This window comes from Streptomyces sp. NPDC059718 (assembly GCF_042733315.1).
Classification (GTDB): Bacteria; Actinomycetota; Actinomycetes; order Streptomycetales; family Streptomycetaceae; genus Actinacidiphila.
The window spans coordinates 55,205-109,602 of record NZ_JBHWGA010000029.1; the positions used below are offsets into that span (position 1 = coordinate 55,205).

At 70.8% G+C, this 54,398-nt stretch carries 57 protein-coding genes and 2 pseudogenes (2 of these 59 running past the window's edge); 34 read left to right on the forward strand and 25 right to left on the reverse strand.

Features of this window, described 5'->3' with window-relative positions:
• The 5 genes and pseudogenes from ACFV3E_RS29195 to ACFV3E_RS29215 form a co-directional block, all read left to right on the forward strand.
• Nucleotides 1-648 carry the 3' portion of an acetoacetate decarboxylase gene (locus tag ACFV3E_RS29195; protein ID WP_500537360.1) on the forward strand. 99 nt of this gene lie to the left of the window's left edge, so 648 of the gene's 747 nt are visible here — the last part of the coding sequence; the start codon falls outside the window, past its left edge; the stop codon is at nt 646-648.
• On the forward strand, nt 645-1,607 hold the full coding sequence (locus ACFV3E_RS29200) for a 3-hydroxyacyl-CoA dehydrogenase NAD-binding domain-containing protein (protein ID WP_500537361.1): 963 nt from the start codon (nt 645-647) through the stop codon (nt 1,605-1,607). Before ACFV3E_RS29195 ends, ACFV3E_RS29200 begins: the two co-directional genes overlap by 4 nt.
• A gap of 1 nt (nt 1,608) precedes the next feature.
• Entirely contained in the window at nt 1,609-2,808 is a 1,200-nt protein-coding gene (locus ACFV3E_RS29205; RefSeq protein WP_500537362.1) for an acyl-CoA dehydrogenase family protein, read from the forward strand.
• 171 nt (nt 2,809-2,979) lie between these two features.
• Nucleotides 2,980-3,132: pseudogene (locus ACFV3E_RS29210) on the forward strand (tautomerase family protein); the annotation flags it as partial.
• 98 nt (nt 3,133-3,230) lie between these two features.
• Entirely contained in the window at nt 3,231-3,596 is a 366-nt protein-coding gene (locus tag ACFV3E_RS29215) for an alpha/beta hydrolase (RefSeq protein WP_500537425.1), read from the forward strand.
• A gap of 204 nt (nt 3,597-3,800) precedes the next feature.
• Here ACFV3E_RS29215 and ACFV3E_RS29220 read toward each other — a convergent pair whose 3' ends face one another.
• Nucleotides 3,801-3,947: a hypothetical protein gene (locus tag ACFV3E_RS29220; protein ID WP_500537363.1), complete on the reverse strand. Its 147-nt coding sequence runs from the start codon at nt 3,945-3,947 to the stop codon at nt 3,801-3,803.
• A gap of 223 nt (nt 3,948-4,170) precedes the next feature.
• Here ACFV3E_RS29220 and ACFV3E_RS29225 point away from each other — a divergent pair, with 223 nt between their 5' ends.
• Nucleotides 4,171-4,821 (forward strand): cysteine hydrolase family protein, encoded by a 651-nt coding sequence (locus ACFV3E_RS29225; protein WP_500537364.1) that lies wholly within the window; start codon nt 4,171-4,173, stop codon nt 4,819-4,821.
• Between the two features lie 55 nt (nt 4,822-4,876).
• Here the strand turns inward: ACFV3E_RS29225 and ACFV3E_RS29230 are convergent, their stop codons facing one another.
• A complete protein-coding gene (locus tag ACFV3E_RS29230; RefSeq protein WP_500537365.1) occupies nt 4,877-5,839 on the reverse strand; it encodes a helix-turn-helix domain-containing protein in 963 nt (320 codons plus the stop codon).
• A 113-nt stretch (nt 5,840-5,952) separates the two neighbouring features.
• Between ACFV3E_RS29230 and ACFV3E_RS29235 the strand changes: the two genes are divergently transcribed.
• Nucleotides 5,953-6,984 (forward strand): saccharopine dehydrogenase family protein, encoded by a 1,032-nt coding sequence (locus ACFV3E_RS29235; RefSeq protein WP_500537366.1) that lies wholly within the window; start codon nt 5,953-5,955, stop codon nt 6,982-6,984.
• A gap of 326 nt (nt 6,985-7,310) precedes the next feature.
• Here the strand turns inward: ACFV3E_RS29235 and ACFV3E_RS29240 are convergent, their stop codons facing one another.
• On the reverse strand, nt 7,311-7,682 hold the full coding sequence (locus ACFV3E_RS29240) for an iron chaperone (protein ID WP_500537367.1): 372 nt from the start codon (nt 7,680-7,682) through the stop codon (nt 7,311-7,313).
• Nucleotides 7,683-8,319: 637 nt separating this feature from the next.
• Here ACFV3E_RS29240 and ACFV3E_RS29245 point away from each other — a divergent pair.
• The 7 genes from ACFV3E_RS29245 (at nt 8,320) to ACFV3E_RS29275 (ending at nt 15,040) form a co-directional block, all read left to right on the forward strand.
• Nucleotides 8,320-9,123, forward strand: a complete 804-nt coding sequence (locus ACFV3E_RS29245; RefSeq protein ID WP_500537368.1) for an alpha/beta fold hydrolase — start codon at nt 8,320-8,322, stop codon at nt 9,121-9,123.
• A gap of 123 nt (nt 9,124-9,246) precedes the next feature.
• Entirely contained in the window at nt 9,247-9,990 is a 744-nt protein-coding gene (locus ACFV3E_RS29250; RefSeq protein WP_500537369.1) for an isochorismatase family protein, read from the forward strand.
• Nucleotides 9,991-10,250: 260 nt separating this feature from the next.
• Nucleotides 10,251-11,162 (forward strand): patatin-like phospholipase family protein, encoded by a 912-nt coding sequence (locus tag ACFV3E_RS29255; RefSeq protein WP_500537370.1) that lies wholly within the window; start codon nt 10,251-10,253, stop codon nt 11,160-11,162.
• 9 nt (nt 11,163-11,171) lie between these two features.
• On the forward strand, nt 11,172-12,665 hold the full coding sequence (locus ACFV3E_RS29260) for a phosphatase PAP2 family protein (RefSeq protein WP_500537371.1): 1,494 nt from the start codon (nt 11,172-11,174) through the stop codon (nt 12,663-12,665).
• On the forward strand, nt 12,662-12,898 hold the full coding sequence (locus ACFV3E_RS29265; RefSeq protein WP_500537372.1) for a hypothetical protein: 237 nt from the start codon (nt 12,662-12,664) through the stop codon (nt 12,896-12,898). Before ACFV3E_RS29260 ends, ACFV3E_RS29265 begins: the two co-directional genes overlap by 4 nt.
• 131 nt (nt 12,899-13,029) lie before the next feature.
• The gene (locus ACFV3E_RS29270; protein WP_500537373.1) at nt 13,030-14,256 is read left to right on the forward strand and encodes an ABC transporter permease; all 1,227 of its coding nucleotides are present in this window, start codon (nt 13,030-13,032) and stop codon (nt 14,254-14,256) included.
• A gap of 76 nt (nt 14,257-14,332) precedes the next feature.
• Nucleotides 14,333-15,040 (forward strand): sigma-70 family RNA polymerase sigma factor, encoded by a 708-nt coding sequence (locus ACFV3E_RS29275; protein WP_500537374.1) that lies wholly within the window; start codon nt 14,333-14,335, stop codon nt 15,038-15,040.
• Nucleotides 15,041-15,283: 243 nt separating this feature from the next.
• Here the strand turns inward: ACFV3E_RS29275 and ACFV3E_RS29280 are convergent, their stop codons facing one another.
• Complete coding sequence (locus tag ACFV3E_RS29280; protein WP_499509748.1) at nt 15,284-15,883, reverse strand: TetR/AcrR family transcriptional regulator; 600 nt, start codon at nt 15,881-15,883, stop codon at nt 15,284-15,286.
• A gap of 192 nt (nt 15,884-16,075) precedes the next feature.
• Between ACFV3E_RS29280 and ACFV3E_RS29285 the strand changes: the two genes are divergently transcribed.
• Both ACFV3E_RS29285 and ACFV3E_RS29290 read left to right on the forward strand, forming a co-directional pair.
• Nucleotides 16,076-16,741, forward strand: a complete 666-nt coding sequence (locus tag ACFV3E_RS29285) for a nitroreductase (protein ID WP_500537375.1) — start codon at nt 16,076-16,078, stop codon at nt 16,739-16,741.
• 399 nt (nt 16,742-17,140) lie between these two features.
• A complete protein-coding gene (locus ACFV3E_RS29290) occupies nt 17,141-18,172 on the forward strand; it encodes a magnesium and cobalt transport protein CorA (RefSeq protein WP_500537376.1) in 1,032 nt (343 codons plus the stop codon).
• A 26-nt stretch (nt 18,173-18,198) separates the two neighbouring features.
• On the opposite strand, the gene ACFV3E_RS29295 is transcribed toward ACFV3E_RS29290, so the two are convergent.
• Nucleotides 18,199-18,636, reverse strand: a complete 438-nt coding sequence (locus ACFV3E_RS29295; RefSeq protein ID WP_500537377.1) for a glutaredoxin domain-containing protein — start codon at nt 18,634-18,636, stop codon at nt 18,199-18,201.
• Between the two features lie 238 nt (nt 18,637-18,874).
• Nucleotides 18,875-19,084 (reverse strand): hypothetical protein, encoded by a 210-nt coding sequence (locus tag ACFV3E_RS29300; RefSeq protein WP_500537378.1) that lies wholly within the window; start codon nt 19,082-19,084, stop codon nt 18,875-18,877.
• Between the two features lie 815 nt (nt 19,085-19,899).
• On the opposite strand from ACFV3E_RS29300, the gene ACFV3E_RS29305 reads away from it, so the two are divergent.
• Nucleotides 19,900-23,277 carry a S8 family peptidase gene (locus ACFV3E_RS29305; RefSeq protein ID WP_500537379.1) on the forward strand — a complete coding sequence of 1,126 codons (3,378 nt, stop codon included), beginning with the start codon at nt 19,900-19,902 and terminating at the stop codon, nt 23,275-23,277.
• Between the two features lie 66 nt (nt 23,278-23,343).
• On the opposite strand, the gene ACFV3E_RS29310 is transcribed toward ACFV3E_RS29305, so the two are convergent.
• The 5 genes and pseudogenes from ACFV3E_RS29310 to ACFV3E_RS29330 all read right to left on the reverse strand — a co-directional run bounded on the left by ACFV3E_RS29310 (nt 23,344) and on the right by ACFV3E_RS29330 (nt 28,746).
• Nucleotides 23,344-24,186, reverse strand: coding sequence for an SDR family NAD(P)-dependent oxidoreductase (locus ACFV3E_RS29310; RefSeq protein ID WP_500537380.1), 843 nt, complete (start codon nt 24,184-24,186; stop codon nt 23,344-23,346).
• A gap of 1 nt (nt 24,187) precedes the next feature.
• Complete coding sequence (locus tag ACFV3E_RS29315; protein WP_500537381.1) at nt 24,188-24,514, reverse strand: cadmium resistance transporter; 327 nt, start codon at nt 24,512-24,514, stop codon at nt 24,188-24,190.
• Nucleotides 24,515-24,583: 69 nt separating this feature from the next.
• A pseudogene (locus ACFV3E_RS29320) lies at nt 24,584-26,254 on the reverse strand (FdhF/YdeP family oxidoreductase); the annotation flags it as partial.
• A 199-nt stretch (nt 26,255-26,453) separates the two neighbouring features.
• Nucleotides 26,454-27,935, reverse strand: a complete 1,482-nt coding sequence (locus ACFV3E_RS29325; protein WP_500537382.1) for a PepSY-associated TM helix domain-containing protein — start codon at nt 27,933-27,935, stop codon at nt 26,454-26,456.
• Nucleotides 27,936-28,128: 193 nt separating this feature from the next.
• Entirely contained in the window at nt 28,129-28,746 is a 618-nt protein-coding gene (locus ACFV3E_RS29330; protein WP_500537383.1) for a hypothetical protein, read from the reverse strand.
• 484 nt (nt 28,747-29,230) lie between these two features.
• Between ACFV3E_RS29330 and ACFV3E_RS29335 the strand changes: the two genes are divergently transcribed.
• Complete coding sequence (locus ACFV3E_RS29335) at nt 29,231-30,208, forward strand: helix-turn-helix domain-containing protein (protein WP_500537384.1); 978 nt, start codon at nt 29,231-29,233, stop codon at nt 30,206-30,208.
• Nucleotides 30,209-30,238: 30 nt separating this feature from the next.
• Here the strand turns inward: ACFV3E_RS29335 and ACFV3E_RS29340 are convergent, their stop codons facing one another.
• Complete coding sequence (locus tag ACFV3E_RS29340) at nt 30,239-31,294, reverse strand: PP2C family protein-serine/threonine phosphatase (RefSeq protein ID WP_500537385.1); 1,056 nt, start codon at nt 31,292-31,294, stop codon at nt 30,239-30,241.
• Nucleotides 31,295-31,624: 330 nt separating this feature from the next.
• Nucleotides 31,625-32,263: a TetR/AcrR family transcriptional regulator gene (locus ACFV3E_RS29345; RefSeq protein ID WP_500537386.1), complete on the reverse strand. Its 639-nt coding sequence runs from the start codon at nt 32,261-32,263 to the stop codon at nt 31,625-31,627.
• 303 nt (nt 32,264-32,566) lie between these two features.
• Between ACFV3E_RS29345 and ACFV3E_RS29350 the strand changes: the two genes are divergently transcribed.
• The 4 genes from ACFV3E_RS29350 to ACFV3E_RS29365 all read left to right on the forward strand — a co-directional run bounded on the left by ACFV3E_RS29350 (nt 32,567) and on the right by ACFV3E_RS29365 (nt 35,854).
• Entirely contained in the window at nt 32,567-32,818 is a 252-nt protein-coding gene (locus ACFV3E_RS29350) for a hypothetical protein (RefSeq protein ID WP_500537387.1), read from the forward strand.
• On the forward strand, nt 32,815-33,576 hold the full coding sequence (locus ACFV3E_RS29355; RefSeq protein WP_500537388.1) for an SDR family NAD(P)-dependent oxidoreductase: 762 nt from the start codon (nt 32,815-32,817) through the stop codon (nt 33,574-33,576). Before ACFV3E_RS29350 ends, ACFV3E_RS29355 begins: the two co-directional genes overlap by 4 nt.
• Before the next feature lie 283 nt (nt 33,577-33,859).
• The gene (locus tag ACFV3E_RS29360) at nt 33,860-34,333 is read left to right on the forward strand and encodes a cupin domain-containing protein (protein ID WP_500537389.1); all 474 of its coding nucleotides are present in this window, start codon (nt 33,860-33,862) and stop codon (nt 34,331-34,333) included.
• A gap of 462 nt (nt 34,334-34,795) precedes the next feature.
• Complete coding sequence (locus tag ACFV3E_RS29365; RefSeq protein ID WP_500537390.1) at nt 34,796-35,854, forward strand: endonuclease/exonuclease/phosphatase family protein; 1,059 nt, start codon at nt 34,796-34,798, stop codon at nt 35,852-35,854.
• Nucleotides 35,855-35,926: 72 nt separating this feature from the next.
• Here ACFV3E_RS29365 and ACFV3E_RS29370 read toward each other — a convergent pair whose 3' ends face one another.
• Nucleotides 35,927-36,394 (reverse strand): nitroreductase/quinone reductase family protein, encoded by a 468-nt coding sequence (locus ACFV3E_RS29370; protein WP_500537391.1) that lies wholly within the window; start codon nt 36,392-36,394, stop codon nt 35,927-35,929.
• Nucleotides 36,395-36,602: 208 nt separating this feature from the next.
• Between ACFV3E_RS29370 and ACFV3E_RS29375 the strand changes: the two genes are divergently transcribed.
• Complete coding sequence (locus ACFV3E_RS29375) at nt 36,603-37,196, forward strand: TetR/AcrR family transcriptional regulator (RefSeq protein WP_500537392.1); 594 nt, start codon at nt 36,603-36,605, stop codon at nt 37,194-37,196.
• 96 nt (nt 37,197-37,292) lie between these two features.
• Here ACFV3E_RS29375 and ACFV3E_RS29380 read toward each other — a convergent pair whose 3' ends face one another.
• Entirely contained in the window at nt 37,293-37,499 is a 207-nt protein-coding gene (locus tag ACFV3E_RS29380) for a cold-shock protein (protein WP_499509778.1), read from the reverse strand.
• Between the two features lie 286 nt (nt 37,500-37,785).
• Here ACFV3E_RS29380 and ACFV3E_RS29385 point away from each other — a divergent pair, with 286 nt between their 5' ends.
• Nucleotides 37,786-38,037 (forward strand): SCO5918 family protein, encoded by a 252-nt coding sequence (locus ACFV3E_RS29385; protein ID WP_500537393.1) that lies wholly within the window; start codon nt 37,786-37,788, stop codon nt 38,035-38,037.
• Between the two features lie 13 nt (nt 38,038-38,050).
• Here the strand turns inward: ACFV3E_RS29385 and ACFV3E_RS29390 are convergent, their stop codons facing one another.
• Entirely contained in the window at nt 38,051-38,482 is a 432-nt protein-coding gene (locus ACFV3E_RS29390; RefSeq protein WP_500537394.1) for a DUF5994 family protein, read from the reverse strand.
• Between the two features lies 1 nt (nt 38,483).
• Nucleotides 38,484-38,735, reverse strand: a complete 252-nt coding sequence (locus tag ACFV3E_RS29395) for a hypothetical protein (RefSeq protein WP_500537395.1) — start codon at nt 38,733-38,735, stop codon at nt 38,484-38,486.
• A gap of 1,012 nt (nt 38,736-39,747) precedes the next feature.
• Here ACFV3E_RS29395 and ACFV3E_RS29400 point away from each other — a divergent pair.
• The 3 genes from ACFV3E_RS29400 (at nt 39,748) to ACFV3E_RS29410 (ending at nt 42,213) form a co-directional block, all read left to right on the forward strand.
• The gene (locus ACFV3E_RS29400; protein ID WP_500537396.1) at nt 39,748-40,287 is read left to right on the forward strand and encodes a uroporphyrinogen decarboxylase/cobalamine-independent methonine synthase family protein; all 540 of its coding nucleotides are present in this window, start codon (nt 39,748-39,750) and stop codon (nt 40,285-40,287) included.
• 179 nt (nt 40,288-40,466) lie between these two features.
• On the forward strand, nt 40,467-41,756 hold the full coding sequence (locus ACFV3E_RS29405) for a tachylectin-related carbohydrate-binding protein (RefSeq protein ID WP_500537397.1): 1,290 nt from the start codon (nt 40,467-40,469) through the stop codon (nt 41,754-41,756).
• Nucleotides 41,757-41,859: 103 nt separating this feature from the next.
• Nucleotides 41,860-42,213, forward strand: coding sequence for a VOC family protein (locus ACFV3E_RS29410; RefSeq protein WP_500537398.1), 354 nt, complete (start codon nt 41,860-41,862; stop codon nt 42,211-42,213).
• A gap of 162 nt (nt 42,214-42,375) precedes the next feature.
• On the opposite strand, the gene ACFV3E_RS29415 is transcribed toward ACFV3E_RS29410, so the two are convergent.
• The gene (locus tag ACFV3E_RS29415; RefSeq protein WP_500537399.1) at nt 42,376-42,549 is read right to left on the reverse strand and encodes a hypothetical protein; all 174 of its coding nucleotides are present in this window, start codon (nt 42,547-42,549) and stop codon (nt 42,376-42,378) included.
• Between the two features lie 171 nt (nt 42,550-42,720).
• Nucleotides 42,721-43,029, reverse strand: a complete 309-nt coding sequence (locus ACFV3E_RS29420; protein WP_500537400.1) for a hypothetical protein — start codon at nt 43,027-43,029, stop codon at nt 42,721-42,723.
• Between the two features lie 161 nt (nt 43,030-43,190).
• Here ACFV3E_RS29420 and ACFV3E_RS29425 point away from each other — a divergent pair, with 161 nt between their 5' ends.
• The gene (locus ACFV3E_RS29425) at nt 43,191-44,186 is read left to right on the forward strand and encodes a helix-turn-helix domain-containing protein (protein WP_500537401.1); all 996 of its coding nucleotides are present in this window, start codon (nt 43,191-43,193) and stop codon (nt 44,184-44,186) included.
• Between the two features lie 313 nt (nt 44,187-44,499).
• Here ACFV3E_RS29425 and ACFV3E_RS29430 read toward each other — a convergent pair whose 3' ends face one another.
• On the reverse strand, nt 44,500-44,694 hold the full coding sequence (locus ACFV3E_RS29430) for a hypothetical protein (RefSeq protein WP_500537402.1): 195 nt from the start codon (nt 44,692-44,694) through the stop codon (nt 44,500-44,502).
• 667 nt (nt 44,695-45,361) lie between these two features.
• Here ACFV3E_RS29430 and alr point away from each other — a divergent pair.
• The 5 genes from alr (at nt 45,362) to ACFV3E_RS29455 (ending at nt 49,623) form a co-directional block, all read left to right on the forward strand.
• Nucleotides 45,362-46,453, forward strand: a complete 1,092-nt coding sequence (gene alr / locus ACFV3E_RS29435; RefSeq protein ID WP_500537403.1) for an alanine racemase — start codon at nt 45,362-45,364, stop codon at nt 46,451-46,453.
• Nucleotides 46,450-47,502, forward strand: a complete 1,053-nt coding sequence (locus ACFV3E_RS29440) for a D-alanine--D-alanine ligase family protein (RefSeq protein ID WP_500537404.1) — start codon at nt 46,450-46,452, stop codon at nt 47,500-47,502. Before alr ends, ACFV3E_RS29440 begins: the two co-directional genes overlap by 4 nt.
• Nucleotides 47,499-47,768, forward strand: a complete 270-nt coding sequence (locus ACFV3E_RS29445; RefSeq protein WP_500537405.1) for a hypothetical protein — start codon at nt 47,499-47,501, stop codon at nt 47,766-47,768. Before ACFV3E_RS29440 ends, ACFV3E_RS29445 begins: the two co-directional genes overlap by 4 nt.
• A 65-nt stretch (nt 47,769-47,833) precedes the next feature.
• Nucleotides 47,834-48,979: a sensor histidine kinase gene (locus tag ACFV3E_RS29450; protein ID WP_500537406.1), complete on the forward strand. Its 1,146-nt coding sequence runs from the start codon at nt 47,834-47,836 to the stop codon at nt 48,977-48,979.
• Nucleotides 48,976-49,623 carry a response regulator gene (locus tag ACFV3E_RS29455; RefSeq protein WP_500537407.1) on the forward strand — a complete coding sequence of 216 codons (648 nt, stop codon included), beginning with the start codon at nt 48,976-48,978 and terminating at the stop codon, nt 49,621-49,623. The genes ACFV3E_RS29450 and ACFV3E_RS29455 overlap by 4 nt, the downstream gene beginning before the upstream one ends.
• Nucleotides 49,624-49,722: 99 nt before the next feature.
• Here the strand turns inward: ACFV3E_RS29455 and ACFV3E_RS29460 are convergent, their stop codons facing one another.
• The 5 genes from ACFV3E_RS29460 to ACFV3E_RS29480 form a co-directional block, all read right to left on the reverse strand.
• The gene (locus ACFV3E_RS29460; protein ID WP_500537408.1) at nt 49,723-50,166 is read right to left on the reverse strand and encodes a cytidine deaminase; all 444 of its coding nucleotides are present in this window, start codon (nt 50,164-50,166) and stop codon (nt 49,723-49,725) included.
• Nucleotides 50,167-50,244: 78 nt separating this feature from the next.
• Nucleotides 50,245-51,438: an ABC transporter permease gene (locus tag ACFV3E_RS29465; RefSeq protein WP_500537409.1), complete on the reverse strand. Its 1,194-nt coding sequence runs from the start codon at nt 51,436-51,438 to the stop codon at nt 50,245-50,247.
• Nucleotides 51,435-52,148 carry an ABC transporter ATP-binding protein gene (locus ACFV3E_RS29470; protein ID WP_500537410.1) on the reverse strand — a complete coding sequence of 238 codons (714 nt, stop codon included), beginning with the start codon at nt 52,146-52,148 and terminating at the stop codon, nt 51,435-51,437. Before ACFV3E_RS29470 ends, ACFV3E_RS29465 begins: the two co-directional genes overlap by 4 nt.
• On the reverse strand, nt 52,145-53,269 hold the full coding sequence (locus ACFV3E_RS29475) for an efflux RND transporter periplasmic adaptor subunit (protein WP_500537411.1): 1,125 nt from the start codon (nt 53,267-53,269) through the stop codon (nt 52,145-52,147). Before ACFV3E_RS29475 ends, ACFV3E_RS29470 begins: the two co-directional genes overlap by 4 nt.
• Entirely contained in the window at nt 53,253-53,849 is a 597-nt protein-coding gene (locus tag ACFV3E_RS29480) for a hypothetical protein (protein WP_500537412.1), read from the reverse strand. The genes ACFV3E_RS29475 and ACFV3E_RS29480 overlap by 17 nt, the downstream gene beginning before the upstream one ends.
• Nucleotides 53,850-53,973: 124 nt before the next feature.
• Here ACFV3E_RS29480 and ACFV3E_RS29485 point away from each other — a divergent pair, with 124 nt between their 5' ends.
• Nucleotides 53,974-54,398: the 5' portion of a response regulator transcription factor gene (locus ACFV3E_RS29485; protein WP_500537413.1), read on the forward strand. Its footprint extends 292 nt past the window's final position; the window shows 425 of its 717 coding nt (coding positions 1-425); it begins with the start codon at nt 53,974-53,976; its stop codon lies off the right edge, out of view.

Consider the following 54,398-nt stretch of genomic DNA (forward strand, 5'->3'; position numbering starts at 1 on the left):
GTCGTCTACCGCACCGACCCCGACGCCCTGCGCGCCGTCGTCCCCGAGCCCCTGCGGATCGAGGAGCCGCTGGTCCGGTTCGAGATCATGAAGATGAACGACGTCACCGGGTACGGCCCCTACACCGAGGGCGGCCAGGCGGTCCAGGTCGCCTTCGAGGGTGAGCGCGGCGAGTACCTGCACGCGATGTACCTCGACAACTTCCCTGCCACAGCGGCCGGACGCGAGGTCGGCGCCTACCCGAAGGTCATGGGCGCGCCGAAGCTGTACGTCGACCACGGCACGCTGGTCGGCACTCTGGACTACGGCTCGCTGCGGGTCGCCACCGCCACCATGGGCTACAAGCACGAGGCACTCAATCCACACGAGGCCGCAGCACAGATCACCGTACCGACCTTCATGCTCAAGACCGTCCCGGGCTACGACGGCGTGCCGCGCGTCCAGGAGTTGGTCCGCACCCGGATCACCGACGTGGTGGTCAAGGCCGCCTACCGGGGCCCGGCCCGGCTGCAGTTGTTCCAGCACGTCCTCGCACCGCTGGCCGACCTGCCCGTCCTGGAGGTCGTCTCCGCCGGGCACATCCTCACCGACCTGACCCTCGCCCCGGTCGAGCCGGTCTTCGACTACCTCAAGGCAGGCACGCGATGACGCACCACTTCCGCACCGCCGCGGTGATCGGCGCGGGCACCATCGGACTGTCCTGGACGGCGCTGTTCGCGGGCCACGGACTGACCGTCCGCGTGAGCGACCCGCGCCCCGATCTCGCCGAGGCCGTCGAGACGGCGCTGGCACGGTTCACACCGCACCTGGCCGCCCTGGGTCTTGACGTCGAGGGCCTGGCCGACCGGGTCCACGTCGCGGCCGACGTCACCGAAGCCGTCCACGACGCCGACGTCGTACAGGAGAACGGCCCCGAGGACATCGAGTTCAAGAAGCGGCTGTTCGCCCGGCTGGTGGAGGAGGCTCCCTGGCACGCGCTGCTGCTGAGCTCGTCGTCGGCGATCCCGGCGACGGCCTTCACCGGTGACCTCCGGGACGCGAGCCGGGTCCTCGTCGGCCACCCGTTCAACCCGCCGCACGTGATCCCGCTCGTCGAGGTCGTGCCGGGCGAGTGCACGAGCGAGGACGCCGTCCAGGACGCCGTGGACTTCTACACCTTCCTGGGCCGGACCCCGGTCGTGGAACGCAGGGAGATCGCCGGCTTCGTCGGGAACCGCCTGCAGCACGCGCTCAGCCGGGAGGCCGCCTACCTCGTCCAGCAGGGCGTGGTCACACCGGACGACCTCGACAAGGTGCTGACCCGTTCACTCGGCATCCGCTGGGCGACGGTCGGCCTCTTCCTCGGCCAGCACCTCGGCGGCGGCCCCGGCGGGTACCGCCACCTGGTCGAGCACATCGGGGCGTCCATGGGGGAACTGACGGCGGGTGAGCCGTCGAAGCGTCCCGAGGACCGGCTGCGGGTCGTGGAGGCCGTGGAGAAGGCCTACGGCTCCCGCGCGTACGCGGACCTCGCCGAGGAACGCGACCGCAGGCAACTCGCCGTGCTCTCCGCACTGGACGGCGACGCCGGCGACGCCCACACGCACGCACACATCGAGGAGAACTGACATGACCACCATCGCCGAGCTGCACGAGCACCTGGCCGCCGACTTCTACGACTACGAGTCGCTGCTCCCGGACGACGAGCGCACGATCCTGCTCGCGGCCCGTACTTTCCTGCGGAAGGAGATCAAGCCGCTGGTGAACGACAGCTGGGCCAAGGGCGAGTTCCCCGAGGAACTGATCGGGAAGTTCCGCGGCAGCAGGCTGGCCGCGCTGGCCTACGAAGGCTACGGCGAACACCAGCCCGCGACCAGCCACCTGCTCGGCGGCATGCTGGCCATGGAGATGACCCGCGTCGACGCCTCGGTCGCCACGTTCTTCGGAGTCCACAACGGACTCGCCTTCTACTCCGTCCACTCGGGCGGAAGCCGGGAACAGCGCGAACGGTTCCTGCCGCGGATGGCCACCATGGAGAAGATCGGAGCGTTCGCCCTCACCGAACCGCTGGGCGGCTCCGACGTCTCGGGCGGCATGCGCACCACCGCCCGGCGCGAGGGCGACACCTGGGTGCTGAACGGGGTCAAGAAGTGGATCGGCAACGCGACCTTCGCCGACTACGTCGTGGTGTGGGCGCGGGACGTCGACGACAACCACGTCAAGGGGTTCGTCGTCGAGAAGGGGACCCCGGGATTCGTCCCGGAGAAGATCCAGGGCAAGATCGCGCTGCGGATCGTGCAGAACGCCGAGATCACCCTCACCGGCGTCCGGGTGCCGGAGGCGAACCGGCTGCAGAACATCAACTCCTTCCGGGACGTCGCGGAGATCCTGCGGATGACCCGCAGCGGGGTCGCCTGGCAGTCGCTGGGTCTCATGATCGGCGCGTACGAACTGGCCCTGGACTACGCAAAGCAGCGCATGGCGTTCGGCCGTCCGATCGCCAAGTTCCAGATGGTGCAGGACCTGCTGGTCAAGAGCCTGGGCAACATCACCGCCTCGTGGGGCATGCTGACGCAGCTCGCGCACCTGCAGGACTGCGGCATCTTCCGTGACGAACACTCCGCGCTGGCCAAGGGCTTCGTCACCTCGCGCATGCGGGAGGTCGTCGCCTGGAGCCGCGAGGTCTTCGGCGGCAACGGCATCCTGCTGGACTACGACATCGCACGGTTCTTCGCCGACGCCGAGGCCCTGTACTCGTACGAGGGAACCCGCGAGATGAACACGCTGATCGTGGGCAAGTCGATCACCGGACAGAGCGCCTTCGTGTGAGACCACGAACGAGCCGTCGCGGACACCTTTGCCGCACGTGCGGTGATCGCACGTGCGGCATCCCACCCGCAACGGCGTCAGGAGTCCGGCCAGGACGGCACCGGCACAGCCTCACGGCCGGGTGAGCCACCCCACCGCACAGCCCCCACACCGTCCTTGACGGAGGATCCCATGCCCGTCTTCCACGCCCATGTCCCCGCCCGGCGTTACTCTCCGACGCAGAAGCGCGCGCTGGCGGACGCGCTCAACCAGTCACTGGTCCAGGGTCTCGGGATACCCGAGGGCGACCGTTTCATCATGATCAGCGAACACGGCGAGGACGAGCTCTTCCTTGACCCGACGTTCATGGGGATGCAGCGCAGCGGGAGGGGTCCTTCGCCGAGGACGAGCGGGCACGGTTCCGCGGCGAGGCCGCGCGCACCGTGGCCGTCGTCAGCGGCGACCCCGCGGTGGCCGCGTCCTACCGCGCGCAGGAGGCAGTCGACTTCTACCTGCAGCCCCGGCCCGACGGCGTGTGGGAGAACAAGGTCACCGTCCGGTCCACCCGCGCGGCCCGTATGTACGAGCCCGGGACCTGGATCACGCGCGTCTCCCCCACACCGCTGCTCATGGTGGTCGCGCGGGACGACACGGTCACCGTGACCGACCTGGCGCTCGCCGCCTACGAACGGGCGCTCGAACCGAAGCGGCTGCGCCTGATCCCCGGCGGGCACTTCGACCCGTACGTCGGCCGGTTCGAGCAGGCGAGCGCCGCCGCACTCGCCTGGTTCCGTGAGCACCTCGCCTGACGGGCGACCGTCGGTCGTCTTGCGACGGGCCGGGGTGGGGCGCCGTCCTCGTGCAGGGTCAGGGCAGCTCGATCAGGACCCTGCCGACGGCGCCCCGCTCGACGGCCGCGTGGGCGTCGGCGACCCGCTCCGGTCTTGAACGGCTCCCAATCTGAATGATATCCATCATGCAGATATCGGACACATTATCCCTGAGCTGGGCGTTCACCTGGCCCAGAGCGCCCGGTCGATGACCGGCTCAGCGCGTTCGGCGATGCGATCCACGCCCCCTCGGAGCGCCTGCATGTGCGCCGATACCGCGAGCCGCGAGGGCGCATGATCACCTGCGCAGCCGGTGTAGAGCGGGTTCATGGGCACCGTTTTAGACTGTGATTTCGGGCGTCACGGCGTTTCCCAGGTCGCATATTCGGGTTCCAGCCGAGTGCGCCGTGTCACCACGCTCGCGGTGTGCCCACTCCATCGCGACGCACCAAGCGAAGAGCCCCGTCCTCAGGCAAGGGAGTGCACTTCAACCTCATCGGTCCCATTGGTGCGCAGGTGCCGGCATCTGCGACGAGACAGGAGCGAGGAAACGATGGACGTCCAAGCGAACACCTACGCGCCGGACGAGACGGCCCTGCTGATCATCGACCCGTACAACGACTTCCTGTCCGAGGGCGGGAAGCTGTGGCCGGCCGCAAAAGAGGTGGCGGAAGGCATCGGCCTGCTCGACAACATGCGCGCCATGCTCGGTGCGGCACGTGACCTGGGCTTCCACGTCTTCATCGTGCCTCACCACCAGACGACACCCGACGACTACCGCACGTGGGACCACCTCTCCCCGACCCAGCGGCGTGTCGTGCAGGGGCAGACCTTCGCCGCCGGCAGCTGGGGAGCCGAGTGGCACCCCGACTTCGTACCGCGCGAGGACGAGCTGGTCATGCGCCAGCACTGGGCCTCGAGCGGCTTCGCCAACACCGACCTGGACATGCTGCTCAAGCAACACCGCATCCAGAAGGTCATCTTCATCGGCATGAAGGCCAACACCTGCGTCGACACCACCGCGCGCTTCGGCCAGGAACTCGGCTACCACGTCACGCTCATCCGCGACGCCATCGGCGCCTTCAGCTGGGACGAGATGAAGGCGACGTTCGACATCAACGGTCCCGCGTACGCGCACGCCATCCTCACCACCGACGAATTCCTGACGATCGTGGGCAAGCAGCCGCAGGCGATGGCCATGTGACCCGGCTCAGGAGGCCGGGCGCCGGCTCCGGGGGGCCGCCTTCGCGCAACGGCGGTCAACTGCCGTTCGGGGCGGGGCGGCTGCGCAGGCGGAAGGTGCGGCGGTAGGTGTCGGGAGGCACGCCGACCGTACGGTGGAAGTGCCGGCGCAGTGTTGTGGCGGTCCCCATGCCGGTGGCCGCCGCGATGGAGTCGACGCCGTCGTCGGTGGTCTCCAGCAGCACCTGGGCGTGGCGGATCCGCTGGGTGAGCAGCCACTGCAGTGGCGTGGTACCGGTCACCGACCGGAAATGGCGTCCCAGGTTCCGTGAGCTCATCCGTGCCCGGCGGGCCAGGTCCTCCACGGTCAGCGGCTGGTCGAGCCGTTCGATCACCCAGGGGAACAGTTCGGCGAGGGGGTGGTTGTCCGGGGCGGGCGCCGGGGCCGCGACGAACTGGGCCTGTCCGCCGTCCCGGTGAGGCGGCACGACCAGGCGGCGGGCGACGGCGTTGGTGACCGACGAGCCGTGGTCCAGGCGGACGATGTGCAGGCACAGGTCCATGGCGGCGGCCTTGCCGGCGGAGGTGAGCACGCTGCCGTTGTCCACGTAGAGGACGTCCGGGTCCACCGTCACCTTCGGGTAGCGGGCGGCCAGGACCTCGGTGTGCGCCCAGTGCGTCGTCGCACGTCTCCCGTCGAGCAGGCCCGCGGCCGCCAGCGCGAACGCGCCGGTACACAGGGAGGCCACACGCGCGCCGGCCTCGTGGGCTGCGCGCACCGCGTCGACCAGTTCGGCGGGCGGGTCCTCGTCGACGTCTGCCCAGCCCGGGACGATCACGGTGTCGGCACCCGGGAGCCGGTCGAGGCCGTGATCCGGCTCCAGCGCGAACCGGCCGGCCCGCACGGCGCCCGGCCCGCAGACGACCAGGTCGTACCAAGGACCTGCCACGCCGTCCGGGGCGGAGCCGAAGACCTCGTAGGCGAGGGAGAGTTCGAAGTGCAGCATCCCGTCGGTAACGGCCAGCGCCACAGTGCCCATGTCCGGAATTGTACGGGGCATGGCGTTCCGGACACTCACGTTCCGGTGCCCGCCCTGGGCAGGATATCCCTCGGCCGATCGCAACGGATCATTCCAATACGGGGGAGGAACCCATGGGTTCAGGGCTCAAGGTGGCGGTGTTCGGCGCGTACGGACACACCGGGCGCTTCGTGGTGGCACATCTGCGGGATCGCGGGTTCGTCCCGGTCCTTTCCGGGCGCGACGCCGACAAGTTGAAGGAGCTCGTGACATCCGAACCCGGTCTGGACGCCCACCAGGCGTCGGTCGACGACCCGGCCTCCCTCGACCGCGCACTCGCCGGTACGGCTGCCGTGGTCAACTGCGCCGGGCCCTTCGCGACGACCGCCGCCCCCCTTGTCGAGGCGGCACTGCGCGCCGGGATCCCGTACGTGGACGTCGCCGCCGAAATCGAGGCCAATGCCGATACGTTCGCGGACTTCAACGACCGCGCCCGCGCGGCAGGGATGGTGATCGTCCCTGCCATGGCCTTCTACGGCGGCCTCGGCGACCTGCTGACCACCGCCGCCATGGGCGACTGGACGGCGGCGGACGAGGCACACGTCGCGTACGGGCTGAACAGCTGGCACCCCACCGCCGGCACGCGTGCCGCGGGCGCGGTCTCCCGGCAGCGGCGGGGCGGGCGACGCGTCCGCTTCACGAAGGGGCAGCTGGAGTACCGCGACGACGCCCCGCCGACCCTGACGTGGCCCTTCCCCGACCCGATGGGTCCCCGCACCGTCATCGGGGAGTTCACCATGGCTGACGTCGTCACCGTTCCCAGCCACCTGTCCATCCCCGAAGTGCGCACCTACATGACGACCGAGGCGGCCACGGACCTGGCATCCCCGGACTCACCGTCGCCGGCCCCCGTCGACGAGCGCGGGCGGTCCGCGCAGACCTTCCTCGTCGACGTCGTCGTGCGCTCCAAGGGCGACGAACGCCGCGCCACGGCGAAGGGCCAGGACATCTACGCCGTCACCGCGCCGCTGGTCGTGGAAGCGGTCGACCGCATCCTCTCGGGACGGACCACGACGGTCGGTGTCGCCTCCGCCGGAGCGATCTTCGACGCGCCCGACTTCCTCCGCGCGCTGTCCTCGTACCTGTCCGTGGACCTGGACGCGTAGCGGTCTGAACCGGTGGCTCCGTGCGCAGCGCCCCCGATCGGCGGGCGTGACGTTCACCCCTGAGCTCAACCCCGTGACCGGTTGACGGGCCGGGCCTCGATTGCCGACGTCCCACATCGGTCTCAGGACTCCGGCTACTGAACGGCGCCACCCGCTCAGGCAACCTGTCGTCCAGGGAGCACGTTCCCTCGGATGCTCTTCGACACCTCAGGGGCCCCTCCAGCAGACCGCCTGGCCCGTGGATCGTCCCGGCCGGTGCGGCCTCCTGGACGTGATGGCGGAGCCGACGCAACGGCCGTGCCGGCTCGCCGAAGACGGCGTGGTGGTCACATCCACAGCACGCCGTCGTCCTCGTGCTCACGGACGCGGTAGGCGATCATGCGGCGGAGGAGGTCCGTCGGCACCGGGCTCCCGTACGGGAGCTTGACAGTGCCCTTGCCGGTCCCGACGTCGGTGAGTTCGGCGTCGAAGGCTTCGCGGGTACTGGGGGTGAACGCGAAGTTCGCGTGCTTCGCGTGGCCGCTGATCACGAACAGGATCGTTCCCGAGGGGTGCACCCACGCGGGGTGGCCCCATTTGATCGCCTCGTTCGCCTCCGGCACGGTCTCACGCGCCAGCACATGAAGCTGCTCGAGCCGCTCGCGGGCCTGGCCGCCGAAGCCCTCGATGTACTCGTCGACCGTCCGGGGCTTGCTCATGGCATCAGTCCGGCAGGCGGTGCGCCCGGCCGGTCCCCACCACTGCGGGTGGACGGATCAAGGACACGTACGACTGAGGGGGCCCTCTTGCTGCGCCTCGGTGCCGGTGCGATCGGGGGCGGCCATCGCACCGCTGCTCCTCTCCGGCAGGGTCCTGGCCCTTTCGCGGGACGGTCGTCGCGGCCCTGGGTCGTGGCGCGACGCCCGGGCAGAGTTCGCGCGAAATCGGTGTCACAGGCGGGGAAGCGGTCTGGTCGTCCATGTAGACAATTCCCGGTTGGAGGAATGCATGAGCGCGAACCGCGCACTCCTGCCCCCGGGCACCGAGGGGAGCGCGGCCCTGCCGTATGGGCAGCGCCGGATCCCGGAGGACGCCGAGGCCAGGACCATCCGGGACACTCTGCGGCCCGGTCCGGCACCCCCGTACCGACCGTGGTCAGCGCGGAGGAACCGGCCGAACGACGGCACAAGCGGGCGCCCTATCGGCTCCGCGCACCTGCGAGACGTCCCCGGCCCTCTGCCGCGCACGACACCGTGTCCTCGCGCGAGGACACGGTGAACAACTGATCGCCGCCACGAAAGGCCTTCTGTGAACCGTCCCTCTCAGTACCGGAACGTCAGGACCCCCCTCTCCCCCATGGCCGCGGTGTCCGCGACCGCCGGTCTCCTCTCGGTGGCCGTGGATCCCGCGGAAGCCGCAAAAGGTGAGGAGGGCGACTCCACGCAGAACGGCAAGCCGACGGTCGTCCTCGTCCACGGTGCGTTCGCCGACTCCTCGAGTTGGAACGACGTGATCAAGCAGCTCAAGCGGCACGGCTACCCGGTGGTGGCCGCGGCCAATCCGCTGCGCGGGCTGACCGGTGACGCCGCCCACATCAGGAGCCTCTTGGCGAGCATCGCCGGTCCCGTGGTCCTCGTCGGCCATTCCTACGGCGGCGCCGTCATCACCAACGCCGCCCACGGCTCCGACCAGGTCAAGGCACTGGTGTACATCGCCGCCTTCATCCCGGACAGGGACGAGAGCGCCGACGACCTGGCGAAGAGGTTCCCTGGCAGCTCGCTCGCCGACGCGCTGCGCCCTGTCCCGTGCACCCTGCCCGACGGCTCGCCGGGCGTCGACCTCTACATCGACCAGGACAGGTTCCACCATCAGTTCGCCGCGGACGTCCACCCGTACACCACGAACCTCATGGCGGCCACCCAGCGCCCCGTGACCGTCGCGGCGCTGGAGGAGGCTTCCGGCGAGCCCGCGTGGAAGACGATCCCCTCCTGGAGCCTGGTGGCCGGGGAAGACCTCAACATCCCGCGTGAGGCCCAGATGTTCATGGCCAGGCGCGCCGAGTCCCACATGGTCGTGATCCACTCGTCCCACGCCCCGAGCGTGTCCCACCCGGGTGACGTCGCGGACATCATCGAGCGGGCGGCGCGCTCGGTCCGCTGAACGAGCGGCTCCACGGGCGGGGCCCTGACGTGACACCCCTCTCGTCGCCGCACGAGCCATCGCCATCGCCAACCGCACGTCCATCCTGGCCCGATCCGGCATCAACGAAGAGGAAGAACTCCCGTGCCGTACACGCCCAACGCAGGCCCCTGCGACAGTCTCACCCCGGACAACGCGATCGTCCTGCTGATCGACCACCAGATCGGCCTGATGCAGCTCATCGACGACATGCCCCCGGAGACGGCGAAGAACAACGTCGTCGGACTCGCCCGGGCAGCGAAGACCCTGGGCCTGCCCGTCATCCTCACCACCAGCCGCGACTGGGGTCCGAACGGGGCTCTGCTGCCCGAGCTGGCCTCGCTCTTCCCCGACGAGGAGGTCATCCGCCGACCCGGCGTGATCAATGCCTACCGGTGGCCTGCCTTCCGCGAGGCATTGGAGGCCACCGGCCGGAAGAAGGTCATCATCGCCGGGGTCACCGATGCCACCTGCCTGTCGTTCCCTTCTTTGGACATGGTCCTGGACGGCTACGAGGTGCATGCCGTCATCGACGCCTCCGGCGCCGAGGCGCCCGGCGAGATCGTCCGCGACGCGGTGGTGGCGAACCTCTCGCGGGCCGGAGTGCACATCAAGTCGTGGTTCGGCGTGATCGCCGAACTCATCGCCGACTGGCGCCGCGACGAGGCGAAGGGCTGGCCGCTCGCCACGGGTGCGGTCCACGACCATCTGCCCAGCTGGGGATACCTCCTGGACACCGACATGGCCTACGGGACGGGCCGGATGACGCCGCCGGAGTGGTTCGTGGCGGGCGCGTCCGAACCGACCGGCCGCACTCCGGCGGTCGGCACCGCGGAGCGTGGCGACTGACCGGGTCCGTCGGCCACGGGTCGCAGCGGCCGCCTTTGGCCGTCGCCTTACCGCTGCGCCGGCGCGCGGTTCGTCGATCTGCTCATGCGCGTCGCCTGTCGCGCGAGTGGCACGACGTAAGCACGCCGGATCACCTTGCAGGTGTGCGCACACTCCTCGCTCAGTAAAAAAACGAATGTTCGGATTGACGGGAGACCGCTTGTGCCACAGGATGGGCACCGCAAAACGGAATGGTTGTTCTCGGAAAGGGAGGAGGCGCCGTGGAAACCGTGCACACCTTGGGGTCGTCACTGACCGCATGCCGGGTCGCGCGGGATGGCGGGGCTCCCGCCTCACCTTTGCCAACCGGGCCCACCGCGCCTGAAACCGTGGCTTTCGTGCTCCAGGGCGGTGGCAGCCTCTGTGCGTCGCAGGTCGGCGCGCTGCGGGCGCTCACACAGGCGGGCATCACGCCCGATCTCATAGTCGGGTCCTCGGCCGGCGCGCTCAACGGCGCCGCTTTCGCGGCCGACCCGACCGCCGAGGGCGTCGACCGGCTGGAAACGCTGTGGCTGAACATCAAGCGGCGGCATGTGGCGCCGATTTCGCCATGGACCGTGATCCGGGCCGCGCTGGGTCACGGCGAGGCCGCGGTCTCGAGCACCGCGCTGCGGCGGGTACTGGGGTTCGGGGTCGGCGTCGACCGCCTCGAAGACGTCGCCGTGCCGGTGCACGTCGTGGCGACCGACATCGAGACCGGCGCTGCGGTGGTCCTCTCCCGGGGCGACGCCGTATCGGCCCTGCTGGCCTCAGCGGCCGTCCCGGGCCTGTACCCCCCTGTGCGCGTCGGGCAGCGTCGCCTCGTCGACGGCGCCGTATCGGCGGACACGCCCGTTCTCCAGGCAGAGGCACTGGGTGCGACGACCATCTACCTCCTGCCCGCCGCCGTTTCCGAACAGACCGGCCGCCAGGCACGGACGGCCCTGCTCGCCGCCTACCAGGCGGTGGGAAAGATGCTGGAGGAGCGGGAACGCCGGGACGTGGCGGCGGTGCGCGGGTCGGTTCTACGGCTGCCGGCCGCCACCACGCCCGTGGTCAGCCTCATCGACTTCCACGACACCCCGCGGCTGCTCCAGGCGGGCTACTCGCTCACCCGGGACTGGCTCGCCCGGCAGCCCGCGGCGATGGCCTGAGGACGTCCGATGGCCAACACGGCCCGCTTCATCCGGCAGTTGCTTCCCCGCGCCTCACGTCCACCGAACAGCCGCGCGCCGCGATGGTGGGCGGAACTGCTGCTGGTCGGGGTGCTCTACGCGGTCTACGAAACCACCCGCGGGCTGCAGCGGGGCTGGGACGCCAGCGCGGACGGCAACGGCCGGAACATCCAGCGCTGGGAGAACGCCGTACACATGGCTCCGGAGCAGTCCCTCAATCAGGTGCTGCACCAGCTGCCGGTCCTGGCCGTCGCCGCCGCGTACTTCTACGCCACGCTGCACTACGTCGTCACGCCTGCCGTCCTCATATGGCTCCACCGCAGGCACCCCGCGCACTACCGCGGCGCACGCACCTGGCTCGCCACGGTGACACTGGCCGCGCTCGTCGCGTACTGGCGTTTCCCGACCACGCCGCCCCGCCTGCTGAGCGACGCCGGCATCCACGACATCGTGGCCGACGTCGAGCATTGGGGGTGGTGGAGCGGCGAGACCAGCGCGCCGCAGGGGCTCGGCAGCCTCGTGAACGAGTACGCGGCCATGCCGTCGCTCCACGTCGGCTGGGCGGTGTGGTCGGGATGGCTCCTCTTCCGGCATTCCCGCCGGAAGACGCTTCGGGGCTGCGGCCTCGCCTACCCCGTACTGACCACTCTCGTGGTCGTCGCGACCGGTAATCACTATCTCGCCGACGCCGTCGCGGGCGCCCTCCTCATCGTGCTCTTCGGCTCGTTGACCGGTCTCGTGCACAACGTCCGCGTGCGCCCGCCCGGCACGAGCACCGGCTCCGCCGAACGTTCCGCCCAGAGCGGCGCACGCCGTGTCCGGCCGGACCACCCGGCTCCCCACTCGCAACTCCCCCCAAGGCAGTCCGACATGCCCCACTCCCCCCTACCGCCGTCTCCGGGCGACGGAGATCGCCCGAGCGTCGCGCGCACGACACCCGACAGCGGACACGGCACCGGGAAGGCCGGTGGCTGGCTGCGCGGTCGGCGCCCGGGTCGCACCGCCTCACACCTCACGTTGCACTTGGGGGAAGCCTTCCTCGTCGGCGACGACGCCGAGGGACCGACCGGGGGTCTGGTGCGGTTTCGGATATCGGACGCCGTCGAGGAGGGTCGGCCGCGACGCTCGTGGTGGCCCCGGACGGACGCGGGGCGCCACCTCGCCGGGTCCACGGGGGAGCTCCGGCTGGCCCGTAACCACGGCCATGACGGGACCACCGCCCCGCAGGCACTCATCGCCATGCTCACGCTCAACGGCATCACCGACGTCGTGCCCCTCGTACGGTTCGACATCGCGGACACGCTCCCGCACGTCGCCGACGCGGACTCGGGCCGTGCCGCAGCCGTCGGCGTCGGCGTCGGCGTCGGCGTCGACGTGCACTTCTTCGCGGGTCTGTGGGATCTGCCGATCCCGGCCCGCACGAAGTGCCGGGTGCACCTGGAGGGCTCGGCCCGGCTGCTGCCCGACTGGCCGGGGCGATGAGCGACGAGGACGGGACCGGGGCCGACGACCCGGCGACGGGGCCGGGCGACCGGGCGGGCCACGCACACCACCCGTGCGGCACGCTCACCGCGCTACCGCGCCTGCGGCGACGTGCCGCGCTGATCGTGGGCGCCATCGCGGTGCTGCTGGGCGCGGACGGGGACCTTGTCCTCACCCTTCACGACAGCGGGGTACCCGTCGCCGGTGACACCACGACGGTCCGGAGGACGTAGCCGTGTCCGTCCCGCCTGGTGCGGCACCTTCTTGGCAAAAAGAAAACGAATGTTCGGCTTGACGTTTTCCCGCGACAACCCCACACTGGAGCAGTAAATAAAATGATCATTCGTCTTTGTGGAGGCATGGCGTGAAAAAGCCATCGACGGGGCTGCAGTCATGGCACAGGACCGTCATCGCGACCGTGGCGTTGCCATTGGTGATCTCTCTGGCCGTGATGGCGTTCGCGTGGCCCGCATCGCGGATCGCGCCCCGCGATCTACCCGTAGGGGTCGTCGGCACCAGCGCGGCCAGCCAGAAGGCGGTCGAGGGACTGACGCACGGCAAGCCGGGCGGATTCGACTTCCACCTCTACGCGGACCAGGCATCGGCGCGCTCCGCGATCAAGCACCGGGAGATCTACGGCGCCTTCGTGATCACTCCCGGCCACGTCACGGTGCTGGAGGCCACCGCCGCGAGCATGCCCGTCGCCCAGCTGCTGACCACGTCCGGCCAGCACCTGGCGGATCAGGCGGCGAAGGCGGCGAAGGCGGCGGCGAAGGACCCGACTCCGCCGGGCGGCGCGTCCGTCCGGTCCACCGCCGCGAAGAAGGCCGCCGCGAAGAAGGCCGCCGCGAAGAAGATCACCAAGGTGAAGGTGAAGACGGTCGACATCGTCCCGATCTCCGCGAGCGACCCGCGCGGCGTCGTCTTCGTTTCGGCCCTTCTCCCGCTCACCGTGTGCAGCATCATCATCGCAGCGCTCATCGCGCTGACACCCGGTCGCGTCTCGGTACGCCGCAGGCTGGTCGACCTGGTCGCCGCGTGCGCCGTGACGGGACTCGCCGCCTACCTCATCGCCCAGGGCCTTCTCGGTGCCCTGCCGCACCAGCACGTGGCCACCTGGGCGGCCCTGTCCTTCACCCTGCTCGCCATCAGCACGACCAGCTTCGGCCTGGTCACCCTCATCGGTCCCCCCGGGCTCGGACTGAGCGTCGCACTCATGGTCTTCGTGGGGAACCCCTTCTCCGGCAGCACCTCCGCACCGGAACTGCTGCCCAAGGCCGTGGACGAAATCGGCCAGTGGCTCCCGCCGGGTGCCGGCGCGGGCCTTCTGCGCAGCACTGCCTACTTCGACGGGAACGCATCCGCGGGACACATCGTCGTCCTCGCCCTGTGGACCGCCCTGGGCCTGACCGCAGCCCTCCTCGGGGGCCGACGACGCTCCGCGGTCGCGAACGGCACCGTGGGGGACGACCGGCTCGACGCCGACGACACGAGTGCGGTCGCCCCGGACACGGCCGGAACCACGACGACCGTGACGCCCGCACCGGTGTTCCGCACGCACTCGCACGCCCGGCACGCCGCCCACGGATGAGGAAGGCGGCTCGTCGTCTCCTCCACGCGGGAGACGGCGACAGCCGGCCAACGCACCGAACGCAAGGAAAAGAACCATGTCGTCGAAGTCCGCGGAGCGCACCGAGGACCTGATGGACGCACAAACGGCGTTCCACGACGTCCGCAACATCACGTTCGGGATCGCCTACCGGATGCTCGGCAACATCGGCGACGCCGAAGACGTCGTCCAGGAAGCCTGGATCCGCTGGCAGACCTACGACCGCTCCAAGGTGCAGAACCCCGACGCCTTCCTCACCACGATGGTGACCAGGCTGACGATCAACGTGCTGCAATCCGCGAGAGTCCGCCGGGAGAACTACGTCGGCCACCGGCCACCGGAGTCGCTCGACCCCATGAGCGATCCCGCGCTGGGCACCGAGAAGGCGGAAGCGCTGAAGGTCGCGGTGCTGATGCTCATGGAGAGGCTCACGCCCGCGGAACGGGCGGCGTACGTGCTCCGGGAGGCGTTCGAGTACCCCTACGGGCAGATCGCAGAGGTCATCGGACAGTCCCAGGTCAACGTGCGCCAACTGGTGAGCCGCGCCCGCAAGCGACTGGCCGCGCAGAAACGGGCCAGCGTCTCAGCCGCCGACCACCAACGGTTCCTCGTCACCTTCCTGGTGGCGGCCCGGGCGGGGAACGTCGCCCCACTCGAAAGGCTGTTCGCGGAGGACGTCGCCTGCCCAGGCGGAGGAGCGGTGCGTACGGAGGGGCAACCACGCATGCGGGTCGGTCTTTTGACGAGGCATCACATATCCGCGTGACCGTACGAGGTGGGCAGTCTCCTGGCTCCGACGACCGGCCGGTCGTCGGAGCCGGGGGACTGCCCGCTCGCCGCCGGGGCGCGCCGGCACAGCCGGATGCGGGACGGGCGTGCGTGGCCCCGTCGGGCCACCGATGCCGGGCAGCAGATGACACCAGGCCATGGGCGAGGGGGATGTGCGGTGGCGCGTCCGGATCGTGATCCGGACGCGAAGCGGCCACGAGGCCTGCGGCGGGCCCGTGCGTCAGGACGTCGCCGGAGCCGGCCAGAGCGCGCGCAGGGCGCCTGGCACTCCGTCCAGCGCGGAGTCGTCCATCGCCAACTGGAGGATGTAGCCGGGAAGCATGCACATGAACGCAGCGGCCATCGCCTCGGGAGAGACCTCGCGCGGGAGGGTGCCGCTCTGCTGGTGCTCACGGATGACGTCGGCCAGTGCCGTGCGCATCTGGGCCATCAGATCGTCGAGTTGCCTGGCCAGCGAAGGGTTCCGCAGCGCCTCGGACCAGGCCAGCACGGAGAGCCCGGCGATGCTCTGCTCGGCGGTCTTGACCTTCACGACTTCCAGGACGTCGGCCATGAGGTCCCCGAAGGAACCGCCGGGCCGATTCCTCGCGACGCTCTGGACCATGGCGAGGACATCGCGCACGCTCTCCTCGACGATCGCCGTGATCATCTCGTTCTTGCTGGCGAAGTGCCGGTACACGGCGCCGGCCGACAGGCCGGACTCGGCGAACAGATCTTGCATGGACGTCGAATGGAACCCATCGCGCAGGAAGCAGCGGCGCGCCGCGTCCAGGATCTGCTGACGGCGGGCTTCCATGTACTCCGGCGTGACCTTGGGCATGGATCCATCCTCCGCACAAAAAACGAACCTTCGTATTAACTTATCACGCCGGGCTTGCCCCGGACCGGTTCCACGGAGGGCAGCCGCAGCAGTCCCGGGCTCCGCGCACGACAGGGAACGGCACCCATGTGTCACATTTCGCCTGCTTTAACTGTCAATCATGTGAGTTAACACTATTGGAGGTGGTTGGTCATGGATGTCTACGAGGCGGTCATGAGCCGAAGGGCCGTGCGCGCCTTCACCGAGCGGCAGGTCCCTAGCGAGGTGCTGGAGCGCGTGCTGGCTGCCGCCGCCTGGTCCCCCTCCGCGTCGAACCTGCAGCCGTGGCACGTCTACCTGGTGACCGGCGGGCCGCTGGCCGAGCTCAAGAAGCGCGCCGGCGAACGGGTGATCGCGGGCGACGCCTGGGACGAGCCGGAGTACGAGCAGTATCCGCCGGCACTGCAGTCCCCGTACCGCGAGCGCCGATCCGCCTTCGGGGAACAGCGATACAGCGCCCTCGGGATCGAGCGCCAGGACCTGGAGGCGCGCCAAAGGGCCGCCGCCGCCAATTGGGACTGCTTCGGCGCACCCGCCGCCCTGTTCTGCTACGTCGACCGCGACATGGGCAAGCCCCAGTGGTCCGACGTCGGCATGTACCTGCAGTCCGTCATGCTGCTGCTCCGCACCGAAGGACTGCACAGCTGCGCACAGATGGCATGGGCGAAGTACCACAAGACCGTCGCAGAGGTCCTCGCTCCCCCGGACGAGCTCGTCCTCTTCTGCGGCATGTCCATAGGGTTCGAGGACGTCACCGCACGTCGCCCCCGCCCGGCGCGGGCACCACTCACCGAGATGGTGGAGTTCGTCGGCGATTAGACCGCGGCGCGCTCCACGCGGCCTTCCGCCGGTCATGGCGAACTGCCGGCCGCGGGCGGTCCGTGTCACAACACGACGCGCTACCTGGTCTCTATGTGTGCAGGCTGGCCCAGGGCAGGGAGTCCGTGGGGCCTTCGGGCCGGTCTGCACCTGACGCACGCTCGTCGTCACCCCGCTCATGCGCTGCATGAGGCCTGGCCGTGACGCGACGTCTGTGCGGGTCTCCTCCCCGAAGTAGTCGTCCACGAACTGGCCAGCCCTTCCGACGAACCGCACGACGGCTCGACCCTCGCCCCCTGGCGAGGGGTGGCACCACGGGCCTGGCCCGCTGCAGTGGGGGCGGATCACTGCCGCGGAAACGCCGCGTCGGAACGTCGGACTAGGAGTCGGGGACAGCAGATGGCGCAACAGGACAGGGACGTAACCCGGCTGCCGTCCGCGGTCGAGTACTGCGCCCTGTACGAGGACGGCCGTCGAATGCCCGGCCGGTTGGATCTGGACGCGCTTGTGGAGCGGCGGGACGGTCAAGCCGGGCGGTTCGCATGGATCGGTCTTTACGAGCCGACCGCCGACCAGATCCAGCAGGTCGCCGACGCCTTCGACCTGCACCCCCTGGCCGTGGAGGATGCCGTCCACGCCCACCAGCGGCCCAAGCTGGAACGCTACGGCGACACACTGTTCCTGGTCCTGAAGACCATCGTCTACGTCGACCACGACAAGGTCACCGCGACCAGCAAGATCGTCGACACCGGCGAGATCATGGTCTTCGCCGGCCCCGGTTTCGCCATCACCGTCCGCCACGGCAGCGCTCCGCCCCTCGATCACGTGCGCCGCCAACTCCAGGCCGACCCGCAGCAGCTCGGCTACGGACCGGCTGCCGTCATGCACGCGGTCGCCGACCTGGTCGTCGACCGCTACCTGGAGGTCGCCGACGCCTTCGACGGCGACATCGACACCCTGGAGAGCGAGGTCTTCTCACCGGACCTCCCCGTCGACCCCGCACGCATCTACCAGCTCAAACGGGAACTTCTGGCGTTCAAGCGCGCCGTGATACCGCTTGCCCCCGCTCTGCAGCACCTCAGCGAGCAATCGATCCCGCACGTGCCGGGCCAGGTGCCCGCCTACTTCCGCGACGTTGCCGACCACCACCAACAGGTCGCCGAGCAGATCATCACCTTCGAGGAACTCGTCACCGGCATACTCGGCGCCAGCATCGCCCAGATCAACGTCCAGCAGAACGCCGACATGCGGCGCATCAGCGCCTTGGCGGCCCTCGTCGCCTTTCCCACCTTGATCGTCGGCATCTACGGCATGAACTTCGACCACATGCCCGAGCTGAGGGCCACTTACGGCTATCCGGCGGTCCTTGCCGTCATCGCTCTCATCTGCACCGTCATCTACCGCGCCCTGCGCCATAACAGATGGCTCTGACCCCGCCACACAGCCGTCGCTGCTGATCAGGTGAGCGGGGAGAGCTGTTCGCGCACCCAATCAGGGTCAGGGTTCGTATGCGGCCGGCCGGCCACGAGGACGGTTGGCACGGTCTCGTTGCCGTCGTTGGCCGCCCTGACCGCCGCGGCACCAGCCGGGTCGCGCCAGATGTCGACCCAATGCAGATGACGGGCCCCCCTCCCCAGGCGGACGCGCAGGCGCAGGCAGTACTTGCAGCCGGGCCGCCAGAAGACGACCGGGCGGCCGTCGACCGCGCTCCGGCGTTGCGCCTCCAACGCACCGATCCCCCTGGGGAAGACCAGCGGCGAGTTCACGCCGGCGAGCAGCACGAACCCCACGAAGAATGCTGCGCCCTCACCGGGACTCCCCCCGAGGACCAGCCCGGTCGCGACAACCGAGCCGCAGACCACGAGCAGCATTGGCAAGATCCACGCACGCGTCATGTTGGCGGAGCCTATCCGTGAGCCGAAGGCCCGCTCGACCGGGCTGCCGCATTTGGGGCTTCGCCGTACGCGTGGCACCCGCGTCGGCAGTGTGGGCCGGGGTTCCGGTCTGCGGGGACGTCCGTCGCAGAGGCGGCCGACCTCAGCCCGGCGATGCGCAGAGTCGCCTCGGGATGTGGCGGTCGGCCCGGAAGCCGCTGCCGCAGCGGTGTCGGCTGTCGCGCCCAGAGGGACGGCATCATGTGCGACTGCGCGACGGCGGCAACGCCGGGTCGCCGACGGCGGCCTCCTCATCGATGCCGAGCGCCGCCCCATCGGCGTTCTCCCGGTCGGCGGTGAAGTAGCGGGGCGTGCAGCCGACGGAACCCGACTGGGCGGGGACGATGAGAAGCCCAGCCGGGTCGGTTTCGGCGGGTTCGGGGTCTTCCCCGTACACGTACAGGCACATGCTGTTCCTCCTGGAGCGAGGGAGATACGCGACCCGGGCACGGGCCCGCGTCCGGCAACGAGGCTATGCCCGCAGGTCAGGCCGCGATCTCGCTCCACGGCAAACCCTGACGCCGCCCTGACGGTGGGGAGCCGCCGGCGTGGTCATGATGGAAGGCGCAGGACTACCAGCCGGAACTGCTCGCCCGCGGTCCGGCCGCCGTCGTCGACCAGTACCTGGACGTGATCCGCGCCGTCGAGGCGGACGTCGAACAGGTGGCGGCCGACGTCTGGTACGGGAACTGCGGCGCGCGGTGGTGCCGCTCGCCACACGCCGCTGCGGTACCTGGCCGAAGCGAACGCACCGGGTCCAGCAGCGCACCGGCCTGCGCAGGCGTCAATGCCGGTCGTTGCGGCGGAATGCCTGGTGCGTGAGCGACCCGGTCGCCCCCGCGAGCAGACTCCGGCGGGGCTCGAGGTGTTTCTTCGCCACCCCGCCGTGCGGGTAGCCGGCGTGCACGCGGCAGGGTGCGAGGGGGATTGCTGAGCCGGGCGGGACCGAGGGTGCGTGGAAACCGGTCCGGGGAAATCGGGAACCCGGCGGACGGGGCCGACAGGTAACAGGGGACCGCGACCAGTGCCCGGCCCGTATGGGGAGGAACCGATGAGAGCAGATCACTCCCGGCAGAGCCCGGCCGCGTGGGCGGGCTGACTCCCCGGTCGTCACGGGCCCGGCGACGGTCGCCGCCGTACGTCCGACGGCCCATCCCCTTCGCCGCCTCCACCCCCTTCCACTGACACCGGCCGCTTCACCGTGCCCGGTAGGAAAGGCATGCCTTGACACACAAGAGACGAGCGCCAGTTGCGGCGTTCGCCCCCTTCACCGCCATCACCATCGCCGCGGCCCTGCTGAGCGGAACGGTCGGCGTCGTCCAGGCCGCGCCGGCCGAGGGCGCGTCCCGTACCGCATTGCGTCCGGGGTCCGCGTTCGGCGCGGGCTCCGACGCCACCAGGCGGACGGTCACCCTCGTCACCGGCGACAAGGTGACGCTGGACGCCGTCGGCAAAGTCATCGGCGTCACGGCCGCCACGGGCCGGGAGGGCATGGCGTTCCGGATATCCCGCGCGGCCGACGGTGACACCTACGCCGTACCGCGCGACGCCGAACGGCTGATCGCGGACGGCACCGCCGACCGGCAACTGTTCGACGTGACGCGGCTGGTGAGTTTCGGGTACGACGATTCCTCACGGCCCGACCTGCCGCTCATCGTCACCTACACCAAGGGCGGTCCCGTCGCGGCGCGTACGCTGTCGGACTCCGGCGCCCGCGTCACCCGCGACCTGCCCAGTGTCAACGGCGACGCCCTGCGGGCCCGCAAGTCCGAGGCCGCCGCGCTGTGGCGGACCCTCACCGGCAGTGGCGCGAGTGCCCGTTCGTCGGCCGCCGCCACCTCGGCGAAGGTCGAGAGGATCTGGCTCGACGGCAAGGTCACGGCGCGTCCGGACCGCAGCACGGCGCAGATCGGCGCCCCCGCGGCCTGGGCGGCCGGATACGACGGCGCAGGTGTCACCGTCGCGGTGCTGGACACCGGGGTGGACGCGACGCACCCGGACCTGGAGGACCGCGTCGACGCGCAGGTGAACTTCTCCGAGTCACCGGACACCGTCGACCGCGTGGGCCACGGCACTCACGTGGCCTCGACCGTCGCGGGCTCCGGGGCCCGATCGGGTGGGAAGTACAAGGGCGTCGCGCCCGGCGCCCGCATCATCAGCGGCAAGGTCCTCGGCGACGACGGATCGGGCAGCCCCTCCGGCATCATCGCCGGCATGCAGTGGGCCGTCGCCCAGGGCGCGAAGGTGGTCAACCTCAGCCTCGGCAGCGAAGACACCCCGGAGACCGACCCGGTCGAGCAGGCCGTGAACGAGCTGTCTGCGGACTCCGGCACCCTCTTCGTCGTCGCCGCGGGCAACAGTGGCCCCGCCGCGGGCACGATCGGCTCCCCGGGCAGCGCCGCCGCCGCGCTCACCGTGGGCGCGGTGGACCGGACGGACGCCATCGCGGAGTTCTCCAGCCGGGGCCCCACCGCCGACGGCTCCCTCAAGCCCGACCTCACCGCCCCCGGCGTGGACATCGTCGCCGCGAAGGCCGCGGAGGGCGTGGAGGGCGACCCGGCGGCCGACGGCTACGTGTCGATGAGCGGTACGTCGATGGCCACCCCGCATGTGGCGGGCGCCGCCGCGATCCTGGCCCAGCAGCACACGGACTGGACCGGCGAGCGGATCAAGGCCGTCCTCACCGGTTCCGCCGCACCGACCCCGGAGCTGGCCGCGTTCGCGCAGGGCACCGGCCGCACCGACATCGCGCGGGCGCTACGTCAGCACGTAACCAGCAGCCCCACCTCGCTCGACTTCGGCACCGCCCGCTGGCCGCACGCGGACGACGAGCCCGTCACCAAGGAGGTCACCTACCACAACGACGATGACCGTCCGGTCACCCTCGACCTGGCGACCGAGGCGTTCGGCGAGGACGGGAAGCCGGCCGCCGAGGGCATGTTCGACGTCTCGCCGAAGCGGCTCACGCTCCCGGCGGCCGGCACCGCGACCGCCACGGTGACCGCCGACAGCCGCGCGGGCACAACCGACGGCGCGTTCGGCGGCTCCGTGACCGCGACGGCCGGGGACACCACCGTGCGGACCGGCATCGGCGTGAACCGCGAGCAGGAGTCGTACAACCTGACGGTCAGGCACCTGGATCCGGGGGGCAGGCCCACCGGCGATTCCGAGACGGGCGTGTACGGCCTGGACAACGACATCTGGCGGGACTACTCCGACCCCGCGGACGGAGAGTTCACGGTGCGGCTGCCCAAGGGCCGCTACGCCCTCGAAGGCCGCGTCTCCACCGGGGCGGACCCCGACGACGGGAAGCTGGCGCTGCTGCTGCACCCGAAGTTCTCGCTGACCCGGGACACCACCCTGGTCATGGACGCCCGCAAGGCCAGGCCCGTCCGGATCACCGTGCCCGACCGTGCGGCCGAGAACACCGACGCCACACTCAACTTCGGCGTCAACGACAACGGATCCGGCTACACCTCCACCTACGACATGGGCGGCTTCGGCAATCTGCGCGTCGGGCAGCTCGGGGCCCCGCTTCCCGCAGGCGAGGCGTTCGCGCAGTACAACGGGACGTGGACCCACGGCACGGTGCACTACCGACCGGCCTCGAACCGCACCGGCGATCTCTCCGGATTCACCGCGAAGCCGCGACGCCAGGACTTCGCCGAGCTCGCCCTCACCATCGGCGCACCCGCCACGGGCAAGACCGGCAGCCTCATCGCCGCACCCCTGATGCCGGGCGGCAACTGGTTCGACTTCCACCCGGAGGAGGTCGCCCTGCCGCGCACCGTCACCGACTACGTCCTGCCGGGCGTGAAGTGGCAGTACGCCACCAGCCAGTACGGCGCTCCGGGCGCGGACGGCGAAGCCGTGTGGGACGGCGGCCAGACCGTCACCCGGGCCAGGGCCTACGCCGCGGGCACGACGTACGCGCAGCGCTTCAACATCGGCGTCTTCGGTCCGCATCTGTACACCGCGGGTGGGGAGGCGTCGGGCGCGGTCCGTCTCGGCGACGACTTCAGCGCCTACGTGCCGCTGTTCTCCGACGGCGCGGGCCATGTCGGCGTCTCCGACTACACCAGGGCCACGAGCGCGCTGTACGCGGACGGCACGCCGGTGTTCACCTCGGACACGCCCCTGGACGGCGACACGCACACCCTGCCCGCCGAGGCGCGGGCCTACCGGCTCACCACGGACGTCTCCCGCGCCGCGTCGCTCTCCGCGGTCAGCACCCGGGTGACCGCGGAGTGGACCTTCCGCTCCACCCATGTGGCGGGTGACGGCATGATGTGGCTGCCGCTGTCGGCGGTGCGCTTCACGCCCAGGCTCCAGGCGGCCAGCACGGCCAAGGCGGGCAGGGCCTTCACCGTCCCGTTCACGGTCGAGGGCGCGGCCACCGCCCGCACCGCCCGCAAGCTGGCGTTCTCGGTGTCCTACGACGGCGGCAGGACCTGGAAGCCTGCCAAGGTCACCGACCGCAAGCGGCTCGAGCTGCGCCACCCCGCCCGCCCGGGCACCGTCTCCCTGCGCGTCGTGCTCACCGACGCCGGCGGCAACACCGTGAAGCAGACGATCTACCGCGCCTACCGCACCACGAAGTAGGCACCCCGCTCCCCGCGCGAGCCCCGGGCCGACGGCCCGGGGCTCGTCCGCTCCCGACGTCCGGGGTCACGCGTCGACCGCGCGGGTCGTCCCGGCCCAGCCGTCCAGGTCGGCCAGGCGTGCGGTGAGGGCGGTGCGCATGGCGTCCGCGCCGAAGACGCCGAGGGCCAGTCGCAGGGGCGGGGCGTCGCTGTCCGCGGCTGCTCGGATGCCCGCTGCGATGCGGGCAGGTGACGAGTACGCGGACGCGGGCTGTGCGCCGATGGCCTTCTGGACCTCGCGGACGGTCTGGTCGTAATCGTCGATGGCGGCCGCGACGGCGAGGTTGTCGAGGAAGGCCGTGGCGGTGGGACCGGGCTGGACCATGGTGACCTTGATGCCGAGCGGGGCGAGCTCGTCGGCGAGGGCGTCCGACAGGCCCTCGACGGCGTACTTGGTCGCCGCCAGGAGACCGACGCCGGAGTGGGCGCACTGCCCGTAGAGCGAGGAGCCCTGGAAGATGTGGCCGGAGCGCCGTGCGCGCAGCACGGGCAGGGTCGCGCGGAGCACGTTCAGGACGCCGAAGACGTTCGTGTCGAAGATGGCTCGGGCCTGCTCGTCCGTGGCCTCCTCGACGGCGCCGAAGAGACCGTAGCCCGCGTTGTTGGAGACCACGTCGATACGGCCGAAGCGGTCCACGGCCTGCTCCACCGCGCCCGTCACGGCTTCCTGGTCGCGCACGTCGGCGTCGATCAGGAGCAGCCGGTCGGGGTGCGCCGCACGCAGGTCGTGCAGGGACGCGGTGCTGCGGGAGAGCGCGGCGACGTTCTCGCCGGCGTCGAGCGCCTGGATGGTCAGCTCGCGGCCGATGCCGGAGGTGGCGCCGGTGATCAGCCAGGTACGTGACTGGGTCTGGGATGGCTGCGTCATATCAACGACCGTAATCCGCCGCTTCGGCTTCTTCGACCGCACCAGCCCCGACGGCGGCCGTGGCCGGGGCTTCACCGTACGCAGTGGCGAAGACGGGCACGTAGACGCCGATGTTGTCACCGCCGTTGGCGAAGGTGACCGCGGCGACCTCCAACGCCTTCGGACCGGCCTCGGAGGCCTGCTGGTCACCGTCGTCGTCGTCGCGATGCTTCCAGGCCTGCCACGCCGCCTTCAGGCCGAGGGCGAGGCGCAGCAGGCCGAGGTACGGGACGGCCGACTCGGGCAGGAAGGTGACGGCGAACAACCCGGCCGCCTGCCCGGACCGCACCTGCGCAACGGCCGTACGGCGGGCGTGTAGCAGCCGTGCCCTCTCTGGCGCCACACCCGGAGCCCTGGCTCACGGCGGCGAGGCGTCCGGGCGGGTGCCCGAGGGCTCCAGCCTGACGACGATGCCCTTCGAGGTCGGCTGGTTGCTGGTCTCGGTCACGCTCTCCAACGGCACCAGGACCTGGCTCTCGGGGTAGTACGCGGCGGCGCAGCCCAGCGCGGTCGGGTAGGGGACCACCTCGAAGCCCTCCGCGCGGCGCTCCACGTCGTCGTTCCACACGCTCACCAGGTCCACCGACTGTCCTTCGCGAAGGCCGAGTTCGGTCAGGTCCGCGGGGTTGACCAGCACGACGCGGCGGCTGCCGTGGATGCCCCGGTAACGGTCGTTGTTGGTGTACGGGATGGTGTTCCACTGGTCGTGGGAGCGCAGGGTCTGCAGCAGCAGGTGCCTGTCCGGGGCTAGCGGCATGGCCCAGGCGTTGCCGGTGAACATGGCCTTGCCGGTGGCGGTGGCGAAGACGCCCTCGTTGACGGGGTTCGGCAGCCTGATGCCGCCCGGCCGGACGACTCGCCGGTTGAAGTCGTGCAGCCCCGGCAGGATGTGCGCGATGCGGTGGCGGATCGTGCCGTAGTCGGTCTCGAACTGCTTCCACGGGATGTCGGTCCTGCCGTCGAGGGTGTGCCGGGCGAGCCGGCACAGGATGGCGATCTCGCTCAGCAGCAGTTTGGAGGCCGGTTCCAGTCGGCCCCGGGAGGTGTGCACCTCGCTCATCGAGTTCTCGACGGTGACGAACTGCTCGCCGCAGGGCTGGACGTCCCGTTCGGTGCGGCCCAGGGTCGGCAGGATGAGTGCCGTCCGTCCGCAGACCGCGTGTGACCTGTTGAGCTTGGTGGAGATGTGGGCGGTCAGGCGGCATCGCCGCATGGCCTCCTCGGTGACCGCGCTGTCGGGCGCGGCCCGGACGAAGTTGCCCGCGAGGGCGAGGAAGACCTTGATGCGGCCCTCCCGCATGGCCTTGATCGAGTTCACGGAGTCCAGACCGTGGGCGCGTGGCGGGTCGAAGCCGAACTCCCGCTGCAGCGCGTCCAGGAACGAGTCCGGCATCTGCTCCCAGATGCCCATCGTGCGGTCGCCCTGGACGTTGCTGTGCCCGCGCACCGGGCAGGCGCCGGCCCCGGCCCTGCCGAGGTTGCCGCGCAGCAGCAGGAAGTTGACGATCTCCCGGATGGTGGGGACGGCGTGTTGATGCTGCGTCACGCCCATGGCCCAGCAGACGATGACGCGCTCGCTGCGCAGGACGTCGTCCCGTACGTCCTCGATCTCCTCGCGGGACAGTCCGGTCGCGGGGAGGATCTGTTCCCATCCGATGCCGCGGGCGTGCTGGGCGAACTCCTCGAAACCGCTGGTGCTGGAGCGGATGAAGTCATGGTCGAGCACGGTGCCCGGCCGGGCGTCCTCCGCCTCCAGCAGCAGCCTGTTGAGTCCCTGGAACAGCGCGAGGTCGCCGCCGCTGCGGATGTGCAGGAACCGGTCGGCGATCTCGGTGCCGTGCCCGATGATCCCGCGCGGCTTCTGCGGGTTCTTGAACCGCAGCAACCCGGCTTCCGGGAGCGTGTTCACCGCGATGACGCGGGCGCCGTTGCGCTTGGCCTCCTCCAGGGCGGAGAGCTGCCGCGGATGGTTCGTACCCGGATTCCGGCCCACCGGGAAGATCAGGTCGGCGTGGTGCAGGTCGTCCAGGCGCCGCTCCCTCCAGTGTCACCGCCCGGCCGGGACGTCGCATGTGGATGAGCGGGGTGAGGGGACGCTGCGCCCGGCTCCCGTCACGTTCGGTGGCGACCGCGTCTCCGGCGCTGTCCCCCCGTGCGCGACTGCCTCCGGTCCGGCACGGTGGGCGTGCCGGACCGGAGGCAGTTGGCGTTGCGTCTCCCCTTCGACGCTAGGCGGTGCGGTTCCGCCGGACGAGCCCGACCGCTATGTCGACGACGAGGAATCCGAGCAGCGTGATGCCCAGGAGGGGCAGCGCCCAGCCGAGCGCGGCGACGGCCGGGACGCCGATGATCAGCAGCGGCAGGGGCAGCTGCCGCCACGTCCCCCGTGCGGGGGCCTTGCCGAGTGCCGCCGTGCGGTCGTCACGCGTGGGCCGGCGCTGCCACCACATCCGGTAGCCCCACACGATGACGGCGATCAGGCCGAGCGCGATCAGCGCCAGCAGGATCTGGTTGACGATGCCGAACAGCAGGCCCATGTGGCCCTGGACGCCGAGCTTGCTGAGCTTGGCCAGGACCGGGTAGTCGGCCCACCTGCTCTCCGAGGTGACCTCCCCCTTGGCGGCGTCGACGGCGACCTGGTCGTAGTGGACCGGCCACAGGTCGTCGTCCTGGGCCACGGTCCAGGCGGCCGCGTCGTCCGTGGGCGGCGTCAGCTCCACCCGGCCGCCCAGCCCGGCGTCGCGGGCCACTCCGAGGACCGCGTCGAAGTCGGCTGGGTCCGCAGACGCCGCGCCCTGGTCCGTGCCCTGTCCGGCGTGCCCCGCGTGCTCGCCCTCCGTCGCCCCGGCTCCGCCGGGCAGCGAGGTGACCAGCTCGGGGGCGTGCCCCTTGGCCGCGTCCAGCAATTGCCCGAACCGGTCACCGGCGTAGTGGGACCAGGTCAGCCCGGTGGCACTGAGAGCGAACAGGCCGACGGCGATCCACACGCCGGTGGCCGCGTGCCGGCTGCGGGTACGGCGTACGCCCCGGGCGGAGCGGTCCGGCAGCAGCACACCGCGCGCCGATGCGGCGCGCTGCCCGCGGGCGCGTCCCAGCCACAGGACGAGACCCACCGCCACGATCACCCACAGCCAGCTCGCGGCGACCTCCGAGTACAGACGCCCGGTCTCACCGAGGTGCAGGTTGCGGTGCAGGTCGTCCAGCCACGTGGTCAGCGGCGTCGAGCCGTACCACGTGGTCAGCTCACCCTTGACCTCGGCCGTGTACGGGTCAACGAACACCGTGCGCTGGTTCTCGCCCAGTTCCGGCAGGGACAGCACCACCCGCGTGGTCTCCTCCGGGCCGGACGGAGTGATCACCGAGGACAGCGTGCCCTCCGGGTGGGCCGCCCGGGCGGCGGCGATCTGCTCCGCCAGCGGGCGCGGTTCGTCACCCACTTCCGCCACGCCGAGCTGGTCGCCGTAGACGAGCTGGTCGAGCTGGGGCGTGAAGGTGTAGGCCAGCCCCGTCAGGGCGGCCACGAGCAGGAAGGGGGCGACGAACACCCCCGCGTAGAAGTGCAGCCGTACGAGCAGCGCCCGTACGCCCTTCCACGAACGGCCGGGTTGTACGGGACCGGCCCCCGAGGTGGCCGGTGGTACGGCGGGGCCGCCGGCCTCCGCGGCTTCGCCGTGCTCGTCTCTCGGCGTGTGTTCCTGTGTCGAAGTCATGCGTGCATCCCCAATCGGCGCCCGGCGCGCAGGGCGCGGGCGCTCGTGAAGTCGACGATTCGGTCCGCCTTCACGGCGGTACGGCGTGACGGGCCTGCCGCTCCGGCACCGGGCGCGCATGGATGCGCCGGGCGGACGGTGTGCGTGGGCACGCCGGACTGCGCCCGTCATCGCGAAGGGGCGTGACGGACGGTCAGGAGCAGATCGCCGGCTTCGGGGGGCCGCGCCGTGTGACGCTGTGCCACAGGGCCGCCTGATGGTCCAGGCGTGGGGGGACGTGGAAGGACGCGGGCGTCGCGGGGGCGGGTGAGGTGACGACGGCTCGGACGCGCGAGGCCCGGCGCAGGGGGGCGAAGACGAAAGCGGCCAGGGAACGACCGAGTTGGAAGGCCGCGGCCTCGCCGCGCCAGAGCCACAGCCCGCACAGGACCGCGGCCAGGGTGTGGGCGGAGACCATGCCGGTCGACCAGCCGCCCATGGCGGCCGTGCTCATGGGCATCGCGGCCGCGGCGGCCGAAGACCGATGGCCGGCCGTCAGGTCGGCGGGGGCGGCGGCAAAAGCCTGGGCGAGGCTGAACCAGCCGTGCAGAGCGAACTGGGTCGCCACGGTCGCCACCATGACCGCCGGGGCACCGCGCTCACGGCGACCCACCAGCCACCACGCTCCGGCGGTGGTGGCGGCGAACCCGTACCCCACCGCCCAACCGGGAACCGCCCGCGACATCAGGGCGTGTCCGAGACCCGTCACCGCCACGCACACGGCCGCGAACACCGCGGCACGCGCGAGGCGGAATGCGGGCCCGGATGTCATGGGCAGCAATGATGCCATTGACCACCCGAATGAGGGACGGGGCACGCGGAAGCACCGACGGCGCACGATGGCCTGCGCTGGCCACGGGCCGTCAGACCCCGCGTACTACAGGCCTGTCGAGCGAACCATGCCGAGGGACCGCAGCCCCTCGCTCCCGCACAGCCGGTCCGACGCGCCGCACCCTGCTTCACGGGGACGGGAGGTGGGCCCCGGCGCGACCCGCCCCGGCGCGACCCGCGACATGCGGGCGGCCCGCCGGTGTTCCGGCGGGCCGCTCCATCCCCACAACCTGGCGGCAGGCGCTTTCCTCGCAGGGCAGCCGCACGGATTTGCCATGTGGACAAACCGCAGTTTTTTCTCGATTCGTCCCATACCCGCATGAAACGATTTAGCATGCCCGTGTTGGAGCTGGCGGCGGCCTTGGGCACGTCACAGAAGGTGTCCGGGGCGTCACCAGATTTACTTTCGCTAACGCGGTGACATCGTGAACCAAGCATTTCGAACGGACATCCTCCCGCCCCACGAGAAGACGGAGTATTGGACGGAAGCCGTCCGCCAAGCATTCACCCGGTGTGAGATCCGGTCCCACGTGGACGGCGTGTTGTGCGGTTCTCTCTGGTTGGCCTCGGTCGGTGCGATCCATGTGGGCCACGTCGAGGCGAGCCCCCAGCGGATGTCCCGGACTCGCGGGATCATCGCCAACGACTGCAGCAGTGCGCTTCTCGTCAGCCTGCAGGAAGCGGGAAGCAGTGTCGTGGCCCAGGACGGACGGGAGACACTTCTCGCCCCTGGAGAACTGGTCCTGTTCGACACGCGGCGGCCTTTCTTCCGGGACTTTCCCAGCAGTTTTCGCCAGAACGTCGCCGCCATCCCCATCGGGATGCTGGATGTCCCCGATTCGTATCTGGCCCGTGTTATGGGCCACGCGTATCAGCCCACGCACTATATCGGTGGAATCCTTGCCTCATTCGTGAGCAGGCTCGCCACGGCGGCGGAGTCCGACACCTGCCTGGAAGGGACAGCTCATTACCTGGAGCGCGGGATGCTCGACGTGCTGACCGCCCTGATCGCCCACGACGGCCGGCTCGGCGCGGATGTCACGCCCACCGCCGAAGAGACCCTGCGGCTGCTCGTCCGCGACTACATCAGGGCCCATCTGAGCCGACCGCAACTCTCCCCAGCCGTGATCGCGTCCGCACACCACATCTCCGTGCGCTATCTGCACAAGCTGTTCCAGAGCGAGGACATGACCATCAGCCGATGGATCCACCACCAGCGGCTGGAAGCCTGCCGCCAAGACCTCGCACGTCCCGACCTGGCCGGGTTGACGGTGGCAACCATCGCGCAGCGATGGGGTTTCGCCAGTCCCGCGCACTTCAGCCGGACCTTTCGTGCCGCCTACGGCATCTCCCCGGTCGCCTGGCGCCGAACGGCCCTGGCCGACCGTCTCGGGCACCCATGAGCGACGGCTACGACGAGGCGTCGTTCGCGATCAGTGCCACCTCATGGGCCTGGTGCCCTCCGACGGGTCGGGGTCCGCCGGGCGGGGAAGGACCGCCCCGCCCCCCTCTCCGTGGCGGGCCAGAGCGATCAACGCGAGATCATCGGCCGGCAGGGCGCCGCAATGAGCGACGATGTCCTCGAGGATCTCCGCCAGGACGTTGTGCAGGCGGTCATGGCAGAAACGGCGCCGGTCCTGCCATGTCCACGTGGTGGCGCGTTCCAGGAGCGGGAAGGAGACCCCGCTGCAGTCGCGGGCCTCGATGAGACCGTCGGTGTACAGCAACAGGGTGTCGTGGGGGCCGAGTTCGAAGGCGCTCTCATGGGCGCGGAGGTCGCACAGCGGGCTGAGCCCGAGCGGCGGGCAGGGCGCGCCGGGCAGCAGGGCCAGTTCTCCCGGGCGTGCCCGCACCGGGGGCGGATGGCCGAAGTTGACCATGCGGGCGTCGGGCTCACCGTCCGGCACCTCCAGGATCAGCGCCGTCGCGAAGCGTTCGTCCGCGTCGCAGCGTGTGTCGCCGTCCGCGTCGGCCAGGTACCGCAGGAAACTCTCCTCCAGGCGGGTGGAGAGCTCGACGAGAGAGACGGGCTGGGGCGCCCACTCGCGGAAGGCGCCGAGGATGGCGATGACGTCGAGGAACGACGGCAATCCCCTCCCCCGCACGTCGCCGATGATGATGCGGGTCGCCGCGTCGGCCCGGACGACCGCGTAGAGGTCACCACCCACCCGGGCCTGTCCGCCGCAGGCGCGGTAGACGGACGCGAGATCGAGGCCGCCGACACGCGAGGGAAGCGGTCGCAGCAGGACACGTTGCACGGCGTCGGAGACGGCGAGGGCGCCCGCCACCCGCCGGCGGTACAGCCAGTACAGCCGGCCGCACGTCACGGCCGCCGCCGGCGCCGCGACCAGTTGCAGGACTTGGCAGGCGGCCGTCACTCGACCGCGCAGCGCAACGGCCGCGCAGATCGTGAGTACCCCCAGCAGTGTCCCTGAGATACCCACGAGCCACGCCACGGGCACGTCATCGAATTGCTCGAGATCAGTCATGCGGCACTGATCCTTTCCCGCGCGCCCGCGCTGCCGGTCGGGAGGCGGCGGCCGCCGGGGCGGGCGCTCATCGGGGGTCCGGTGGTCGTCGCGCCACGACCGTAGGCGAGGCGGCGTCACGGATCTTGCGCGGTGGCGCATGAGATCTTGACCATGCATGCAGCATCCCGACCGAGGTCTCGTGAGCGACCGGGCGGGATGACGCTGAGCGCTCCTGAACGCGACAAGCGGTACTACGTCCGCAGCGACAGGCCCACCACCAAGGGATGGCGCCAACCTGCCGCAGGGAGCCCGCTCTTGAGGCACCGGAGTGTTCGGCGGCGGGTTCGCCTACCAGAGGGGCCCGGTGCACATGTGCTGGATGGTGGACGCCAGCGCCTGCTTCAGCACGTCGGCATCCGCCCCGACGATCGCGTCGTACGTCAGCAGGTAGCGCCCCACGTGCAGGCCCAGCAGGTAGCTGGACACCAGAGAGGCCCGGAGTTCGGCCCGATCGGGGTCGATGGCCGCGACGATCGGGTCCACCACGCACGTGGTGAACAGCTCCCGCATGAGCGCGGCCGCCTCCGGTCGTTCGCACGCCGCGTGCAGCAGGGTGAGGGCCGTGTTGGGCCGGCCGTCCTGCTCCCAGGTCTCCAGGAACACGTCGGCGAGACGCTCGCCGATGTGGTCGGGGCCCATGGCGAGTACCCGGCGGACGACCGTGCCGGGGTCGAAGGGCCATTCGACGGTGGCGGCCAGCAGACCCGCCTTCGAGCCGTAGAAGTGCACGACCAATGAGGGCCTGACCCCCGCGTTCCTGGCGATCTCGCGCAGTGACGTCTGCGCGTAGCCCTTGTCGTCGAAGGCCGCGCGGGCAGCGGTCAGGATCGTGGCGCGTGTCGCCTCGCCGTCCCGCGAACGCGTCGCACCGGGCGGCTGCGCGCCGGGGACGCCGGTGTCGTGGGGCGGGGGCTTCGTGGCTGCCATATCGGCAGTCTGGCACTCCCCGACTGGACATGTACAGTTGCCGTAGCCTACAACTGTACATGTACAACAGGATGCGGTTCCGGCGGACGTCCACGCGGATTGCCCGCTCCCGTTTTCCGCTCGCCGATCGCCCGGAGGTGCGCTCATGGCATCCCCGCGCAGTCCTGCGCCAGGACCATCCCCTGCCGCCGCCTCCGGCGGGACCTACGGGCAGCGGGGTGCGGCGGCCCGGCCTTGAGCGTGATCGTCGCGTGCTTCGCCGTTCTCTGTGCCCCTGCCGCCCATCCGGGCCGACTTTTGTCCGTGGCGGTGTTCATCGCGCCCGGGGTCGCCGGGGAGCGGTACGAGCGGAAGAACGTACCGGCCGCGGACCTATCGCTGATCCGCGCCGGTTCCGCATCGCCGGCGGCGTTCAACCGGAGCGCGGCCGAACTCCATCGCGACACGGTCGACGTGACGCTGCGCGCGGTGCCGGTCCCTCACGGCGCGACGTTCGGGCCAGGTGCGCGGTCGTCCGCGCCGGACGCATCCACGACTCCCAGGAGGTCATCATGACGGACAGTCAGCACGGCGGCAGGGTCGCCCTCGTCACGGGCGCGAGCAGGGGGATCGGTGCGGCCACGGCCCGGTTGCTGGCGTCCCGCGGCATGCGGGTGGTCGTCAACTACCTCAACAGCGCGCAGGACGCGGACGGCGTCGTCGCGTCCATCAGGTCCGCCGGGGGCGAGGCGATCGCGGTCCAGGCCGACGTGCGTGACGCGGCCGCGGTGGCCGGCATGGTCGAGCAGGTCCGCGCCGCCATGGGCGAGGTGGAGGTGCTGGTCCACAACGCCCTGATCCCGTTCGCCGTGAAGACGTTCGAGGAGATGTCCTGGGACGAGTTGCGCACGAAGCTGGAGGAGGAGATGCGGGCCGCGTTTCTGGTGACCAAGGCCGTCGTCCCCGGCATGACGGCGCGCGGCTACGGCCGGATCGTCTTCATGAGCACCGGGACGAGCCGGCAGCCCCGGGAACGGATGATGGCACTCGGAACGTCGAAGGCGGCCCTGAACCAGTTCGCCCGCTACGTCGCGCAGGAGATGGGGCCTCGCGGGATCACCGTCAACGTGGTGGCCGCGAGCCCGGTGGACGAGACCAGCATCGCCGATGTCCTCGGCGACATGCACAGGAAGCGGCAGGCGGCGCAGACCGTGCTCGGCCGGATGGCCAAGCCCGACGACGTGGCCCGGGCCGTCGCCTTCTACGCCGGTGAGGACAGCGGTTTCATCACGGGCACGATCGCGGGGGTCAACGGCGGCGGCGCCTGGGACTGACCCTCCGGAGAGAACTCCCGGCACCGGGCAGGCGCTCGGAAGCCGTTCTGTCCGGCATCACCGAACGTTGACCGGTGGTCGGGGCTTGCCCAACTGATCACCGGATCCACGACCGGCCCTCACGCTCGGGTCCGCGAGCGCGAGGGCCGCGAAACCAAAGTGGACGGGGCCGCGGATCCGGTGGGCGTACTGCTGCCGGTGAAGTTCTGGCGGATCGCTGCGCACCAGAACGGTGGTCCCCTCCCGGACTGCGAAGACGATACGTTCGATCGAAGGAGTCACCATGGAGGCCATGGCCACCGCCCTGGTGGTGCAACCCGGTGAGGCAGCCGGGGCGTCACTTACGGACGGCGCATTCGAGTTGCTCGCCGACGGCGGCGCGGTGAGCGCCAGCCGGCTCACCCTCGCAACCGGCGCCGACGGTGCACCCCCGCACCACCACAAGCTCTCCCACGAGCTCTTCTACGTACTGGACGGGACGATGCTCTTCCGTCTCGGCGACACTCTGACCACGGTGGGAAAGGGCGGGCTCGTCGTCATTCCGCCCGGCCTGCCGCACGTCTTCGGGGCGGCAGAGGGTGAGGTGGCCGACGTGGTCGTCGTCCTCAGCCCTGGCATCGAACGGTTCGGCTACTTCGAACAGCTGGCCGCCATCAGCCGTGGCGAGGCGGAATTCGCGTCACTTCTCCCCGAGCAGCACCGGTACGACGTGCACTTCGAGGACCTCCCCGACTGGCGGTCGGCCCCATCGGGGTAGGCCCCGCCGCATTCCATCGGCGTGAGTCGCCGAGGCCGGCATTTCCGGGCTACAGGGACGGCGGCGTTCCTTCCGATGAGTCGTTTTCGGGTCCGACCGCCTGAAATATCTGTACAGCGACTACACCGGCCGATGCGTAGAGAAGATCGAACCGCTTGCGCAGCGGCTCATCGCTTCAGGCCAGATGCCGGCCAGGAGTATGAACGTACTGTTCAGCGCGCTCACGGGACCCGCAGTCGTCATGGCCCAAAGGCAACTGGTGCGCCGCATGAACGAAGCGGGGGATCCGCCGACCGAAGAGTGGCGGCAAGAGACGGACTCCTTGGGTCCGAAGAGCGAACGCGGGGAGACCGGCCGTTACATCACGGTCATGAGTTGAACCAGTGGTCATGAACTCCCGGCGCCAACCTGGACTCCGGCGCCGGCCCCGTGGGCGCCGAGGCCCGCGCACGGGCCAGACCCATGATCGCGACCGATGGGAAGAAGATGTCCGGATCCGGCACCGTTGCAGCGGAGCCGCTGACGGTCGACGCGGAAGCCAAGGACACCTGGCTCAGGAAGCGGTCCGCGTACTTCCTCGATGGGCGGCGCACCACGTGGCGGCGCGGCATTTTGATCGCGACCTCGGCCGTGGCCGTCGCGCTGCTCATGCTGCTGCACGCCTTCGTTCCCAACAGGAAGTGGAACCTCGGCAGCCTTCTGGAGACGTTCCTGCCGTGGCTCGGCCTGACGGTTCCGGTTCTCCTCGTCCTCGCGTTGCTCCGGCGGTCGGCGACGGCGCTGGTCGCCGTTCTCCTGCTTGCGGCCGTGTGGCTGAACGTGTCCCGCGGCCTCCTCCTCGACAGGCGGAAGGACGGCGGGAACCTCATGGTCGTCACCCACAACGTCGCGATCGCGAACCCTGATCCGGTGGGCACGGCACACGAACTCGCCGCGTCCGGTGCGGACGTCCTCGCTCTGGAGGAGATGACCGATGCGGCGGTGCTCACCTACGAGAAGGCCCTCGCCGGCACATACGCCCACCACGCGGTCGAAGGCACCGTGGGGCTGTGGAGCCGCTACCCGATAACGGAGGCGGAAGCCCGGGACGACCTCGGCTGGGACCGGTTCCTGCGCGCCGTGGTGGAGACCCCGCACGGCAAGGTCGCCGTCTACGTGGTGCACCTGCCCTCGGTGCGCGTCAGACTGCACGCGGGCTTCACCGCCGACCAGCGTGACAGGGGCGCGGACGCGATCGCCGCGAGCATCGCGGCCGAGCCACTGCACCGGGTGGTGCTGCTCGGCGACTTCAACGGCACCACGGACGACCGCGCCTTCGCCGCCATCACCGCGCAGATGCGCTCCACGCAGAGCACGGCGGGCCACGGCTACGGCTTCACCTGGCCGTCGTCGTTCCCGCTGATGCGCATCGACCAGATCCTGGTGAAGGGCATCCGGGCGACGTCCTCCTGGACCCTGCCGAGGACGGGCAGCGACCACCTGCCCGTCGCGGCGAGGGTCGAACTCTCCGAGGAACGGTGACGCCGGGGCGGCACTGCGCCGTCGACCATCGGGCGTGGGCGGCTTACGGACGCATACGTACCTCGGTCGGCGTCAGCTGGATCGGGAGGTCAGGCGGATGACCGGCAGTTCGCGGTCGGTCTTCTGCGCGTACCGCGCGTATTGCGGACGAGCGGCGACGATCTGCTCCCATGCCGCCGCGCGTTCGGCGCCGTGGAGTTGCACGGCGGTCACCTCGGTCCGCCGGCCGTCAGTGCTGATGCTGACCTCCTCGGGCCGCGCGGCGAGGTTGTGGTACCAGGCGGGGTGGCGGGCAGCGCCATTGGCGGAGGCCACGATCAGCCACGAGCCGTCCGGTCCGGCGAACCATGCGACCGGGGACTCGCGGGACTCGCCGCTCTTGCGTCCGATCGTGGTCAGCACAAGGGCGTCGGTGCCTCCGAGCTTTCCTCCGCCGCCCTGGCGGAGGATCCGTCGCATGGCCACCGTATTGACCCAGCGCACCAACGCGCCGGGCTGGCGGGCGCCGTAGGTGCCGCTGGGCGTAGGGACAAAGCTCATGGGAACTCCTCGTGCCGGCCACGCTGTTGAGGTGGCTGCTCGAACAAGGGACGCCGGCGCCCGGTCCGCGCCCGGTGGCCGGCGTGGCACTGCGGTGGGCCGCGCTGCACGGCTGCGCCTTGCCCACATTCTGTGAGACATCTTGCCTCGAAGAGGGAGGGTGGCAGTGCCATGACCTGCGAGTCAAGTTGTCTCATAGAATGGCGGCGTGAACGTCTCGACCGACCCCCGGGCCACACGCAGCCGGGCCGCGATCCTGGACGCCGCCCGCTCGCTGCTGCTCGACGAGGGGCCCGCCGCGATCACCCATCAGCGTGTCGCCCAGAAGGCAGGCGTCGGGCGCGCCACGGTCTACCGTCACTGGCCGCAGTCCGAACAGCTGCTCCACGACGTCATGACCAGCGTCGAGATACCGCACTTCCACGAACCGGAGTCACCGGTCCGCCCGTGGCTGCATTCCCAGCTCCGAAAGCTCGCCGACGAGCTCGCGGCGCCAAAGGTCGCCGGCTTCACCCTCACGCTGATGCAGACCGCACTCCGGGATCCTCGCATCGCGGTGCGGCGCGACCACACCCTCGAAGCACTCAACGACAGGCTCCGGGCGGCTCTGTCGTTGGCCGTGGACCATCGAGAGATCGAGATGACCGCGGACCCGCCCGACCTGTCGTCGCTGCTGATCGGCCCCATCATCTACCGGACCGCCATGCAGGCCACGACCGTCTCCGATCGCCTCATCGATGAGCTCGTCGACAGCGTGGGACGGTGGCACGGCCACGCGGCTCCCCCGCCGGACACGCCATAAGGGTCGTCTCCGGGGTGCCGGCAGCGGAATTCCCCCGGAAAAGGATCAGGGCCGGCACCCGAATGGTGCCGGCCCTGACCGTGATGCTTTCCGATGTCAGCCGATCGGAACGATGTTCTCGGCCTGCGGGCCCTTCTGGCCCTGCGTGACGTCGAAGCTCACCTTCTGGCCCTCCTGGAGCTCGCGGAAGCCCTGGGTGGCGATGTTCGAGTAGTGGGCGAAGACGTCAGCGCCGCCACCGTCCTGCTCGATGAAGCCGAAGCCCTTTTCCGCGTTGAACCACTTAACGGTGCCAGTTGCCATGATGAAGCATCTCCTTCTGGAGCAGTTGCCTGAAGTCCACACCGCGCGGACTCCTGTCGCCGCAATGACCCTCCGGAAGGACCGGAAAAACAAAAATGCACCTGTGGGTCAGGTGCACATAACGTTCATGGGTACCAAAACTGCAACACATCAAAGCTAACACACATGCTCCGCCGGCGGTGGATCTCGGAGACCGAATTATTCGTGTCCTTCTCCTGTCGCTCCGGCAGCCTTACTGTGCGACGCTGACTCCCCGAGGCACATCCGTCCACCCCGTGGAGACCCCGTGCGCTGCATCATCGCCGGTTACCCCTTCGACCTCACCCCGAGCGAGGTGCAGCAGGCCATGAGCGGCGTCGCCCCCGAGCCCCTGGCCGGCGAGTCCGTACGGATCGGCCAGCAGTACTACCCCGTCAAGCAGGTGGGCGCCGTGATCACCCGCCAGGACCGGCGCGACTTCACCGCGGCGGAGGTCACCCGTGCCATGACGCGCCTCGGATTCACCTGCCACACCGCCACCGCCGCCACCGACGTCTGACCGTCGGCGGCCCTCACCTCGGTGGGCACGCGGCGCGGGCGCCGTCGGAAGCGACGACGGAGTCCATGAGGCGGCACGCGTCATCAGGCGTCGCACCCGGAGGCACGACCAGAAGGTCGCACCGGCCGACGCCGTAGGACACCAGACAGATCGTGTTCGGCCGCGGGGTGGCGGCGGCCCGGTTGATGTGGATGTTCCGGCCGCCGAACCGAATCTCCTGTGGCCCCATGCGCCACATGGGACCGCTCACCGTGATGCGGCTGATGCCGGGCCAGCGTTCGTCCAGGGCCGCCAGCAGGCCGGGCAGGCCCTTGCCGAGATCGTGGGTCCGCGGCCACCACACGCCGTCCAGCCAGTGCGGTCCCAGGTCGCGCCGGACCAGCCTGACCCGGACGGGCCCCTCCTCGGCCCCGGGGCGGGTGGCCTGCATGCTGCCGATGGGCATCTCAGCCACCCGTCCGTGAGGCGGCGGCGAGCCACCGCTGGAATCCGCTGTGCAGCTCCGGGGTGTGGGCGGTGTCCACCGTCAGATGCAGTCGGGTGCCACTGCCCCTGACGCCGGCGGGGTAGCTGCGTTGTTCGGTGCTCGCGAACCACGTACGCAGTACCTCAGCCACGCGTCGTGCCACTTCGGGTGAGGCGGCGGTGATACGGACCTCGGCGAGTTCGCCCTCCGGGAGCGATGAGTCGGTTCCCATGTGTGTCTCCGGTCTTTTCGCGATGGGCCCGCAGCTCACCGGCCGCCATCGCCCTCTCGCGCCGATTCCCGACCGCGCGTTTCCGGACCAGCCGCCTGCTCGCCGGGCTCCCCGGAGCGCGGCCACCATGCCCGGTCCGGCCTGTCAGGCCGTGATCCGTCGGGTGCGACTCGGGGATGCGTTGCCCGTACCGTCGTCGCGGCCATGACGCCGCCTCCCGGTCCGGCCGGTCCGCCGGACACACCTGTTCCGACGACGACGCCAACGCTGATGCCAACGCACGAAATGCCTTCGGTGCCCCCACCGTACTCCTGGTCGCCGACGATCAAGGTTGCAACGGCTCCGACCAGTGGGAACGTGGAAGGGGCCCCGCGGCAGCCCTCATGTTTGTCGGGCGGACCGCTCGGGCCGCCCCACACGCCCACGACCCGAACACGGACAGTGAGGACGCGGAGTCGGCGCGCCAGGATGTCGTCGAAGTACGGGACCGTTCCTTCGACCACCGCGGCCTTGACGTGGCCTGCGGCTCCGTCGCCGTACGCGGGCACGAACTTCGCGGGCCCGGACCGTCACATCGACGGTCGGCGAGTCGGCGAGCGCGTAGGGTGTCCGGAAGAACGCCGCCCGGACACCGAACGCAATGCCGGCGACGGCCACCAGGGATACCGCCCCGGCGATTTCAGGCCTCTTGGGCGCACGATTCCCCCATGCGAAGTGGTCACCCCAAGGCGTGGTCCTCGTCCGGGCGGCACCTGCATTTCATCGGCAGCCTCCCTCAGTTCGGAACCGCGGAAGCGGCCTTGGGTTGGCAGGTCGGGGAACTCGCCGGGCGGGTCCGCAGGCTGTGCGGCGGCGAGACCGGCGACCGCCTGCTGTGGTTCGTGCCCGTGGTCAAGGCCTTGAAGGCCTCGTCGAAGGTGCGTGTCGTGCGGAACGGGGGTGGAGCGGCTACGACGACACCGACCGGCTGGCCGTGCGGCGCCGTGAACGTCTGCGAGGTGCCGACGTCCCTTTGCGGATCGCCGCTTTCACCGCCGAGGAACTGGACGCTTTGGCGGCCATGGACCGTCCAGCCGGCGCTCAACTGCCGCTCCAGGTCGGTATACCCGGCTACCTGGACATGGCGCTGTTCACCTTCGGCCCCGTGGGCATGGCGCGTGCGGTGCGTGCTTTCTTCCAGGCCCTCGCCACCGAGATCCGGACCGTACACGACACGGCGGGTGATGCGGTGGTCTTCCAGCTCGAATCGCCGGCTGCTCTGGTGGCCGTGAGCAGTATGCCGCGCATTCTGCGGCGTCCGGCAGCGCGACTCATGGCCCGCCTGCTGACCCGTCAGGCGGCCAACGCGCCCTTCGGGGCACGATTCGGGGTGCACCTGTGCCTCGGCGACCTCGGGCACCGGGCCGCAAGCCGTCCGCGCGACGCGCACGCGGTCACCGAGCTGGCGGACGCGGTCATCGGCGCTTGGCCCGACGGACGCACGCTGAAGTACGACGGCGGGCTCCGTGATCGCCTGGCCTCCCGACGTGGCCGACGTACCGTCAGGACGTAACGGGCCAAGGACGTTTACGTCCATTCGCCTTCCCTTCCAACCCGCGTGACCTGCGGCGAAAGTAGTTCCTGCCACCGGGCGTCACACCCGAGACATCCTTCACAGCTGCACCTGCAGGGCAGCTGTCTGGGCCGGGGATGTGCCGTCGCCCGCTCGAACCACCCACCGCAGGAGAAATCATGAAGCTGAGCCATGCCGTCCGCCGTACCACCGCCGCCGTGGTCGCCGTCAGCGCGATGTCCCTCGGCTTGGTCGCGACCACCGCCGGAGCCGCGCACGCCGTCGCGTCGTGCACCGGTGACGTGTCGATGTACGGCACGCTGTCCGACGGCCGGCTGACGTACACGCAGATCGAGCCGAACACCGGCGACCGCGTCAAGACGCTCATCGGCCCGAACCTCGGCTTCACGCCCAAGACGATGGCGGCCCTCAACTTCAACACGGTGCTGGTCACTTCGACCACCGGCGACCTCTACCGGGTCGACGTGCAGACGAACAACACGTCCCTCACGCTCGCGGGAGTCGTCAAGATCTGGGACGGCGGCTGGACCTTCGACAAGTTGGTCTACGACGGCGCCGGTCACCTCTACGGGACGGTCGACGGCCAGCTCCACCAGTACTTGGTGTCGCAGGCCAAGCCCGCAGGGTCGGCGCACATAGGCCAGCACGTGGTGATCGACACCGGCTTCGTCCTCAAGACGCTCGCCGCCGCGGGCGACGACCGCATCATCGCCTCGACCTCGGACGGCCGGCTGCTCAGCTACAAGATCAACGGCGTGAACGACTGGGACAGCTCGGTCCTGAAGTCGAGCGGCTGGTCGGCGGTGGACTCGCTCTCCTCGCCGGGCGGCGGCCTCTACTACGGCCGTACCAACGGCGGCATGTACTGGTACCACGACGCGGACCCGACCGACGGTGACGGCAGCGACATCGCCTACCACTCCGCCGACCCGGTGGACGCGTCCGGCTGGACCCAGAGCCTGCTGTCGGCCTACGCGAACAACTGCGCCTACGTGGCGCCGGCCCCGCCCAAGTCCGTGCAGGGCGGCACCATCTACCGCAACGAGGTCATCACCCGGGCCAAGGACTGGTACAACCGCAACATCCAGTACAGCCAGAGCGCCTACGCCACCGACGTCGACGGCGACCACTCCTACCGCACCGACTGCTCCGGCTTCGTCTCCATGACCTGGCACCTCACCACCTCGCTCACGACCGAGACCCTCCCCAGCGTGAGCACGCAGATCAACAAGGCCGACCTCAGGCCCGGTGACGCGCTGAACGACTACTCCGAGCACGCCGTCCTCTTCGCGGGCTGGAAGAACCAGGACGCGGGCACCTTCTACTACTACGCCGAGGGCAGCACGGCCACGGACATGAACTACTCGACCGCGAACGTCTACAGCGGCGACATCGGCGGCCACCCGGCCTCGTCGTACGTCGCCCTGCGCTACAAGAAGATCGCCTGACGCCCCACCCGGCGCCTCGAAGGCCCCGCCGATCCCCAGCGGGGCCTTCGAGGCGTCCTTCAAGCGCCTGCGTGCGAAGGGGCGGCAGGCCTAGACTCGGAAGATGACCTTGGAATGGGAACAGGTAATCGTTCACTCGGTGGATCCGGTGGCCTTGGGGCGGTGGTGGGCCGAGGCTCTCGGCTGGGTCGTGGTCCACTCCTCCGACGACGAGTTCGAGATCCGGCCGGAGCCGGATCGCCTTCCGGGGTTGGACTTCGTCCGGATCAACGAGCTCAAGCAGGGCAAGAGCCGGCTGCATCTCGACTTCAGACCCGATGACCAGGACGCCGAGGTGGCCCGTCTCGAGGCCCATGGCGCCAAGCGTGTCGACATCGGCCAGGGTGACCAGTCGTGGGTCGTCATGGCGGACCCCGAGGGCAACGAGTTCTGTGTCCTCGGCCACCGACGTCACTGAGAACCCCCGCGGCTGACACCGATTCCGCGAACTCGTCCCACCAGCCTTAAAAGGGCGGCGCCCCCTCGTGTCGAAGGGGCGCCGCCCTTTGCACGCCCGCCGGCGTCATCGGACGCCGAGCCGGGCGTCGGCCGCCGCGGGTGGCTGTCGGTGGCGGGCGGCCTACTGCCAGCCGGCGTCCGCCGGGGTGACCTGCCAGCCGGCGTCGGCCACGAGGACGGAGGAGGACGGAACCGCGTCGGCCGTGGACCGGGGCGTGACCACCGGGGCGGCGAGAGCCCCGGCGACGACGAGGGAGCAGACCGCGGCGACCTTGGCGATTCGGATGCGAAGCATGCCTGTTTCCGTTCCTTCCGGAGGAGAGATGCGGTGTCCGGACCGCCCTCGCGTCCCGCGGTGACGCTCGGCCCGGCCGGTGACCAATAGGTTCGTCGCGGCTCAAGCCTGTGAAAAGAGTTCAGCGATGGACGGAAAGGGCCTTGGACTGATGCGTCCACACGGGCCGCTTCAGTCCATCGTCCGGGGCAGGAAGGCCAGCGGCATCAGCGGCACCCCCGCACCGGTCAGCCGCGCCGTGGCCAACTGCGGTACGTCGCACAGCAGTCGGCGGCAGACCTCAAGGGCCCGTTCCTCCGCCTCATCGATCCCACCGGCCGGCAGATAGAAGCCGAGCGTGAGTGCGGAGGGAGAGGTCGGGTGCACGGCAACGTGCTCGACGCGGTCACGGGGGACGATCGCCGATCGCACCAACGCCTTGACGTTCTGCGGCAGCTCCTCGTCGGAGGGGAGTTCCAGATGTGCATGGACCAGGTACATGCGCTCCAGAGTCTCAACCGAAGTCGTGCTCAAGTCCGTTTGCACGCTGGACCGTTGGGGCCCTGGCCGGTTCCGTCCTGCCTCCGTGACGATCCCCCGTCGCTCTGCGAAGATCGCCGTCGAACAGGGGATGCCGTACGCAGGAAACCAGGGGGAACCAGATGCTGACCGCTCTCGGACTCGATTCCGTCGCGGAGACGGTGTACCGCGCCATGCTCAGAGATCCGAACGCCGGTGTCGCGGCCCTCGCCCACGCCGTGGGGATCTCCGCGGAAGAGGTGGGTGATGCCCTCGACACACTGAGCGAGCTGGCACTGGTACGCCCCGCCGCCGGGGACGCGGGCCGCCTCCGGGCCGTCTCACCGGACGTCGGCATGGAGGTCCTGATGGGCCGCCAGCAGGCCCAGCTGGCGGCCCAGCAGCAGCGCCTGGAAGCCTCGCGGGCCGCCGCGGCGCAGCTCATCTCCGAGTACGCCGAGCTCCGTCCGGCCACCAGCCATCCCGGGGTGGAGCAACTGGTGGGCCTCGACCGGATACGCGACCGGCTGACCGTGCTCACCCGCGAGGTACGCGAGGAATTCCTGACCTTCGCCCCGGGCGGCCCGCAGACCGCGGAGAACATGGCCGCTTCACGGCCGCTCAACGAGGATCTCCTCGACCGCGGGGTGCGCATGCGCACGATCTACCTCGACAGCGTCCGCACCCACCGGCCCACCGTCGAGCACGCCACCTGGCTGGCCGGACTGGGCGGCCGGATCCGCACGACCCCGTCCCTGCCGACCCGGATGATCATCATGGACCGGATGACCGCCATGATCCCGGTCAGCAGCGACGACACCGCCGCGGGCGCAGTCCTGCTGACCGGCCAGGGCACGCTCACCGCGCTGTGCGCGCTCTTCGAGACGACCTGGGAGGCCGCCCAGCCGCTCGGCGAGATCGTGCCCACCGACCCGCACGGGCTCACCGGCCAGCAGGCGACCGCCCTCCGGCTCCTGGCCGAGGGCCACACCGACGAGACGATCGCCAAACGGCTCGGTGTGTCACACCGCACGGCCCGGCGGATCGCCTCGGAGCTGATGGACCGCCTCGACGCACGCAGCCGTTTCGAGGCCGGCGTGCGCGCCGTGCAGCGGGGCTGGCTGCCGGCCCGGTTCTGAGTCACCAGGCCGAAGGCACCGGCTTCCGCGACGGGCCGCTGCGGCGCGTCGGCCGGTGGATCGCGTCGGACGGCGTGAGGTATGGCTACGCTTGTGAGGTTGTCCGCGGCCACCACCGCGGGCACGGCCCGAGGGCCCCGATGGCGACACGGGGCCCTTCTCCATGTCCGGGCGGCCCCGGCCAGGGGGCATCGTGGAACACAGGCCGGGGCCGCTGCTCAGGGGGACGATCACAGCGGACGGAACCGCGTCGGGAGCCCGCCCGGCCCCGTGCACCATCACCACACACAACCGGGCGGGCGGCTGAGGTGCCCTACGGACTCCGTTCCGCATGGACCGGAGTCAACAGGTCCCAGCCGGCCCCGGAGCAAGCACTGGGAACCGGTGGGAATGTGTGGCCGTGCACGTCCATGCCGGCGAACCGATGGCCCTTGCCGCACGTGCACTCGTAGACGCCCTTCACCAGCACCATCTCTCCCGGACGATGCATGCGCGTCTTGTCATCCATGACGACCTCCTCGCCCGACCGGGACCCAACGGGGAGGGGCCCCGGTCTCCAAGGGCGACCGCCGGAGGGCGGGAACCACCCTCGGGGAGCCACTCGAATGGGGAGGTATCAGGGGGCGGGCGGCTCCGACAGGTCGCCTAGCCTCACACGCGCTTCCGAAACCCCGGAGAACCAAACCCTTACGACGAATCGGACTCCGACGGGGCGGCGATCCGCTCGTGGCGCGGTCCCAGCTCAGGCTCGCACACGAGCGACCCGCGCAACCGGCTGCGCCTGCGTCCGCGTGCCCTTGCCGCTCTCGTCTTTCGGTGGCGGCCGCGTTCAGCCGAAAGTCGTAGCGGCGTCCCAGGAGGTCCGACTTCCGCCCGAAGCGGACGGCCATCGGCTCTTCATAGCCTTCCTGGCATGAGCTCCGGCTCGTGCACCGCATCCGCGGGCGGCCTCGCCCGGGCTGCAGGGCCGGGCCGAGCGCCCGCACCGGCGGGGGCTCAAACCTCACCCCCCACCTGCGGTGATGCCCTGAGCCTTCCCGGCCGCAGGGCACCGGCCTGACTGTGACACCTCCGAAGGGCACCCCATGCACTGCGTTCCACCGATCGGTTCCGCCGTCCGTACCGCCGACCCACTCCGTACGCTGCCCGGCCACCGGGCCAGCCCGGAGCTGAGGGTGGATCTGACGGCGATCGCCGCGAACACCCGGGTCTTCGCGGCGCGCGCCGCCCGCGTGATGGCCGTGGTCAAGGCCGGCGGCTTTGGACACGGCGCTGCGGAGGCCGCTTCCGCCGCCCTGGGCGCGGGGGCGACCTCGCTCGGCGTGACGTCCGTCGAGGAGGCGCTGCACCTCAGGCGCGCGGGATTGCGGGTGCCGATCCTGAGCTGGCTCAATCCGGTCGACGCCGGTTTCGAGGAAGCGCTGCGGGCGGGTGTCTCGCCGGCCGTTCCCGGGCACGAGCACCTTGCCGCCGTGACCCGTGCCGCTTCCCGGACGGGCCGGACCGCCGACGTCCACCTCCAGGTGGACACCGGTATGGCCCGCGAGGGTGCCGACCCCCGGGAATGGGCCGACCTGTGCCGTCGGGCCCGGAACGCGGAGCGTGCGGGCCTGGTCCGGGTGGTCGGCGTCATGAGCCACCTGGGCTGCGCGGACACCCCGGGCGATCCGTGCACCGACCAGGCCCTCGAGCTGTTCCGGGCTGCGACGGTCACCGCGGCCGAGGCCGGTCTGCGGCCGGCCCTCCGGCATGTGGCCGCCACCTCGGCGACCCTCACCGACCCGCGGACCCGGTTCGACCTGAGCCGTGTCGGCGCCGGGCTCTTCGGCATCGATCCGACGCGGACGACCCCGCTGCTGCCCGCGCTGACGCTGACCGCCCCCGTGGTCTCCGTCCGCACGGTCACCGCCGGGACCCGGGCCGGCTACGGGCACACATGGAGCGCCCACCGCGGCACCCACCTGGCACTGGTGGCCGTCGGATACGCCGACGGGCTTCCCCGCGCGGCGTCCGGCCGGGCCGAAGTGCTCCTCGCCGGGCGCCGCCGCCCCGTTGTGGGGCGGATCTCCATGGACCAGATCATCGTCGACACCGGCGAGCATCCGGCCGCCCCCGGCGACGTCGCCACCGTCTTCGGCGCCGGTGACCACGGCGAGCCCACCCTCCGGGACTGGGCCCGCTGGTCCGACACCATCGAGCACGAGATCGTGACCGGCCTGGGCGCGCGACTGCGCCGCACGGTGCAGCAGCCGGCGGTGGCCGCGTGATCCCCGCGTCCGAGGCCCGGCGCGTCCGGGTCGCCGTGATCGGTGGCGGGCGGAGCGACGAGCACGAGGTGTCCCTGGCCTCCGCCGCATCCGTCGGCGCCGCACTCGATCCCACCGCCTACGACGTGCTGTCCCTCACCATCGGCCGGGACGGCGTGTGGCGGGACTCCGCCGGGCACCGGCTGGCGGGCACGCCGGCAGCGAGCCTGTCCGCGGCCCTGACCCTGCTCGCCGGGTGCGACGTGGTGTTCCCCGCGATGCACGGCCCGCAGGGCGAGGACGGCACGCTCGCCGCCCTGCTCGACCTCGCGGACCTGCCGTACGTCGGCGCCGGTGTGCGGGGCGGCGCCCTGGCCATGGACAAGTGGGCGACCAAGCTGGTGGCCGAAGCCGTCGGCATCGCCGTCGCCCCGGGCTTCCTGGTCACCGCCGGCAACGCCGACCAGGTGCGCTTCCACGGCCCGGTCGTCGTCAAGCCCGTCGCCGCGGGGTCCAGTCACGGAGTGGCCCTCGTCACCGAGGCGGCAGAGCTCGCACCGGCCATCGCCGCGGCGCTCCGGATCGACGACCGGGTCCTGGTCGAGGACCTGGTGAGCGGACGCGAGGTCGACCTCGCCGTGCTGCAGCGCGCGGACGGCCGCCTGACGGTCGGGCCGCCGCTGGAGATCCTGCTGGACGACGGCCGCCTCTTCGACACGGAACAGAAGTACGACGGCGGAGCCCGGTTCCGGATACCCGCCGCCCTGTCCGCCGGCGAGCTGGACCGGCTCACCGAGGCGTCCCTCGACCTGTTCACCGCCCTGGGGTGCCGCGGAGTGGCCCGCTGCGACTTCTTCCTCACCCCCGACGGTCCCGTGCTGAACGAGGTGAACACCATGCCCGGCATGACCGCCCGCTCCCAGGTCCCCAAGATGTTCACGCACCAGGGCCTGAGCTACCCCGCACTGCTCGACGAACTGGTCCGGGGGGCGCTCGCCGCACCGGAGGCGTCCTCCCCGGCGCAGGGTCGCGGCCCGCGCGCAGCGGCCACCGCGCAGGTGCGGCCGTGACCGGGCAGCACCGCCTCACCACCGACCAGGGTCCCGCACCCGCCGCGATCCACCACGAGAGCAACGGAGGGCACCACCGCATGCACCACTTGCTGCGCACCGCCCGGGTCTACGCCCAGACCGTCTTCGACGTCGTCGTCCTGGGCACGGGAACGGACGACATCCACACCAAGCCGGAGCGCACACCGCCCCCGCCCCCGGAGCCCGACGCGGCCACACCGATGGTGCGCGCGGATGGGTCCGGGCCTTCCGGGGCGTATCGGTGACACTGGAGGCGACACCCGGAGCGGTTTCCGCTCGGCAGGCGAGCGGAAGTGGAGACGACGGGAACGTGGGCGACACAACGGACGGCGTCTTCGAACGGGCGGTGCGGGGCATCGGGTGGCTGGCGGCCACCGGGGCCCTGCTGGTCCTGGGCATCCTGGACGTGAGCCTGAACCAGGCCCATCCGTTCACCGTCCTCCTGGCGATCGTGGTCGCCCTGGTGACGCCGCGGCTGGCGGCCGTCCCCCTGGGTACGGGCGCGCTGTGGCTGGGGGCGCTGGTGCTGCTGGCGACGCTCACCACTCCGCCCGCCGACTACAGCACTGTGCCGTTCGGGTTCACCGCCGCCGCCGTGACCATCCTGGTCATCGGGGTGACCGCATGGCGGGCCGAGCCCATGCGCGCCTCCTTCGCGGTCATGCTCCTGCTGGCGGGGCTGGTGCTCGAACCCCTGAAGTCCCACCAGCGCATCGCGTTGGCCCTGGCCCTGGCCTTGGCGCTCGGCGGCGTGATCGCCGCCGCCACGGGCCTGTCCGTACGGATGCTCCAGACCAACCGCCAGCGCCAGGTGACCGCCGCCCAGCTGGCCCAGCGGACGGGCATCGCGTCGGACCTCCACGACTACGTCGCCCATCACGTGACCGGCATGATCGTGCTCGCCCAGGCCGCGCAGACCGTGGCGGCGAGCAAGCCGCAGGCCGTTCTTCCCGCCCTGGAACGCATCGAGGCGGCCGGCGACGAGGCCATGACGGCCATCCGCCGCATGGTCACCCTGCTGCGCGAGCCCGACGCCCAGGCCCGCCTGTCGCCGCCGGGCACGATCGCCGACATCGCCTCCCTCGCGGGACACTTCACCTCCGAGACCGGTCCGGAGGTGAGGCTGCGCATCGAGGGCGGCTTCGACGACATCGCCATCGACGTCCAGTCGGCGGTGCACCGGGTGGTCATGGAGGCCCTCACCAACGTGCGCAAGCACGCGGACGCGGTCCGCACCCTCGACATCCACGTGCGCCGCCAGGACCGGCCCGACGCGGTGACGGTCGAGGTCACCAACGACGGCCGCAGCCGTGGCGGCGACCACCCCGACGGCGGCTACGGCCTGGCCGGCCTGCACGAGCGCGCCGCGGCACTCGGAGGTTCCCTGACCGCCGGCCCCCGGCTCCCGGAGGGCTGGAGCGTGCAGGCCTGGATCCCCGCCGGGGGCGCACGATGACCATCCGTGTCCTGCTGGCGGACGACCAGGCCATGGTCCGCACCGGGTTCTCCCTCATCCTCGGCGCGGAGGACGACATCGAGGTCGTGGGAGAGGCGAAGGACGGCGTCCAGGCCCTGGAGATGTCCCGCACGCTCAACCCCGACGTCGTCCTGATGGACATCCGCATGCCGCGCATGGACGGCCTCCAGGCCCTCCGCGAACTCAACCGCCCCGGAGCCGGCGACGCCCCCAAGATCGTGGTCGTCACCACCTTCGACGACGACGAGTACGTCTACCAGGCACTGGACAACGGAGCCTCCGGATTCCTCCTCAAGGACTCCGGCCCGGCGCTGCTGACCGAGGCGGTGCGCGCGGCGTACTCCGGGGAAGCCCTGGTCAGCCCCGCGATCACGATCCGGCTGCTGCGCGGCATCAAGCCGCCCCGCCCCTCCGCGCCGGAGGCCTCCGATCTGTCCTCCCGCGAGACGGACGTCGTCCGGCTGGTGGCCGAGGGCAAGACCAACGCGGAGATCGCGGCCGAACTCTTCGTGTCCCTGGGCACGGTCAAGACCCACCTGGGCAACGTCCAGACGAAGCTCTCCGCCCGCAACCGCGTCGAGATCGCCCTGTGGGCCTGGCGCACGGGCCTCGCCGGCGGATAGGGCCCGACCGGGGTGGCGCGCTGCGGCGCCCCCGTCAGCCTGCGTGCGCCCGGCCGGACCGTGATCGTCGGAGCCGCGACGGTCCTGCACGGCGGCTCGTCACCCGCTGTGCTGCGTCGAGGACGGCCATTCCCCGCCGGCGAATTGCCGCCCCCAGTAGTAGGGGTTGACCTCCGCCAAGGTCCGCGCATCCCAGGCGGCCGGATCGTCCTCCCTGGGGACCGCAACCTCCACGGCCGGTCCCCAGAGGGCGAGTCGCTCCTGGCAGATGCCACACGGAGGAAGGATCAGGACCCGGTGCTGCTCCGGGTCCCTGCAGACGCAGACGGATGCGACGACCACGCGGTCCTGCGTGAAGGCCTGTATGAAGGCACCGGTCTCCTGGCAGAGGGCCACGGAACCGTGCAGGTTGTCCAGTCCGACGCTGGTCAGGATCCCGCCATCGGCCAGCCGTACGGCAGCCGCACCACCCGGTTCACCCGGCGGCCAGCGCCGGTTCATGAGGTCGACGGCGGCGTCCACCAGTGCTTGATCGAGGCGCATGGGCCGGAGTCTGGCACATCCGGCAACCGCATCGGCCAACCGGTGCCGGCCCGCACCGCACCCCGGCCCGCACCGGCGTCAGACCGCCGACAGGGCCTGTGTCGGGGGCAGGCGCGAGGCGCGCAGGGCGGGGTAGACGCCGGCGACGGCGCCCACGGCGATCGCGCCGGCCATGCCGGTGGCGAGGGCGAGGGGCGGCAGGACGGGCGGCCAGGACTGGGAGATCGCGTATGCGGCCGTGCCGGCCGCTCCGAGCAGGGTGCCGCTGAGCCCGCCCAGCACGGACAGCATGACCGACTCCGTCAGGAACTGCCCCCGTATCTGGCGGCGGTTCGCGCCGAGGGCGCGGCGCAGACCGATCTCGCGGCGTCGTTCCAGGACGGAGACGAACATGGTGTTGGCCACGCCGATGCCGCCGACCAGGAGAGCGACACCCGCGAGTCCCAGGAAGAGGGCGGAGAAGGCGTGCTCGGTGGCGCGCTTGGCGGCCAGGGCGTCCGAGGGCCGGCTGACCTGGACCAGTCCGGGCAGCTCGGGGTTGACGGAGTCGGGCAGGACCGCGCGTACCGCCTCGATCCGTGACTCGCGTGCCGTCACGTAGACCACCGTGGGGTGCCCGTCGAAGGCGAGGACGTCGCGCGCCGCGTCCCAGCCGACCAGGACGGAACTCTCCAGGTCGGGGGTGAGCGGCATCGGATCGAGGATGCCGATCACCGTGAACCGGTGCTCGCCGATCGTCACCAGCGGTTCCCGTCCCGGGACGACCCGGTCGATGCCGAGCCGCGACGCGGCGCGCGTGCCGAGGACGGCCGTCGGGAAGCGCTCGGTGGCCCGGCCGAGGAAGTGGCCCGCGCGTACGGTGCCGCCGACGGTGGTCAGCAGGTTGGTCCTGGCGGCGAGAACGGTGATCCCGATGGAGTCGTTGGGGTCGGACAGGTCGGAACGCCGCACGGTCGCGTGGGTGTTGGCGACGGCGGTGGCGCTGGTCACCGGGCCGATGCGGGCCGCCATCGCGTCCGCCGCTTCCGGCAGCCGGGCCTTCTGGTCGGCGTCGGGCTGGGGCTGGGCGCGCAGCATGTTGGTGCCGAGCGCGGACAGTTCCTCCATGAGCGCCCGCTGGCTGGAGGCGGGGATGCCGGTGACGACGACGAGCGTGGCGATGCCGATCGCGATGCCCAGGGCGGACAGGGCGGCGCGGGTCCTGCGGGTGCGCAGGCCCAGCAGTCCGAGCCGCAGGACGTCGAGGGGGGACAGCCGGATCGGTCGGTTCATACCGGGCTCCCGGCGGTCGTGCGGGTGGCGGTGTCCGAGGCGACGCGGCCGTCGCGCATCTCGATGCGGCGCGGCATGCGCGCGGCGATGTCCCGGTCGTGGGTGATGACGGCGATGGTGGTGCCTTCCTGGTTCAGACGCGTGAGCAGGTCGAGGACGGCCTGGCCGTTGGCGCTGTCCAGGGCTCCGGTCGGTTCGTCCGCGAGGACGAGGGCGGGTTCGTTGACCAGTGCGCGGGCGATGGCGACCCGTTGGCGTTCGCCGCCGGACAGCTGCTGGGGCAGATGGCGGGTGCGGTGCGCCAGGCCGACCCGGGCCAGCGCCTCCTCGGCGCGGGGGCGGCGCAGCCGGGACGGCACGCCGGCGTAGAGCAGGCCGGTGGCGACGTTCTCGGTCGCGTCGAGGCCGTCGGTGAGGTGGAAGTGCTGGAAGACGAAGCCCAGCAGCCGTGCCCGCAGCGCGGACAGCCGCCGGTCGGACAGCCCGGCGGCGGCGTGGCCGGCGATCTCGACCGTGCCGCTGGTGGGCTGGTCGAGGGTGCCCATGATGTGCAGCAGCGTGGACTTCCCGGAGCCGGAGGGGCCCACGATGGCCAGGAGTTCCCCCCCCTCGACGGTGAGGGTGACCCCGTCCAGGGCCGTGACGCCGCCCGGGTAGGTCTTGGTCACCTCGCGCACGACGAGGGCGAGGGCCGGTTGCCCGGAGTTCATGAGGAGGTCACCACCGTCATGCCCTCGCTGACGCCCGTGCCGCGCACCTCGACCAGGCCGTCGGCGAACACGCCGGTCTCCACGGCCACCAGGGAGGAGTCGGGCCGCTGAAGGGCGTAGCCGCCTTCGCTGAGTGCGAGGAGCGCGGTGACGGGGACGGCCAGGACGCCCTTGCGGTCGGTCGCGGTGAAGCGGACCTGGACGGAGGCGGAGTCCAGGGCCTTCACGTCCGCGGGCCGCTGGGGGGTGATGGTGACGGCGACCGTGGGCGGGCCGGTCTGGGCCGTCTGCTCCTCGCCGGTGCCGCCCTGGACGGCACGGGCGACGGTGGTGATCCTGCCGGGGATCTCACGGCTGTCGGGCAGCGTGATCGTCACGCTCTGCCCGGTCCGGAGTGCGCCGACCTCGGTCGCGTCCACGCTGACCGCCACCGACTTCGCGGTGGTGGTGTACGTCAGCACTTCCCCGGCGACCGGGTCACCGAGGGCGGCGGTGACGGTGTTGACGCGCGCCCTACCCGGCAGGACCAGCGCTTGGCCGGGCTTCAGGGTGCCGGTCGCCGTCTGCCCGGTGTCGTGCTGCCAGCGTCGGAGGGCGGCGCTGAGCGCGGGGGTGAATTCGGAGCCGCCGGTCGTAAGACGGGAGGGACCGCGGTCGGCGGTGTACCCGATGTCGTAGCCGAGGGCCCGCAGGTTGTCCGCCAGCACCGTGACGTCGTGGCCGTGCAGCCCGGGCTTGTCCAGCGCGCGGAAGAAGGGGGTGTCGCCGAAGAAGACGGTGACGGGCCGGTCGTCCACCCAGTACAGGGGTTTGCCGCGCGCGGCTGTCGCGCCCGGCGAGGGCAGTTTGGTGATCACTCCGGTGCCGTTGCCCTTGAGCGTCCGGAGCGGGCCGTAGCCGAGGGTGCCGGGCAGGGTCCGGTCGGTGGAGAGGTCGGTCCTGACGACCTTGACGGTGTGGAGCGGGATCGGGTGTTCCGGCGCGGTCTGCGGGCTGCCGTGGCGCGCGCTCCAAGCCGCGGTGGCCCCTCCCGCGCCACCGGCGGTCAGGAGGACGGCCAGGGCCACGGTGAGCCGGCGCCGTCGCCGTCCGGGGAGGCGGTGGTCAGCGGTCCTTGCCACCGAAGGCCTCCATCGTGCAACTCTTGTCGACCTTGGTCTGCTCGGTCTCGCTCATCGTGGTCTGGCCGTCATAGGTCCAGCCGGAGTTGTCGGGCAGCGCGACGACCTTGAGCCCGTGGGAGTTGAGGCACGTGACGTAGGCGCGGTAGTCGTCGTCGTAGTGCGGGTTCCTGTCGCGGTCCAGTTCGGGGGGCTGCAGGGGGAGTTTTCCGGCGCAGGTCTTCTGCGCGGCCCGGGCGGTGGGGCTGTTGTCGTTCTGGTCGATGGAGTAGGGGCCACGGGACAGGATCATCTTGTGCCCGTGGTCCTTCAGGCAGGTGGCGTACGCGTTCCAGTAGCGGTCGCGTTCGGCGTCGGAGCTGTCCAGACGCAGTTGCGGACGGCCTTCCTCGGCGCTTCGTGAGGGCGCGGGGCCGGACGCCGTGGCGGACGGCGAGCCCGTCGTCAGGGACGCGACGTCGCGCTTCCCGGACTCGGCGTCGGTGTGCCCGGCGGACCCGCCGCATCCCGCGAGGAGGGTGGCGCACGCGAGTGCGGCGGCCGCGCCAAGGCAGCGGTGAGGGAGACGTGAGTGGGTCATGCCGCCGGATCGTGGCCGACGGATGTCAGCATCCTGTCAGGAAGTGTTCGTGATCCGGTGGCCCCGGTGCGGACGCCGCCCAGGGCGCCCGAATGCGCCACTTGGCCTACTTATACTCCCGGTCATGAGCGCCCACATATTGGTTGCCGAGGACGACGAGAAACAGGCGGAGCTGCTGCGGGTCTATCTCGAGCACGAAGGGCACTCCGTGACCGTCGTCCACGACGGGCGCGCCGCTCTGGAGGAACTGCGCCGCAACCCCCCGCAGCTCCTCGTGCTGGACGTGATGATGCCGAGGGTCGACGGGCTGGACGTCTGCCGCATCCTGCGCCGCGAGTCCGACCTGCCGGTCCTGATGGTGACCGCCCGCTGCACCGAGGACGACCTGCTGCTCGGCCTCGACCTGGGCGCCGACGACTACATGGCGAAGCCGTACAGTCCGCGGGAGCTCACCGCCCGGGTGCGCACCCTGCTGCGCCGTGCCCGCCCCGCCGCGCCCCGCGTCCCCGAACCGGAACCCGAACCCGGACCCGATCCGGTGCTGACCGT

What these genes read in the sequence shown, in the direction of transcription:
- ACFV3E_RS29415 (WP_500537399.1), bottom strand. Translation starts at nt 42,549, where the DNA reads ATGCTTCGCATCCGAATCGCCAAGGTCGCCGCGGTCTGCTCCCTCGTC.
- ACFV3E_RS29380 (WP_499509778.1), bottom strand. Translation starts at nt 37,499, where the DNA reads ATGGCAACTGGCACCGTTAAGTGGTTCAACGCGGAAAAGGGCTTCGGC.
- ACFV3E_RS29300 (WP_500537378.1), bottom strand. Translation starts at nt 19,084, where the DNA reads ATGTGCCTGTACGTGTACGGGGAAGACCCCGAACCCGCCGAAACCGAC.
- ACFV3E_RS29420 (WP_500537400.1), bottom strand. Translation starts at nt 43,029, where the DNA reads ATGTACCTGGTCCATGCACATCTGGAACTCCCCTCCGACGAGGAGCTG.
- ACFV3E_RS29455 (WP_500537407.1), top strand. Translation starts at nt 48,976, where the DNA reads ATGACCATCCGTGTCCTGCTGGCGGACGACCAGGCCATGGTCCGCACC.
- ACFV3E_RS29260 (WP_500537371.1), top strand. Translation starts at nt 11,172, where the DNA reads ATGGCCAACACGGCCCGCTTCATCCGGCAGTTGCTTCCCCGCGCCTCA.
- ACFV3E_RS29235 (WP_500537366.1), top strand. Translation starts at nt 5,953, where the DNA reads ATGGGTTCAGGGCTCAAGGTGGCGGTGTTCGGCGCGTACGGACACACC.
- ACFV3E_RS29225 (WP_500537364.1), top strand. Translation starts at nt 4,171, where the DNA reads ATGGACGTCCAAGCGAACACCTACGCGCCGGACGAGACGGCCCTGCTG.
- ACFV3E_RS29325 (WP_500537382.1), bottom strand. Translation starts at nt 27,935, where the DNA reads ATGACTTCGACACAGGAACACACGCCGAGAGACGAGCACGGCGAAGCC.
- ACFV3E_RS29205 (WP_500537362.1), top strand. Translation starts at nt 1,609, where the DNA reads ATGACCACCATCGCCGAGCTGCACGAGCACCTGGCCGCCGACTTCTAC.
- ACFV3E_RS29355 (WP_500537388.1), top strand. Translation starts at nt 32,815, where the DNA reads ATGACGGACAGTCAGCACGGCGGCAGGGTCGCCCTCGTCACGGGCGCG.
- ACFV3E_RS29285 (WP_500537375.1), top strand. Translation starts at nt 16,076, where the DNA reads ATGGATGTCTACGAGGCGGTCATGAGCCGAAGGGCCGTGCGCGCCTTC.
- ACFV3E_RS29330 (WP_500537383.1), bottom strand. Translation starts at nt 28,746, where the DNA reads ATGACATCCGGGCCCGCATTCCGCCTCGCGCGTGCCGCGGTGTTCGCG.
- ACFV3E_RS29280 (WP_499509748.1), bottom strand. Translation starts at nt 15,883, where the DNA reads ATGCCCAAGGTCACGCCGGAGTACATGGAAGCCCGCCGTCAGCAGATC.
- ACFV3E_RS29340 (WP_500537385.1), bottom strand. Translation starts at nt 31,294, where the DNA reads ATGACTGATCTCGAGCAATTCGATGACGTGCCCGTGGCGTGGCTCGTG.
- ACFV3E_RS29405 (WP_500537397.1), top strand. Translation starts at nt 40,467, where the DNA reads ATGAAGCTGAGCCATGCCGTCCGCCGTACCACCGCCGCCGTGGTCGCC.
- ACFV3E_RS29480 (WP_500537412.1), bottom strand. Translation starts at nt 53,849, where the DNA reads ATGACCCACTCACGTCTCCCTCACCGCTGCCTTGGCGCGGCCGCCGCA.
- ACFV3E_RS29245 (WP_500537368.1), top strand. Translation starts at nt 8,320, where the DNA reads ATGGCCGCGGTGTCCGCGACCGCCGGTCTCCTCTCGGTGGCCGTGGAT.
- ACFV3E_RS29265 (WP_500537372.1), top strand. Translation starts at nt 12,662, where the DNA reads ATGAGCGACGAGGACGGGACCGGGGCCGACGACCCGGCGACGGGGCCG.
- ACFV3E_RS29425 (WP_500537401.1), top strand. Translation starts at nt 43,191, where the DNA reads ATGCTGACCGCTCTCGGACTCGATTCCGTCGCGGAGACGGTGTACCGC.
- ACFV3E_RS29290 (WP_500537376.1), top strand. Translation starts at nt 17,141, where the DNA reads ATGGCGCAACAGGACAGGGACGTAACCCGGCTGCCGTCCGCGGTCGAG.
- ACFV3E_RS29470 (WP_500537410.1), bottom strand. Translation starts at nt 52,148, where the DNA reads ATGAACTCCGGGCAACCGGCCCTCGCCCTCGTCGTGCGCGAGGTGACC.
- ACFV3E_RS29360 (WP_500537389.1), top strand. Translation starts at nt 33,860, where the DNA reads ATGGAGGCCATGGCCACCGCCCTGGTGGTGCAACCCGGTGAGGCAGCC.
- ACFV3E_RS29295 (WP_500537377.1), bottom strand. Translation starts at nt 18,636, where the DNA reads ATGACGCGTGCGTGGATCTTGCCAATGCTGCTCGTGGTCTGCGGCTCG.
- ACFV3E_RS29410 (WP_500537398.1), top strand. Translation starts at nt 41,860, where the DNA reads ATGACCTTGGAATGGGAACAGGTAATCGTTCACTCGGTGGATCCGGTG.
- ACFV3E_RS29460 (WP_500537408.1), bottom strand. Translation starts at nt 50,166, where the DNA reads ATGCGCCTCGATCAAGCACTGGTGGACGCCGCCGTCGACCTCATGAAC.
- ACFV3E_RS29275 (WP_500537374.1), top strand. Translation starts at nt 14,333, where the DNA reads ATGTCGTCGAAGTCCGCGGAGCGCACCGAGGACCTGATGGACGCACAA.
- ACFV3E_RS29310 (WP_500537380.1), bottom strand. Translation starts at nt 24,186, where the DNA reads ATGACGCAGCCATCCCAGACCCAGTCACGTACCTGGCTGATCACCGGC.
- ACFV3E_RS29365 (WP_500537390.1), top strand. Translation starts at nt 34,796, where the DNA reads ATGATCGCGACCGATGGGAAGAAGATGTCCGGATCCGGCACCGTTGCA.
- ACFV3E_RS29230 (WP_500537365.1), bottom strand. Translation starts at nt 5,839, where the DNA reads ATGGGCACTGTGGCGCTGGCCGTTACCGACGGGATGCTGCACTTCGAA.
- ACFV3E_RS29240 (WP_500537367.1), bottom strand. Translation starts at nt 7,682, where the DNA reads ATGAGCAAGCCCCGGACGGTCGACGAGTACATCGAGGGCTTCGGCGGC.
- ACFV3E_RS29465 (WP_500537409.1), bottom strand. Translation starts at nt 51,438, where the DNA reads ATGAACCGACCGATCCGGCTGTCCCCCCTCGACGTCCTGCGGCTCGGA.
- ACFV3E_RS29390 (WP_500537394.1), bottom strand. Translation starts at nt 38,482, where the DNA reads ATGCCCATCGGCAGCATGCAGGCCACCCGCCCCGGGGCCGAGGAGGGG.
- ACFV3E_RS29395 (WP_500537395.1), bottom strand. Translation starts at nt 38,735, where the DNA reads ATGGGAACCGACTCATCGCTCCCGGAGGGCGAACTCGCCGAGGTCCGT.
- ACFV3E_RS29370 (WP_500537391.1), bottom strand. Translation starts at nt 36,394, where the DNA reads ATGAGCTTTGTCCCTACGCCCAGCGGCACCTACGGCGCCCGCCAGCCC.
- ACFV3E_RS29345 (WP_500537386.1), bottom strand. Translation starts at nt 32,263, where the DNA reads ATGGCAGCCACGAAGCCCCCGCCCCACGACACCGGCGTCCCCGGCGCG.
- ACFV3E_RS29200 (WP_500537361.1), top strand. Translation starts at nt 645, where the DNA reads ATGACGCACCACTTCCGCACCGCCGCGGTGATCGGCGCGGGCACCATC.
- ACFV3E_RS29220 (WP_500537363.1), bottom strand. Translation starts at nt 3,947, where the DNA reads ATGAACCCGCTCTACACCGGCTGCGCAGGTGATCATGCGCCCTCGCGG.
- ACFV3E_RS29430 (WP_500537402.1), bottom strand. Translation starts at nt 44,694, where the DNA reads ATGGATGACAAGACGCGCATGCATCGTCCGGGAGAGATGGTGCTGGTG.